The sequence below is a fragment of the Roseicella sp. DB1501 genome (genome assembly GCF_013112485.1).
In the GTDB taxonomy this organism is placed as follows: domain Bacteria; phylum Pseudomonadota; class Alphaproteobacteria; order Acetobacterales; family Acetobacteraceae; genus Paracraurococcus.
Genome location: NZ_JABFHG010000003.1, coordinates 279,301 through 336,510, shown reverse-complemented (window position 1 = coordinate 336,510; position 57,210 = coordinate 279,301). Strand labels below are relative to the sequence as shown.

Genomic DNA, 57,210 nt, shown 5'->3' with positions numbered 1-57,210 from the left:
GCGACTACAACGCGGCCTTCGCCCGGGACTGGCAGGCGCAGCACCAGCAGCCGGTCCGCGTCAACACCTCCCATGGCGGTTCCGGCCGCCAGGCCCGCGCGGTCATCGACGGCCTCGCCGCGGATGTGGTGACCCTCGCCCTCGCCTATGACGTCGATGCCATCGCGGAACGCGGGCTGATCGCCAGGGACTGGATCGCCCGGCTGCCGCAGAACAGCGCCCCCTATACCAGCACCATCGTCTTCCTGACGCGCAAGGGAAACCCGAAAGGGTTGCGGGACTGGCCCGATCTGGTGCGGCCGGGCATCGCCATCATCACCCCCAATCCCAAGACCAGCGGCGGCGCGCGCTGGAATTACCTGGCCGCCTGGGCTGCGGCGCAGCGGCACGGCCAGGATCCGGAGGCCTTCCTGGCCCAGCTGTTCCGCCAGGTGCCGGTGCTCGACACGGGGGCCCGCGGCGCCACCACCACCTTCGTGCAGCGCAACCAGGGCGACGTGCTGCTGGCCTGGGAGAACGAGGCGCATCTCGCCCTGCAGGAATTCGGCGCCGAGCGGTTCGAGATCGTCTATCCTCCGCTCTCCATCCTCGCGGAGCCTTCCGTCGCCATGGTGGATGCCAATGTGGAGCGCCGCGGCACGCGCGACCTGGCGGAGGCCTATCTGCGCGGCCTCTATGCCCCCGCCGGCCAGGAGGCGGCGGCGACGCATTTCTACCGCCCGCGCGATCCGGCGCTGCTGGCGAAGAATGCCCGGCGCTTCCCGACCCTGGATCTGGTGACGGTGGACGGCGCCTTCGGCGGCTGGGCCGCCGCGCAGCGCACCCATTTCAGCGAAGGCGGCGTGTTCGACCGCATCTACCGTCCGGGGCGATGAGCGCCGGCCCCGCCCTTTCCCCCCGGGCCCGGCGGCAGACGGCCATCCCGGGCTTCGGCCTCGCCTTCGGCATCACGCTGTTCTGGCTTTCCGCCATCGTCCTGGTGCCGCTGCTCGCCCTGCTGCTGCGGCCCTTCGAGCTGGGCCTGGACGGGCTCTGGGCCTCGCTGGCGGAGCCGCGCGTCGCCGCCTCGCTGAGGCTGTCCTTCGGCGCGGCGCTGCTGGCGGCGGCCCTCGCCGCGCCGCTCGGCCTGCTGCTGGCCTGGGCGGTGGTGCGGCTGCGCTTTCCCGGCCGCGCCGTGCTGGATGCCGCCATCGACCTGCCCTTCGCCCTGCCCACCGCCGTTGCCGGCCTGGCGCTGACGGCGCTGCTGGCGCCGAATGGCTGGCTCGGCGCGCCGCTGGCCGCCTGGTTCGGCTGGCAGGTGGCCTTCACCCCGGCCGGCATCGTCGTCGCCCTGCTCTTCGTCGCCCTGCCCTTCACCGCCCGAACGGTGGAGCCGGTGCTGCGCGACCTCGGGCGGGAGGCGGAGGAAGCCGCGGCGACCCTCGGCGCAAGCCGCCTGCAGACCCTGCGCCGCGTCGTCCTGCCCGCCCTGGCGCCCGCCCTGCTCACCGGCTTCGGCCTCGGCTTCGCCCGGGCGGTCGGGGAGTATGGCAGCGTCATCTTCATCGCCGGCAACATGCCGATGGTGAGCGAGATCGCGCCGCTTCTCATCACCATCCGGCTGGAGCAATTCGACTATGCCGGCGCCGCCGCCATCGGTCTGGCGATGCTGCTGCTGGCCTTCGGCGTGCTGCTGCTGCTGAACCTGGCGCAGCGCGCCCTGCGGCGGGGGCTGGCATGAACGCCACCGAGGACCCGCGCTGGTTCCGCGCCCTGCTCGCCCTTCTGGCGATCCTCACCGGCCTGCTGCTGCTGGCCCTGCCGCTCGCCGCCGTCTTCGCCGAGGCGCTGCGCCGCGGCTGGGACGTGGCCCGGGCGGCGATCCTCGAGCCCGATACCCTCGCCGCCATCCGCATGACGCTGATCGTCGCCGCCATCTCGGTGCCGCTGAACACGGTGGGCGGGCTCGCCGCCGCCTGGTGCATCGCCAAGCACGACTTTCCCGGCAAGCGCCTGCTGCTGGTGCTGGTCGAGCTGCCGCTCTCCGTCTCTCCGGTCATCGCCGGCCTGGTCTTCGTGCTGGTCTTCGGCCTGCAGGGCTGGCTCGGGCCCTGGCTGCAGGCGCGCGGCATCCAGGTGATCTTCGCCCTGCCCGGCCTCGTCCTGGCGACGCTCTTCGTCACCTTCCCCTTCGTCGCCCGCACCGTGCTGCCGCTGATGCAGGACCAGGGGCGGGCCGAGGAGGAAGCCGCGGCGACGCTCGGCGCCAGCGGCTGGCAGATCTTCCAGCGGGTGACGCTGCCGAACATCCGCTGGGCCTTGCTGGCAGGCGTGCTGCTCTGCAATGCCCGCGCCATGGGCGAGTTCGGCGCGGTCTCGGTCGTCTCGGGCCATATCCGGGGACAGACGAACACGATGCCCCTGCATGTCGAGATCCTCTACAACGAGTACCAGTTCGCCGGCGCCGCCGCGGTGGCGGCGCTGCTGGCGCTGCTCGGCCTCGTCACCCTCGTTGCGAAATCGGTGCTGGAACGCCTCTCCGGCCGACGGGTCTCCGGGGCCGAGGGCGCGCCGATGCGGATGCTGACGGTCGTTTCCGGTGGCCTGCTGCTCCCGTTTGTGCAGGTGTAGCCCCAGGGACGCATGGGCAGCCCCCATGGGTGAAAGGAGCGGCATGCCGGCGGGAGAGGCGGGATGAGCGTGATCGTCGAGGGCCTGGTGCGCCGCTTCGGCGCCACGGCCGCGCTGGATGGGGTGAGCCTCTCGATCCGGGAGGGGGAGTTCGCCGCGCTGCTCGGCCCCTCCGGCTCCGGCAAGACGACGCTGCTGCGCGTCCTGGCGGGGCTGGAGCCGCAGGAGGCTGGGCGCGTCGCCATCGCCGGCCGGGAGATGGCGGGGGTGCCGGCGCGGGAGCGCGGCATCGGCGTGGTGTTCCAGAACTACGCGCTGTTCCGCCACATGAGCGTTTTCGACAACATCGCCTTTGGCCTCAGCGTGCAGCCGCGCGGACGGCGCCCGGACCGGGCGGAGACGGCGGCGCGGGTGCGGGAGCTGCTGCGCCTGACGCAGATTCCGGAGCTGGAGCGGCGCTGGCCGGACCAGCTTTCCGGTGGCCAGCGGCAGCGCGTGGCGCTGGCGCGGGCGCTTGCCATCCAACCGAAGCTCCTGCTGCTGGACGAGCCCTTCGGGGCGCTGGATGCGCTGGTGCGGCGGGAGGTGCGGCGCTGGCTCCGCGGCCTGCACGAGAGGCTCGGCATCACGACCATCCTCGTCACCCATGACCAGGAGGAGGCCATGGAGCTGGCGGACCGCGTGGCGGTGATGGATCGCGGGCGCATCGCGCAATTCGATGCGCCGGCGGCGATCCTCGATTCGCCGGCCACGCCCTTCGTCGCCGGCTTCGTCGGCGAGGCGGCGCGGCTGGAGGGGGCGGTCGGCGGCGGCGTGCTGCGGTTCGGCCAGGCGGCCCTGCCGCCGCTGGCGGTGTCGCTGCCGGACGGCCCGGCGCTGGCCTTCATCCGTCCCTGGGACCTGCTGGCCGAGCCAGCCGCCGAAGCCGCCGATCAGGGCCGGGTGCGGCAGGTGCGGCCCGGCAGTCAGGCCCAGCCCCGGGTGATCGTGGACCTGCCCGGCGGCGTCGCGCTGGATGCGATGGCCCGGCCGGGCGTGCCGCTGGAACGCGGCCAGCCCTGCCGGCTGCGGCTCCTCTCGGCCCAGGTCTTCGGCGCGGATGGCCGCCGGGAAAATGCCTTCCCGAGCGACGCGCAGGCCGAGCGTGACGAGACGGGACTGCCGAGAGGCGCTGCCGGCCCGGGCCGCCTGCCGCTTCGCTCGGGATGATGCTGACCGGCATGTCTCACGCCAGCATGAGATGCTGCAGCACCGGATCTGGCGCGTCCGGCGGCTCATAGGCGCTGCCGATTCCCGTGAAGTTCAGGATCGCCCCGGCCATTCGGCTCGCCTGCCCCTCCGTTCTCGCCTGGACCATGATCCGCTCACACAGGGTCGCGGGTCATGGTCCAGGCCGTTGTTTGATCGCGTGATTCACGCTGTTCGGTGTTTCCACCTCAAGCGATCACGCTCTAGCCTCCCGGAAAGCCCGATGGGAGGGAAACATGTCCGACATCTCGCGCCGGCGGCTGATGCAGGCCTCCGCCACCGCCACGCTCGCCACCGGCCTGGCACGGCCTGCCCTGGCGGCGTCCGGACCGATCAAGATCGGCTGGCTGCCGGCCCTGACCGGCCCCTCCTCCTCGACCGGCATCGCCATCGGCCGCGGCGTCAGCTTCGGCGTCGCCGAGCTCAACGCCGCCGGCGGCATCCAGGGCCGCAAGATCGAGCTCATCACCCGCGACACGCAGAGCGACCCGACCAAGGCGGTGAACGCCGCGGCCGAGCTGACGCGCAGCGAGAAGGTCCATGTGATCTACGGCCCCGGCAATTCGGGCGAGGCGCTCGCCTGCACGGCCGTCATCGCCCGGGCACGGACGCCGCAGCTCAATCCCTGCTTCGTCGACGAGGTGATCGACGCCGAGAAATACCCGCTCGCCTTCCGCACGGCGCCGTCCAACCAGCAGGTCGGCGCGGCCGCCAACCGCTATGTCATGGACATCCTGAAGATCCGGGAGATCGCCGTCATCGGCGACACGACCGGCTACGGAACCTCCTCGGTCAAGGCCTTCGCGGCGATGCTGACCGCGGCCGGCGCCTCGGTCGTCTACGAAGGGTCGATCGACGCGAACCAGCCCGACCTCCTGCCGGACATGATGCGCATGCGGAATGCCGGCGCGAAGGCGATCATGCCCTGGAGCGTCAATCCCAGCCTGCTGGCGCGCATCCTGAACACCCGCGGCGCCATGGGTTGGGACGTGCCCGTGGCCGGCCAGCCGACGCTCGGCTCCGGCCAGACCAAGGCGCTGCTCGAGCGGCCGGAGAACTGGCAGAAGGTCTACCAGACCAATTTCCGCACCTGCTGCTACGGCGAGGACGGCAAGCTGCCGGAGCGGACGGCCGATCTCGTCGCGCGGCTGCGGAAGGCGCAGGTCGAAACCTCGGACACGCTGCTCTGGTGGATCGCGGCCGGCTACGACATCGCCACGCTCGTCGCCGCGGCGGTGCAGCATGCCGGCGAGAAGCCGGACCAGATGGCCGCCTACTGGAACGCCTCCGGCCCCTTCGACGGCATCTTCGGCCGCTACGGCTTCTCGGCCAGCCAGCACAACGGCTATCCGGACGACAGCGTCGTGATGTCGCAGGCCAACTCCTTCCAGAACGGGACCTTCCGGCTGGCGCCCGGCTACGCCTGATCCCAGGGCACTGCCCGCTACTCCGGCTTGATGCCGGCGCTGCGGGCGATCTCCTGCCAGGTCGCCAATTCGGCGCGGATGCGAGCCGTCAGCGCCTGCGGCCCCGTGAAGTCCGGGATGGCTCCTTGCGTGGCGAGCTTCCGGCGCACCTCCTCCGTGCCGGTGAAGGCCTCCAGGTCGCGCGCCATGCGCTCGACGAGGGCGGACGGCGTGCCGGCCGGGGCCGCGACGCCGAACCACAGGCCGGAATCCGGCACCGGATGGCCGAGCTCCGCCATGGTCGGCACCTCGGGCAGTTCCGGGGCGCGCTTCGGCCCGAGCACCGCGAGCGGCCGGATCTGCCCCGCCTGGTAGGGGCCCATCGCGCCGGCGATCCCATGGCCGAGAAGCGGTACGCGCCCCCCGAGCACGTCCTGCATCAAGGGCGCGGTGCCGCGATAGGGCACATGGGTGAGCGAGATGCCGAGCGCCCGGCACAGCGTCTCCCCGCCGAAATGCCCGGTCCCGCCGATGCCCGTGGTGCCATAGGCCAGGCTGCCCGGCGCGGCCCGCGCGGCCGCGGCCACCGCCGCCAGGTCGCGCCAGGGCTGACTTGCGGCGCACCAGAAGAGGTTGGGCGCGGTGCAGAAGGTGCCGACGGGCGCGAAGCTCTCGGGCAGGGCATAGGGCAGGTTCGGGTGCAGCACCGCGTTCAGCACGACGGCATTCGAGGCGAAGAAGAGCGTCAGCCCATCCGGCGCCGCCCGCGCCACGACCTCCGCCGCGACGGAGGAGGAGGCGCCGGCGCGGTTCTCCACCACCACTGTCTGCCCCCAGGCCGATTGCAGGCCGGCCGCGGCGAGGCGGCCGATGAAATCGGTCGGTCCGCCGGGCGGATAGCCGATGAGCAGCCGCACCGGGCGATCCGGCCAAGCGGCCTCGGCCTGGCCAGCGGTGGCGGCGAGAAGGCCCGGCAAGGCCAGGAGCGCGCGGCGCGTCGCCCTGGCCGCCTCCCGGCGGACAATCCCGTTCATGCTGCATCCCCTCCCACCTGCCGGCGGGGCGGCCTGCGGCCCGACCCCGCGCGTGACGCCCTCGGCCCGAGGGACGATGGCCCTGGCCGCCATGGCCCTGGCCGCCCCTGCGGCCCGGTCCCCATTCTAGCAGCCGGCCCGTACATCACCTTATATCAATGGATCGGTCGCCTGACCGGCCGGAGGCCCCGAACGGGGTCCGCATGCGGTCACGCAGGAGGGCCGTTGGTATGACCTGCCAGTTGACCCGATCGCGGCATCGCGTCGCGTCGCATCATGCCGGGCCGGGCCGCGGAGGAGGAAGACGGGATGGACCGACGCAGCGTCTTGGCACTGGGCATGGGCGCGGCGGCGCTCGGCGCCCGCACGGCCCGCGCGCAGCATGCGGCGCATGGCGGGCTGCAGCCGGCCGCGCCCTCGCCCGAACCCTATGCCCGCCTGCAGGGCGGCGGCACGATGAGCCACCTGATGCCGGACCAGGAGGCGCAGCGCGTCATCGACAGCCCGGCGCCGCCCGGACCACCGGGGCGATGGAGCCCGCGCGCCGCCCTGCCGCTGCCGCGCTCGGAGATGGCCTGGGCGACCGCCTGGGAGGGCCGCATGCACATCGTCGGCGGCTATGGCGAAGGCCGCGTGGATCGCGCCTATCACCATGTCTACGATCCCGCGGCGGATCGGTGGCTGGTCGCGGCGCCGCTGCCGCGCGGCGCCAACCATGTCGCGGTCTGCGCCGATGCCGGGCGGGTCTACGCGCTCGGCGGCTTCATCGAGCAGAACCGCAACCCCGACCACAATGCCTATGCCTATGAGGTGGCCAGCGACCGCTGGGTACCGATCGCGCCACTGCCGCGCCCGCGCGGCGCGGCGGCGGCGGTGGCGCTGGGCGGAAGGATCCACCTGATCGGCGGCGCCTCGGAGCCGACCCTGGAGCGCGCCAGCGTCGGATGGCACGAGGTCTACGACCCCCAGGCCGACCGCTGGGCGAGGCTGAAGGCGCTGCCCGGCGCGCGCGACCATGTCGGCTGCGTGGCCCATGACGGCGGCATCCACGTCATCGGCGGCCGCTTCAACACCTTCGAGTACAACACGGACCTGCACCATGTTTACGTCGCGGCCCGCGACACCTGGGAGCTGCGCGCGCCGCTGCCCACGGCGCGCTCCGGCCATGGGCTGGTGATCTATCGCGGCCGCTTCTTCGCCATGGGCGGCGAGGCCGGGGTCGTCGCGGACGGGCGCATCACCCAGGCCAGGGTGTTCGGCCAGATGGAGAGCTACGATCCGGCCGCCGATACCTGGCAGTCCCACGCGCCCATGCTGACGCCGCGCCACGCCGTGGGCGCCACGACGCTGGGCGACGCGATCTACGTGGCCGGCGGCGGCGCTGTGACGGGCGGGGCAGTGCAGTCGGCGGTGCACGAGGCCTTCACGCTGGCCTGAGAGCGGCACGCCGCTTGCAATGCACCATGCCGCAAGGTCAGGAGAGGCGGCATGGGTCTGCACCGACGCGATGTGCTGCGGCTGGGCACGGCGGCCGCGCTGCTGCCCGGCCTGCCCGCCGATGCGGCGGAAAACGTGCTGCGGGTCGCCACGACGCTGGCCGACATCCCGCTCACCACCGGCCAGCCCAGCCAGGGCGGCGAGGGGCAGCGCTTCATCGGCTATCAGCTCTATGACTGCCTCATCAACTGGGACCTGTCGAAGCATGACGCGGCGGCGCGGCACCGTCCCGGCCTGGCGCTGCGCTGGGAGGTGGACCGCGAGACGCGGCGCGGCTGGACCTTCCATCTGCGCCCCGGCGTCGCCTTCCACGACGGATCGCCCTTCGGTGCGGCCGATGTCGTCTGGAACCTCGACAAGCTGCTGCGGCGCGAGGCGCCGCATTACGACCAGACGCAGATGGTGCAGGCCGCCACCTATATCGCCAACATCGCCGAGTACCGCGCGCTCGACCCCATGACGGTACAGATCGTCACCAAGACGCCGGACGCGGTCTTTCCCTACCAGGTCAGCAACATCTTCATCTCCTCGCCGCGCCGTTGGGTGGAGATGGGCGGCGACTGGACCAGGGTGGCGATGCGTCCCTCCGGAACCGGACCCTGGATGCTGGACCGGCTGGTGCCGCGGCAGCGGGCGGAGCTGGTGCGCAACCCGGCATACTGGGATCCGGACCGCATCCCGAAGGCCGACCGGCAGGTGCTGCTGACCGTGCCGGATGCCAATACCCGCGTCTCCGCCCTGCTCTCCGGCCAGGTGGACTGGATCGAGGCGCCGCCGCCGGATGCCCTGCCGCGGCTGCGCCAGGCCGGCATGCAGATCGTGACCAACCTCTATCCGCATGTCTGGCCCTATCAGCTCTCCACCCTACCGGATGCGCCGACGCGCGACCTGCGGGTGCGGCGCGCGCTGAACCTCGCCATCGACCGGGAGGGGCTGGTCACCCTGCTCGGCGGCACCGCGGTGCCGGCGCAGGGCATGGTCAATCCCGGCCATCCCTGGTTCGGCACCCCGTCCTTCAGGCTGCGGCTGGACCAGGGCGAGGCGCGGCGCCTGCTCGCCGCGGCCGGCTACGGCGCGCGCAACCCGTTGAAGCTGAAGGTCGGCATCTCGACCAGCGGCTCCGGCCAGATGCAGCCGCAGCCGATGAACGACCTCATCCAGCAGACCCTCGCCGAGGTCGGCGTGCAGCTCGATTTCGAGGTGATGGAATGGGAAGCCCTGCGCGCCCGCCGGCGCGGCGGCGCCTTCGCGCCGGAGAACAGGGGCCTTGCCGGCATCAACAATTCCTGGGGCTACTGGGATCCCGATATCGGCCTGATCGGCACGAGCTGGTCCCGCATGCGCCCGCCCCAGGGCTTCAACTGGGGCGCCTTCGAGGATGCCGAGGCCGATGCCCTCGCCGCCGAGGCGAAGCTGGCCTTCGACCGGGAGGAGCAGGACCGGCTGCTGGCGAAGCTGCATGCGCGGATCGTCGACCAGGCGATGTGGCTCTGGGTGGTGCATGACCTGAACCCGCGCGCGCTCGGGCCGCGGGTGCGCGGCTTCACCCAGGCGCAGAGCTGGTTCCAGGACATGACGCCGGTGCATCTGGGGTGAGGCGCGCGCAGAGCCTGCTGCTCGGCATCGGCATCGGCGCGCTCGGCGGCGCGGGATTCGCCCTGCTGCACCTGCCGCTGCCCTGGCTGATCGGCGCGCTGGTCGCGGTCGCCGCGGCGCGGCTCGCCGGCCTGCCGGCCGAGGCTTCCGGCCGGGCCCGCAACCTCCTCTTCGGCGTGGTCGGCATCGCCCTCGGCCTCTACTTCACCCCGGCGACGGCGCGGCTGATGCTGGAGAACCTGCCGCTGCTGGTGCTGGCGGCGCTCGCCACGCTGGCGATCGGCGGCGCCCTGTCCCTGCCCCTGGCCCGCATGGCGCGGGTCGACATGGCGACGGCTTGGTTCGCCGCCATCCCCGGCGGCGCGGCGGATATGGCGATGCTGGCCGCGGCCTATGGCGGCAAGCCGGCCCCCGTCGCGGTGGCCCAGCTGCTGCGGGTCTGCCTGGTGGTGATCCTGACGCCGAACCTGATGGCGCTGCTCGGCCTGCATGGCGACCATCCGGCCATCGCCGCCGCCCTGCCCTTCTCCGTGCCGGGCTTCCTGCTGCTCTACGCCGCCGGGCTGGCAGCCGCGCTGCTCAGCGTCCGGCTCGGGCTGCGGGCGGGCTGGCTGCTGGGGCCGCTCGCCGTCTCGGCGGCCGTCACCGCCTCCGGCCATACCCTGTCCGGCGTGCCCTGGTGGCTCTCGGCCATCGCGCAGGTGGTGCTCGGCACGCAGCTCGGCGCCGCCTTCGATCGCTCCACGCTGAAGCGTCTGCGCTCCTTCGCGCCGGCCTCGCTGCTGCAGGTCGTGCTGCTGATGCTCGGCTGCGGCCTGGTAGGCCTCGCTTTGGCGCTGGTCACGGGCCGACCCGCCGGCGCCGTGCTGCTCGGCACCGCGCCGGGCGGCGTGGCGGAGATGAGCCTGACGGCGAAGTCGCTCGGCCTCGATGTCGCGTTGGTCGTCACCCTGCACGTGACCCGCATCTTCCTCGTCGCGCTGCTGACGCCGCCGGTCTTCCGCCTGCTGCATCGGCGCCAGGCATCGAGGCCGCCCCTGCCCGCGCCCGGCGAGTAGCCATGGCCGAGGCCGGACCCGCCGCCGTCTTCCGCGTCAGACCCCGAGAAGGAACCGCCATGGAACCCTGGCAACTCACCGCCGCCGCGGCCGCCGCGAAGCTGCAGGACGGCTCGCTGACCGCCGAGGCGCTCACCCGCTCCTGCCTCGAGCACTGCGCCGAGCGCGAGCCCTTCACCAAGGCCTTCGCCTATCTCGACCCGATGCTGGCGCTCGCCAATGCGCGGCGGGTGGACAAGGCCCATGCGAAGGGCGTGCTGCACGGCCTGCCGCTCGGCGTGAAGGACATGATCGACACGGCCGACATGCCGACCAGCCACAACTCCCCGATCTATGAGGGGCTGCGGCAGGGGCGCGATGCCGCCTGCGTCGGCGTGGCGCGCGGCGAGGGCGCGGTGGTCTTCGGCAAGACCGATACGGTGGAGTTCGCCGCCGCCGGACGCCGCGCCCTGACGCGCAACCCGCATGACGCGAGCCGCACGCCGGGCGGCTCCTCCTCCGGCTCCGCCGCGGCCGTCGCCGATGGCATGGTGCCGCTCGCTTTCGGCACCCAGACCGGCGGCAGCACCATCCGCCCGGCCTCCTTCTGCGGCGTCTACGCCATGAAGCCGACGCATGGCGTGGTGAACAGCGAGGGCGCCAAGCGTTATTCCCACACGCTCGACACCATCGGCTGGTATGGGCGGGCGCCGGCCGATCTGCGGCTGGTCGCGCAGGCCTTCCGGCTGTTCGGGCTGGAGACGCCGCTCGGCAAGGCGCCCGGCCAGCTCCGCATCGGCCTCTGCCGCGGCCCGAACTGGGCGTTGGCGGCCCCTGAATCGCAGGAGGCGCTGCTGCTGGCCGGCCGGCGGCTGGAGGCGGCCGGCATCGCCGTGGAGGAGCTCGAGCTCGCGGCGCCGTTCAAGGACGTCACCGAGGCCCAGCGCATCGTCCTGATGGGCGAGGGGCGCGGCGCCTTCCTGCAGGAATACCTGGCCGCCCACGGCCTGCTGCACCAGGACTTCCGCGACCGGGTGGAGAATGCCGACGGCATCACGGCGGCGGCGCTGGTCGTGGCCTACGACCTGGCCGCAGAGTGCCGCAAGCGGTTCGACACGCTCTTCCCACGCTTCGATGCCGTGCTGACGCCGGCCGCGGTGGGCGAGGCGCCGGTGGGGCGGCAGGATACCGGCAACCCGGTCTTCAACAGCATGTGGACCCTGCTGCACGTGCCCTGCATCGGGATCCCCTGCACGACCGGGCCCAACGGCCTGCCGGTGGGCGTGCAGATCGTCGGCCCGCGCTTCGGCGATGCCGCGCTGCTGGAGGTCGCGGCGCTGGTCGCGCCGGCCATCGATGCCGGCCGGGCGGGCTGACGGCACACCGGCCCCGGAATTGCGAAGGGGCCCTTGCGGGCCCCTTGCTTACCTGCTGGCTGGCCGGCCGGTTCAGGCCGCCTTCGCCATCCCGCGCAGCACGTAGTGCAGGATGCCGCCGTTCTTGTAGTACTCGACCTCATCGGCCGTATCGACGCGGCAGAGCACCTTGGTGGTGTGCTTGCTGCCATCGGCGCGGGTGATGACCAGGTCGAGCGTCATGCGCGGCTTCAGGTTCTCGAGGCCGACGATGTCGATCACCTCGTCGCCCTTGATGTCGAGCGACTTGCGGTCCTCGCCATTCATGAAGACCAGCGGCAGCACGCCCATGCCGACGAGGTTCGAACGGTGGATGCGCTCGAAGCTCTCGGCGATGACCGCCTTCACGCCGAGCAGGAAGGTGCCCTTCGCCGCCCAGTCGCGCGAGGAGCCGGTGCCGTATTCCTTGCCGCCGAAGACGACCAGCGGCGTGCCCTCGCGCTTGTAGCGCATGGCCACGTCGTAGATCGGCGCCACGTCGCCCGAGGGGTAGTGCTTGCTGATGCCGCCCTCGGTGCCGGGCACCATCTCGTTCTTGATGCGGATATTGGCGAAGGTGCCGCGCATCATGACTTCATGGTTGCCGCGGCGGGCGCCGTAGCTGTTGAAGTCCGCCTGCCGCACCTGGTGCTCCAGCAGGTACTCGCCGGCCGGGCTGGTCTTGCGGATGTTGCCGGCGGGGGAGATGTGGTCGGTGGTGATGGAATCCGCCAGCACCGCCAGCACGCGGGCGCCGCCGATCGGCTGGATGTCCTTCACCTCCGGCGTGATGCCCTCGAAATAGGGCGGGTTCTGCACGTAGGTGGAACCGGAATTCCAGCGATAGGTGTCGCTGTCCGCATCCACCCGGATCGCCTGCCACTGGCCCGGGCCCTTGAAGACATCGGCGTAGCGCTCGAGGAACATCGCCCGCGTCACCACCGCATGGACGGTGTCGGAGACCTCCTTCTGCGTCGGCCAGATGTCCTTCAGGTAGACGTCCTGGCCCTTCGCGCCCTTGCCGATCGGCTCCTTGGCCAGGTCCTTGGTGACCGAGCCGGCCAGCGCATAGGCGACGACCAGCGGCGGCGAGGCCAGGTAATTGGCCCGCACATTGGCGTGGACGCGGCCCTCGAAATTGCGGTTGCCCGAGAGCACCGCGGCGGCGACCAGCTTGTTGTTCTCGATCGCGTCCACGATCGGGTCCGGCAGCGGGCCGCTATTGCCGATGCAGGTGGTGCAGCCATAGCCGGCGATGTTGAAGCCGAGCGCGTCGAGATGCGGCTGCAGGCCGGACTGGGCGAGGTAGTCGGTGACCACCTGGCTGCCGGGGGCGAGCGAGGTCTTCACCCAGGGCTTCACGGTCAACCCGAGCTCGTTCGCCTTCTTCGCCACCAGCCCGGCGGCGACCAGCACATAGGGGTTCGAGGTGTTGGTGCAGCTCGTGATGGCGGCGATGACCACGTCGCCATGGCCGAGGTCGTAATTCGCGCCCTCGACCTTCACCCGCTTGCCGGCCTCGTCGCCCGGCACGCCCATGACGCCGGCGGCGAGGTCCTTGCCGAAGGAGGAGGCGACGTTCGACAGCGCCACCCGGTCCTGCGGCCGCTTCGGCCCGGCGAGCGAGGGCTCCACCGTGCCGAGATCAAGCTCGAGCGTGTCGGTGAAGACCGGCTCGGGCGACGCGCTGTCGCGCCACAGGCCCTGGGCCTTGCAGTAGGCCTCGACCAGCTTGATCCGGTGCTCGTCGCGGCCGGAGAGGTTCAGGTACTGGATGGTGGCGGCATCGACCGGGAAGAAGCCGCAGGTCGCGCCGTATTCGGGCGCCATGTTGCCGATGGTCGCGCGGTCGGCGAGCGGCAGGTCGTCGAGGCCGGGGCCGAAGAATTCGACGAACTTCCCGACCACGCCCTTCTTGCGCAGCATCTGGGTGACGGTCAGCACCAGGTCGGTGGCGGTGACGCCCTCGCGCAGCTTGCCGTGCAGCTTGAAGCCGATGACATCGGGGATGAGCATGGCGATCGGCTGGCCGAGCATGGCCGCCTCCGCCTCGATGCCGCCGACGCCCCAGCCCAGCACGCCAAGGCCATTCACCATGGTGGTGTGGCTGTCCGTGCCGTAGCAGCTGTCGGGATAGGCGTAGGTGTCGCCCGCATCGGTCGAGGTCCAGACCACCTGCGCCAGGTATTCCAGGTTCACCTGGTGGCAGATGCCGGTGCCGGGCGGCACGACGCGGAAGTTGTTGAAGGCCGACTGGCCCCAGCGCAGGAATTCGTAGCGCTCGCCGTTCCGCTCGAACTCGATGTCGACATTCTTCTGCAGCGCGTCGGGCGTGCCGAAATAGTCGATCATCACCGAGTGGTCGATCACCAGGTCGACCGGCACCAGCGGGTTCACCCGCCGCGGGTCGCCGCCGAGCTTGATGATGCCGTCGCGCATGGCGGCGAGATCGACCACGCCCGGCACGCCGGTGAAGTCCTGCATCAGGATGCGCGCCGGGCGGAAGGGAACCTCCTTCTCCGACTTGCCGGCCGGCAGCCAGCCGGCGATCGACTTGGCGTCCTCCACCGTGTAGCTGCGGCCGTCCTCGTAGCGCAGCACGTTCTCGAGCAGTACCTTCAGGCTGAAGGGCAGGCGGCTGATGTCGCCGATGCTCTTGGCCGCTTCGGGCAGGCTGAAGTAGTGGTAGGTCTTGCCGTCCACCGTGAGGGTGCGGCGGGTCTTCAGGCTATCCTGCCCGATCATCCGCATGATCCGGAACCTTCTCCGCTGGCTGCGCGCCGTTGCGGCGCAGCACGTGCGCGCGTTTAAGCATGCTGGCGCGGCCCGGTCCATCGGGCGCCGGATGTCCGAGGGGGATGGTCAGGAATGCTGGAGGCGCGGGACCTGGCCTGTCTCAGGGGCGAGAGGGCGGTCTTCGCCGGCCTGTCCTTTCGGTTGGCGCCGGGCGATGCCCTGCTGCTGGTCGGCGCCAACGGCGCGGGCAAGTCGACGCTGCTGCGGCTGCTGGCCGGGCTGCTGCGCCCGGCCGCCGGGACGGTGCTGTGGGAGGGCGCGGATGCCCTCGCCGACCGCGCGGCGCATGCGGCGCGGCTGCGCTACCTCTCGCATCAGGACGCGTTGAAGCCGGCGCTCACGGCGCGCGAGAACCTCGCCTTCTTCGCCCGGCTCTGGGGCGGCGAGGCGGCGGCGGCGCTCGCGGCGCTCGACCTTCTGCCGCTGGCCGATCTGCCGGCGCGGGTGCTCTCGGCCGGGCAGAAGCGGCGGCTCGCCCTGGCGCGCCTCGCCCTCGCCCCGCTCCGCCAGCCGGCGCCGCTCTGGCTGCTGGACGAGCCGACGGTCGGGCTGGACGCCGCCTCGGTCGGACGGCTCGGCGATCTGCTGGCGCGGCATCGCACGGGGGGCGGGATGGTGCTGGCGGCGACGCATTTGCCGCTGCCGCTGCCGGATGCGCGGGAGCTGCGGCTGTGAGTGGGGCCAGCCTCTCCCCTTGGCTCGCCCTGCTCAGCCGCGAGCTGCGGCTCGCGCTGCGGCACCCGGCGGATACGCTGGCGGCGGTGATGTTCTTCATCCTGGTCGCAGCGCTGTTCCCCTTCGGCGTCGGCCCGGCGCCGGAGACGCTGGCGCGCCTCGCCCCCGGGGCGCTGCTGGCGGCGGCGCTGCTGGCGGCGCTGCTGCCGCTGGACCGGCTGTTCGGCGCCGATGCCGAGGACGGGACGCTGGACCAGCTCCTGCTCTCCGGCCTCGCCCCGGCCGCGGTCGCGCTCGCCAAGGCGGCGGCGCACTGGCTGACCACCGGCCTGCCGCTGCTGCTGGCGACGCCGGTCGCCGCCGCCATGCTGAACCTGCCGGTCGAGGCCTGGCCGGCGGCGATGGGCGCGCTCGGCCTCGCCGCCGGCGTGCTTTCCCTGCTCGGCACCGCCGGGGCGGCGCTGACCCTCGGCGCCCGGCGCGGCGGCGTGCTGCTGCCGCTGCTGGTGCTGCCGCTCGCCATCCCCTGCGTCATCTTCGGCGCGGCCGGGATCGAGGCGGCGGCGGCCGGCCTCGCGGCGCGGCCCTATCTGCTGCTGCTGGCGGCGCTGCTGGCCGCCGCCCTGTCGCTGGCGCCGCTCGCCGCCGGGGCGGCGCTGCGGACCGAGTGAGGGCGCATCATACGCGCCGCTATTCACGACAAAGATTAGTATTTCATGCTTTCGGGCCGCCGCTGGCCGGGAGGCCAGCCCGAAAACGCCGCGGCGAAAATTCCCCTGAAGGAACAGCAAAAGGGCGCTCGGCCAGCAGCCATGCGCCGGGCGCGCAGCGGTCCGGTCGTAGGTCCCATTGAATATACCAGATTTCACAGTTAAATAGCGCCACACACCAGGGACGGTCGTGCAGCCGTTCCGGCCTGTGAGGAAATCCCATCGATGAGCAGCCCGGCCAAGGCGAAGCCTGCCACCGCGCCCGTGGTCTTCACCGCCAACCGGCTCCTGGATGGCCGCGTCGTCTGGCTGGTCGCGGCCGGGCAGTGGGTGGAGCGGGTCGCGGACGCCACCGTCTTCCCGCCGGAGGAGGCCGCTGCCGGCCTTGCCCTGGCCCAGGAGGATGAGCGGGCGCAGCGCGTGGTCGGCGTCTATGGCGCCGAGGTGGCGCTCGAGGCCGGCCGCCCGGTGCCGGTGAAATTCCGCGAGAGGCTCCGTGCCCAGGGGCCGAGCGTCCCGGCGGAGCCGCCCACCTACCGCCTCGCCTCCTGAGCGACGGAATCCGATCGAATGAATGCCTTCGTCGCCCCCATCGCCCTGCCGAACCCGGCCCATCCGGCGCAGGCCCGCACCTACCGCTACGACGCGGTGGACCGGGAATTCCTGCAGGAGCGCATCGCCGAGTTCAGCGACCAGATCGCCCGCCGCCTGCGGGGCGAGCTGACCGAGGACGAGTTCAAGCCGCTGCGGCTGATGAACGGCCTCTACCTGCAGCTCCACGCCTATATGTACCGGATCGCCATCCCCTACGGCATCCTGAACGCGACGCAGCTCCGGCAGCTGGCGATGATCGCCCGCCGCTGGGACCGCGGCTACGGCCACTTCACCACCCGCCAGAACATCCAGTTCAACTGGACCCGGCTGGAGGACGTGCCGGACATCATGCGCGCCCTCGCGGATGTCGACATGCATGCCATCCAGACGAGCGGCAACTGCATCCGCAACACCACGACCGACGAATATGCTGGCGCCGATCCGGAGGAGGCGGCGGATCCGCGGATCTATGCCGAGATCATCCGCCAGTGGTCGACGCTGCACCCCGAATTCACCTGGCTGCCGCGCAAGTTCAAGATCGCCATCACCGGCGCGCCGCAGGACCGCGTGGCGATGCAGGTGCATGATGTCGGGCTGGTGGTGAAGCGGGACGCGGCGGGCGCGATCGGCTTCGAGATCTGGGCCGGCGGCGGCCTCGGCCGTACCCCGGTGCTGGCGACGAAGCTGCGCGACTGGGTGCCGGAAGCGGAGCTGCTCGCCTATCTGGAGGCCGTGCTGCGCGTCTACAACGCGCTCGGCAACCGCGACAACATCTACAAGGCCCGCATCAAGATCCTGGTGCGCGACATGGGCGACGCCTTCCGCGAGCGGGTCGAGCGCGAATTCGCCCGCCTGCCGCAGCGCGCCTACCGGCTCGACCCGGAGGTGGTCGCCGAGATCGCCGCGCATTTCGCCCCGCCGCCCTTCGCGCGGCTCGCCGACAACCCGCCGGCCTATGCCGCAGCGTTGGCCGGCAATGCCGAATTCGCCGCCTGGGCGAAGCAGAGCGTGCGCGCCCACCGGCAGCCCGGCTATGCCTCGGTGACCATCTCGCTCAAGCCGATCGGCGGCATCCCGGGCGATGCCTCGGCCGAGCAGATGGAGGCGGTGGCAAGGCTGGCCGAGCGGCATTCCTTCGGCGAGATCCGCGTCAGCCACGTGCAGAACCTCGTCCTGCCGCATGTCCGGCAGGAGGACCTGCCGGCGGTCTGGCAGGGGCTGCGGGAGGCCGGGCTGGCGACACCGAATATCGGCCTGGTCAGCGACATCATCGCCTGCCCGGGGATGGATTACTGCGCGCTCGCCACTGCCCGCAGCATCCCGGTGGCGCAGATGATCAGCGAGCGCTTCGCCGATCTCGACCGGCAACACGACATCGGCGAGTGCTTCATCAACATCTCCGGCTGCATCAATGCCTGCGGCCATCACCATGTCGGCCATATCGGCATCCTCGGCGTCGATAAGCGCGGCGCCGAGAGCTACCAGATCACCCTTGGCGGCAGCGCCACCAACGATGCCGCGCTCGGCGAGCTGGTCGGGCCAGGCTTCCCCTACGACAAGGTCACGGATGCGGTGGAGACCATCCTCCGCACCTACCTTGCGGAGCGTGCCGCCGGCGAGCGCTTCGTCGACACCTATCGCCGCATCGGCCTCGGGCCGTTCAAGGAAGCGCTCTATGCCAGTGCTTGATGCGAAGGGCCATGTCGTGACGGATGCCTGGGTGCGCATCGCCGACGATGCGCCGCTGCCCGATGCGCCGGCCATCCTGAGCCTGGCACGGCTGCGCGCCGAGACGCTCGCCGGCCGCAACGCCCCGCTCGGCCTGGCGCTCGACCCGGCGACCCAGCCGGAGGAGATCGCCGAGTTGCTGCCGCGCCTCGCCCTGGTGGCGGTGCCGCTACCGAAGTCGAAGGACGGCCGCGCCTTCACCCAGGCGCGGGCGCTGCGCGAGCATTTCGGCTTCACCGGCGAGATCCGCGCGACCGGCCATGTGTTGCCCGACCAGTGGCGCATGCTGCGGCGCTGCGGCGTCAGCACGGTGGAGTTGCCCGAGGGCGCCGATGCGGCACAGTGGCAGCGCTCGCGCGACGTGATCGACATCGCCTACCAACCGTCCCCGAGCGAGATGACCGAGGATGGGGCGCCGCCGGCCGGCAGCGCCCTCGGCCTACGGCGCCGGCGCCTGGCGGCCTGACGATGCCCGGCCATGCCGCGCGGCCGACGCGCCGCGGCCTGCTCGCCCTTGTCGGCGCCGCCGCGCTCATCCGTCCCGCCCTCGCCGCCCCGGCCGCCTGGCCGGCGGAACGGTCGGTCCGCTACATCGTGCCGGTGGCGCCGGGCGGCAGCCAGGACATCGTCGCGCGCCTCTTCGCCCGCCAGCTCGCCGACTCCCTGAACCAGGCTTTCCCGGTCGAGAACCTGCCCGGCGCCGGCAGCAATATCGGCTACGAGCAGGCGGCGCGGCAGCGGCCGGACGGCTATACGCTGCTGGCCGGTTCGGACAGCCTCTCCATCAACAAGGCGCTCTTCCCGCGGCTGGGCTTCGACGTCACCGGCTTCGCCCCGGTGGCGCAGGGCGTGCGGGTGCCGCAGATCCTCGTCGTGCGCGCCGACAGCCCGGTGCAGGAATTCGGCCAGTTCGTCGATCTGGCGCGGCGCGAGCCGGTGGCGGTCGGCACGCCGGGCAATGGCAGCCTGGCGCATCTGCTCGGCGAGCAGATCCAGGCGGCAGCCGAGATCCGCTGGACGCATGCGCCCTATCGCGGCGGCGCGCTGGCGGTGAACGACCTGCTCGGCGGCAGCCTGCAGGGCGTGCTGATCAATATCGGCGCGGTGACCGACCATGTGCGCGGCGGCAGGTTGCGCGGCCTCTTCGTCTCCTCCGGCCAGCGCACCGTCGCCCTGCCGGAGGTGCCGACCCTGGCCGAGGCCGGGCTCGCCGGCGCCGAGGCGGTGGGCTGGCATGGCATCGTCGCGCCGGCGGGCACCGATCCGGCGATCCTCTCGCGCCTGAACGCCGCCCTCATCGCCGGCATGCGGCGGCCGGAGGTGGCGGAGCGCCTGGCCGCGCTTGGGCTCGAGCCGGCGGAGGGGTCGCCCGAGGAGCTCGGCCGGCTGATCCAGGCCGATGCCGGGCGCTGGGCGGAGGTGATCCGCCGTGCCCGCATCCAGCCGGACTGATGGGTGACGGGCGAGGCGAAAGGGGTTCGCTGGTCCTGGGGCTGGCGGACCTTCAGGTGAGGCCCAGCTCGATCGCCATGCGCATCAGGTCGGAGGTCCGCGTGACGCCGAGCTTCGCCTTGATCTGGGTGCAGGTATTCGCCACGGTCTTGTAGCTGACGGCGAGGACGGTGGCGATCTCGGCCAGGGATTGCCCCTCGCCGAGCAGGCGCAGGATCTCGAGGTCGCGGCCGGTGAGCTGCTCGACCGGATCATCCGTCGTCGCCGCCCGCAGCGCCAGCTCCTGCGCGATCTCCCGCTCGATGTAGCGCCCGCCCTCGTCGACACGCCGCACCGCCTCGATCACCTCCTCCGGCGCCGCCCGCTTGCTGAGATAGCCCGCCGCGCCGGCCCGCAGCGCGCGCGCGGCATGGAAGGCCTCGGCATGCATGCTGAAGACGATGATCTTCAGGCTCGGCTGCTCGAGGAGCAGGCGGCGCAGCAGCTCGAGACCGCCGAGCTCCGGCAGGCCGAGATCGAGGACGACGATGTCCGGCTGCACGGAGCGCACCATGGCGAGCGCCTCGCGGCCGGTGCCGGCCTCGCTGACCTCCATGCCGTTGAAGCCGCCGAGCAGGCGCCGCAGCCCGGCCCGGATGACCGCATGGTCGTCGACGAGCAGCAGCTTCATGCCGCGGCCGGGGGCTGCAGCGCCTCCGCCCCCTCCAACCGCGGCAGCCGCGCGGTGATCTGCAGGCCGCGGCCGGCCGGGCCGGTCACCACCTGCAGGCTGCCGCCGCGCGCCGTGAGGCGGTCGCGCAGCCCGGCAAGGCCGAAGCCGGGCACCGCGGTCGCGCTCAGCCCGACGCCGTCATCCGCGATGCTGGCGACCACCTCGCCTTCCGTCCCGGCCTGCACCGACACCTCGACCTGGCCCGGTTCGCCATGGCGGACCGCATTGGTCACCGATTCCTGCACGACGCGATAAACCACCTCCTTCGCCGCCTCCTCCATGCTGTCCTCCTCGACCTCGATGCCGAGGGTGAATGCGATGCCCGGCTGCCGCGCCTGCCAGAAGGCGATGAGGTTGCGCAGCGCCGGCGCCAGGCCGATCTCGACCGGGCTCGCCGGCCGCAGGCGCCCGAGCATCGAGCGCACATGGCCCTGCATGTGGCTGACGGAGCGGCGGATCGCCGCCGCGCTGTCCGGGATCTCGGCATGGCTGCCGGATCGCGCCGCCTGCTCGATCGCCGCCGCATCAACGGCGACGCAGAACAGGAAAGGGCCGATCTCGTCGTGCAGGTCGCGGGCCAGCTCGGCGCGCTCCTCCTCCTGCACGGCGACGAGCTGCTCGTGCAGCCGGCGATTGTGCCGCTCGGCACGCCCCAGCCGCTCCATCATGGCGTTGAAGCCCTCCGCCAGCCGGACCAGCTCCGGCGATCCGGCCGGGCGCAGCCGAGCCGCGAATCCCTCCGATCCCACCACCGCCAGCGCCGCCGACAGATCCTCGAGCGGCCGCAGGGCGCGGCTGACGACGAAGCCGACCAGCGCCGCGCTGAGGGCACAGAACAGGCCGAGTGCCGCGAACCCGTCGCGCAGCTGCCCCCAGACCTCCGCCACCTCGTTCCGCGGATCGGCTTCGAGCACCATCCGTCCCGGCCGGCCGCCGGCATCGAGAGGCACGTCCACCGCGGGCAGCGAGGGCGCGACGAGATCCACCAGCCATCCCGGCGCCGGCTGCCGCGGCTCGAGCGGCACCGAGACGGCGCGCACCCGCCCCGCCTCGTCGAGCAGCCGGGCGCGCAGATGCCGGTTGCCGTCGAAGAGATGCACCTGCCGGTCGGGCCCCGGCCCCTCCGCATCCGGCGCCTGGCGGGCCGCCTCGCCGTTCCGCAGCGTCTTCTCGCCGATGGCCAGCGCCGCCTGCATCTCGGTGCGGACGGACTTCGTCGCGGTCCAGCCCGCCAGCAGGCCGCCGACGGCGAGGCTGACCAGCAGGACGACGAGGATGGAGGTGATCAGGCGGAATCGCAGCGACATGGACCGGGCTCTCCCGCCCGCATCCTAGGCGGATCGCCGCGCCTTGGCACCGCGCTCCGTCGCCGCCCGCACCGTGCCTGTTCCGCCGCGACTCGCTGCCATGTGCGTGACAAGGCCACATCGGGAAAAATTCCCCCGCAAATCGGGAAAGCTGTCCATGGGGCCTGCCCGCCGCCCGTCGATATGATCGCCGCCGGGGGAACGAGGACATTGCCATGAAGCGGAGGCACTCAACGTCCTGCGCCAGGACCGTCCACATCGTCGCGCCCATGGGCCCGGCCCATCGGCGCAGCTGCTGGATGCCGACAGCGACGCGCCGGCGCCGCCCGTGACCGGCATCCTGCTGTACGGCATCGGCTCACCGCTGGTCGTCGATGTCGAGGAGAGCCTCCACCGGGCCGGACTGCGCCTCGCAGCCGGCATCCACAACTGGCCCGGCCCGCACCACCTGCCCGCAGACATCGCGGTGCTCGCGCCGGAGGCGCTCTCCGGCCCGCTGCTGGACCTGCCCTATCTGGTGCCGCTCTTCACGCCGCGGCACCGGCGGCTGGCGGCACGGCAGGCCGAGGCCCTCGGCCTGCGGCATCCGCTCTCGCTGATCGATCCGAGCATCGCCGCGCCGCGCCGGCTGGAGGTCGGGCCGGGATGCTACGTCAATGCCGGGACCAGCCTCGGCAGCGGCAGCATCTTCAGCGCCTTCGTCCTGGTCAATCGCGGCGCCAGCATCGGCCACCATGCGCGGCTCGGCGCCTTCGTCTCCATCGGGCCGGGCGCGGTGCTGGCTGGCGGGGTGACCATTGGCGAGGGCAGCATGGTCTGCGCCGGCGCCACCATCCTGCCCGGCATCACGGTGGGCCGGGATGCGGTGGTCGCCGCCGGCGCCGTGGTGACGCGCGACGTGCCGGATGGCAGCCTCGCCGCCGGCAATCCGGCGCGCCCGCTGCGGCACGACAACGGGCTGAAGGCGAGCTGAGGCAGCATGGCCAGGCCCGTCGTCCATCTCTACACCCTCTGCTGGGACGAGGCCGATATGCTCGGCTTCTTCTTCCGGCACTACGAGCCCTGGGTGGATCGCTTCGTCGTCTATGACGACGGCTCCACGGACGGCTCGCTCGAGATCCTGCGCGCCCATCCGAGGGTCGAGCGGCGCCGCTTCGAGCGCCGCATCACCGACTCCTTCGTCCTCTCGCATCAGGGAATGCAGGACACGGCCTGGAAGGAGAGCCGCGGGCAGGCCGACTGGGTGGTCATCACCGCGATCGACGAGCACCTGCACCTGCGCGGCCAGGCCATGGCGGACTACCTGGCCGCGCAGGGCCGGCGCGGCACCACGCTGATCCCGGCGCTGGGCTTCGACATGCACGCCGCCGCGATGCCGGACGACCACGGATTGCTGGTGGAGCGGGTCGCGCGCGGCCGGCCGCGATCGGCCTTCAACAAGCTCAGCATCTTCGATCCGAATTCCATCCGGGAAACCGGTTTCGGCCCGGGGCGGCACGCCGCCAGGCCGGCCGGGCATCTCCGCCTGCCCGACCGGGACGAGGTGATGCTCTGGCACTACAAGCATCTCGGCTTCGAGCGGAATGCGGCGCGCGAGGCGAGCCAGGCCGAGCGGCTGGGCAGGCTGGACCGGCAGCGCGGCTATGGCCAGCACTACCTGCAGGGACGGGAGGCGCTGCGGCAATTCTGGGACGTCATGGAGAGCGAGGGCCGCGACCTCGCCGCCGAGGCCTTCGATCCGGCGCGCGAGGCGGCGCAGCCGCTGTGGTGGCGCGCCCCCGGCTTCGCGCCCGCCCCAGCTCCTTCCCTGGCCCTGGCGCCGCCGGCCGCCGAGCCGACCGTCTCGGTGCTGGTCAAGTGCTACAACCACGCGCCCTATGTCGGGCAGACCGTCAGGAGCCTGCTGTCGCAATCCTTCCAGGATTTCGAGATCGTCGTCACCGATGACGGCTCGACGGATGGCACCGCCGAGGTGGTGCGCGGCTTCGACGACCCGCGCATCCGCCTCGCCGTGCTGCCGGCCAACCAGGGCATCTCGGCGGCGATGAACGCGACCATCGCCCGGGCCCGCGGCCGCTACCTCGCCATCCTGAACTCCGATGACTGGGCGCTGCCCGGCCGGCTGCAGCGGCAGGTCGATGTCCTCGACGCGCATCCGGAGATCGGGCTGGTCTTCGGCCTGCCGCAGCCGGTGGACGAGGCGGGCCGGCCGACCGCCGCCTACAACGATTTCGACGCCGCCTTCGCCTTGCCGGACTTCTCGCGCCGCTCCTGGCTGCGCCGCTTCTTCTATCGCGGCAACTGCCTCTGCGCCCCGACGGCCATGATCCGCCGCGAGGCCTACGACGCGGCCGGCCCCTATGATGTGCGGCTGACCAACCTCCAGGATCTCGACATGTGGATCCGGATGCTGCTCGCCGGCCAGCGCATCCATGTCCTGGCCGAGGCGGTGACCGCCTTCCGCATCCGTGACCGGTCTGCCAATGCCAGCGCCCCGCGCAGCGACAGCCTGTTGCGCACCCGCTTCGAGACCTCGCGCCTGCTGCGGCATTTCACCACGATGGCGCCGGCGGTCTTCGAGGATGTCTTCGCCGGCGAGGGGTTGATGCATGTCACGCCGGAGACCCCCGTGCCGCTGCGCCTGGCGGAGCTGGCACGGCGCCATCCGGCCATCGAATACCAACATTTCGCGGTCGAGACCTATTTCGAGCATGCGCGGGACCCGGCGCAGATCGCGCGGCTGCGCGTCCTGGCCGGCGAGCTCGATTCCTTCGGCAGCGCCGCCCTCGGCGAGCGCGACACGCATCTCGCCCGCACGGCCGGCGAGCTGCGCGATGCCCAGGGCCGGATCGCCGAGCTGGAGCAGGCGCAGGCTGAGATTGCCGCCGCGGCCGCGGGCTATCGCAGCGCGATGGAGGCGCTGCGCCACAGCCTCGACGAGCACGAGGCCGGTCTGGCAACCGCGGCGGCGACCCTTTCCGACCGGGACCGGCAGTTGGATACCATGGCGACCACCCTCGCCGACCGGGACCGGAGGCTGGCGGCGGCGCAGGCAGCGCTCGACTCACGGGAGCGGCATGGGGCGCAGACGGATGCGGCCCTCGATGCGGCGCGGGAGACGCTGGCGCAACTGCGGCTGAGCACCTCCTGGCGGATGACGGCGCCGGTGCGGGCCGCGGGCCGGGCCCTGCCCCTGCCGCTCCGCCGGCTCCTGCGGCGCGCGCTCGGCGCGATCCGGCCTGCGGGACCGCCGCATCGGCCGAGACAGACGGCGGATGCGTCCGGCACGGGGCGCCTCGATACGGCCCGGCCGTGATGGCGGCCCGCCTGCTTGCCGTCGCCATGCGGGGCGACGGTGTCCGGTACGGCGGGACGGAGAAGAATGGGGGGATCAGACGTGCGTAGAGATCATCCGGGACCCAGAAGGAAAAGCACCGGCCCGGCCGGCAAAGCCATGGCGCTGGCGGCGCTGCTCACCATGCCGGGCGGTGTCGCGCTGGCGCAGGGGGGCGCGCCGGTGGCCGAATTGCCGACCGTGGAGGCGGTGGGCACGACGCCCCTCACCGCGACCGGCCTGCCGCGCGACCATGTCCCCAGCAATCCCCGCAGCTTCTCCGCCGCCGACCTCTCGCGCGACGGGCCGCCCGACCTGGTCGACAACCTGGTGCGGCTTTCGGCCGGCATCGCCGTCAACGACACCCAGGGCAGCCCGATCGCGCCCGATGTGAGCTATCGCGGCTTCACCGCCTCGCCGTTGATCGGCACGCCGCAGGGGCTTGCCGTGTACCAGAACGGCACCCGCATCAACGAGGCCTTTGGCGACACGGTGAACTGGGACCTGATCCCGTCGGTCGCCATCCGCAATGTCGAGCTGGTCGGCAGCAGCCCGCTCTTCGGCCTCAATGCCGTCGGCGGCGCGCTGAACCTGCGCATGAAGACCGGCTTCGACAGCCCGGGCGGCCGGGTCGACATCTCCGGCGGCTCCTTCGGCCGCTTCGGCGTCGCGGCCGAGTACGGCAAGCAGGTCGGCAACGTCGCCGCCTATCTGGCGATCGAGAGCCTGAACGAATCCGGCTGGCGCAACGTCTCGCCCTCCCGCGCGAAGCGACTCTACGGTGATATCGGCTTCCGCGGCGAGCGGGCGACGCTCAACCTCTCGATCGGCGCCGGCAGCACGGCGATCTCGGGCAACGGGCCGACGCCGGTCCAGATCCTCTCCACCGACCGCAACGCGGTCTTCACCTATCCGGACCGCACCTACAACCGGATGAAGATGCTGCAGCTCCGCGGCACCTATGAGCTGGCGGAGAATTGGAGCATCGAGGCGAATGCCTATGTCCGCAGCTTCCGGCAGCGGACGCTGAACGCCGATATCGGCGAGTTCGAGGGCTGCGACGACGACGACCTCGCCGGCCTGCTCTGCTTCGAGGACGGGCCGCCGATCACCTCGCGGACCGGCGGCACCGTCGGCGCCGACATCCTCGGCGGCGGCGTGCCAGGGGTGGTCAACCGCACCGGCACCAACACGACCGGCGCCGGCGGCTCGGCGCAGATCGTCTCGAGCGAGCCGATCTTCGGCCTGCCCTCCCGCCTGGTCTTCGGCGTCAGCTACGACCATGCGGATACGGATTTCTACGGCAACACCGAGCTCGGCGTCCTGTCGCCGACGCGCACCGTCGGCAATCTCGGGGTCTTCGTGAACTCGCCCGATGGCGGCATCGCCGATGTCGGCCTCAACACGACCAACAACTACTGGGGCGTCTACGGCACGGGCACCATCGACATCCTGCCGCGCCTCTCGGCCATGGTCGGCGGCCGCTTCAACAATGCCGAGATCCGCCTGCGCGACCAGATCGGCACGACGCTGAATGGCGACCATACCTATTCGCGCTTCAACCCGACCGCCGGCCTGACCTGGCGCGCCCTCGACAACGTCACCGCCTATGTCAGCTACGCCGAGGCGAACCGGGCGCCGACCCCGGCCGAGCTCTCCTGCGCCGATCCGCTGATCCCCTGCACGCTCGGCGCCTTCTTCCTTGCCGACCCGCCCCTGAAGCAGGTGGTGAGCCGCACCTGGGAGACCGGCGTGCGCGGCACGCTGCCCGCCGCCTGGATCGGCGGCCGCACCACCTGGAACATCGGCGTCTTCCGCACCGACCTCTCCGACGACATCCTGCTGGTGCAGAGCGAGATCCAGGGGCGCGGCTACTTCCAGAATGCCGGCGACACGCGGCGGCAGGGGGTCGAGGCGGGCATCGCCTGGCGCAGCTCCCGCTGGGCGCTCGGGCTCGACTACGCCTTCATCGACGCCACCTTCCGCACGACGCAGCGCATCCCGAGCCCGAACCATCCGGATGCGGGGGCCGACGGCGCCATCCCCGTCGAGCGTGGCGACCGCATCCCCGGCATCCCGCAGCACCGCGTACGGTTCGACGCGGAATGGCGCGCGACCGAGCGCTGGCGCCTGGGCGGCACGCTGATCTTCAATTCCGACCAGTATCTCCGCGGCGACGAGGCGAACCTGCTGAAGCCGCTCGCCGGCTATGCGGTGGTGAATCTGCGCACCGCGGTGACGCTGATGCCGGGGATCGAGCTCTACGGCATCGTCCGCAACCTGTTCGACCAGCGCTACTCGAATTTCGGCACGCTCTACGGGCTGGATGCGGCGAGCGCGCTCAACATGAACCTGACCGATGCGCGCACGGTGGTGCCCGGCATGCCGCGCGCCTTCTATGGCGGCCTACGCTTCACCTTCTGAGCCGATGGCCTGGGCGATGCCCTCAGGCCGGCTCCTCGCCGAAAAAGGCGAGGAGCTGCGCCAGGAGGCGATGCCGGCCGCGCCCCAGCGAAGACTATAGCGGTTTGCGTTCAGGATCGCCGGGCGCCGGCCCCTGCTCAGGCCGAGCAGCGCGCCTTGGCCAGGCCGGCGACGGTGGGCTGGGCCAGGAGGCGGCCGGCCCCGGCGCGACGCGCCTCCGCGGCGCGATCCGGCCTGGGGACGCCCCGGCCACGCATGACGCTGTCGAGGATCAGCCCACGCGTCCGTTCCCATTCGGCCGGGCCCGCCGGTGCGGCGCCGCCCAGTTCGGCGATCCGGGCGCCGAGGGTCGCGGCCCGGTCAAGGCAATCCTCGAAGGCGGTCTCATCGGCGATCCGGGAGGCGGTGAAATCGTAAGGGTCCTGCAGGAAAGCCCGCATGCGGCGCAGCAGGATGGCCATCTCGCTCTCCGCCGCTTCGATGCTCGGCGGCAGGTGGTAGTCCCGCGGCGGCGCGGCGGCCTGGCCGGGGCCGTGCTTGCTTCGGCCCCGCCGGCGCCAGGCCAGGTGGGCGGCCAAGGGTGCCGATGCCACGGCGAGGCTCGCCAGGGCCCAGAGCGGGTCAGGCATGGCCGGCCATCCAGGTCGGACCGTGGCGCAGGCGTCCCTGGCCGGCGGCTGTGCCGGCGGTGCGAAGCAGAAGCAACACTGCCTCCTTTGGCGATCAGTCCCTTGGGCGTTCTATTTAAAGTAATGGATTGTCTTCGCGGCCCTGCCTCACAAAATCATTCCGAATGCTTCACGGGCCGCTCGGCCCTACTCTGGACAGCAGGCGACCGACGGTGCGGGGGCACCGTCGGTCGGGCTGTGGTCGGCGTGCCGGCGATCAGGCGACGAGGTGGAAATCGGCCGTGGTCAGGATCGGGCGATTGCTCAGCGTGGCCAGCAGGACCGCCGCATTGGCGCCGGTGCCGTCCACATCCCAGAGCAGGTTGCCGTTGGACTGGTCGTAGAGGAACTGACCGGTCGCGGCCGTCGCGGCGGTGCCGAGGACAAGCCGGCCCGCGGCCAGGGCGCCCGTTGCCAGCCCCCCCTGGAAGCCGGCGACCGAGATCTCGAAGCTGTCGTCCGCAGCGCTGAAGTCCGTGATGGTGTCGCCACCCTCCGCGGCATTCAGGAAGCGGAAGATATCGAGCCCGGCCCCGCCCATCAGCAGATCGGCGCCGCTGCCGCCGAGCAGGGTGTCGTTGCCGGCCTCGCCCGAGAGCCGGTCCGCATCGGCGCCGCCATCGATCAGGTCGGCATCGGCGCCGCCCCAGAGGCTATCCGCCCCGGCCTCGCCGCGCAGGGTATCGGCGCCGTTGCCGCCATAGACAATGTCGCCGCCGGTCCCGGCCAGGACGGTGTCGTTGCCGTCCTCGCCGGAAAGCTGGTCGGCCTCGGCGCCGCCATCGAGCGAGTCGTTGCCCGCGCCGCCCCACATGCTGTCGGCGCCGGCCTCGCCCTGCAGGGTATCGGCGCCGTTTCCGCCATAGGCGAGGTCGGCACCGGCGCCGGCCAGGATCGTATCATTGCCATCCTCGCCCGACAGCCGATCGGCCTCCTCCCCGCCCTCGAGGGAGTCGTCGCCGCCGCCGCCCCAGAGGCTGTCGGCGCCGGCCTCGCCGCGCAGGGTATCGGCGCCGGCACCGCCATAGGCCACATCGGCACCGCTGCCGCCGAGGATGACGTCGTCGCCATCCTCGCCCGAGAGCTGGTCTGCCTCCTCGCCACCATCGAGCAAGTCGTTGCCGCGGCCGCCCCAGAGGCTGTCGGCGCCGGCCCCGCCGAGCATCCTGTCCTCGCCAAGGCCGCCGAGCATGGAGTCGTTGCCCTCGCCGCCATCGACCGTGTCATGGCCGTTGCCGCCGCCCAGGGTGTCGTTGCCGCCCAACCCCAGGATGAGGGTCGGCAGATCCGCCAGCGCCCCCGAGGCCTGATGGGCGCCATCGCCCGCCATGCCCACGATCAGGCCCATCTGGACCGGCTGGCCGGCATTGCCGGCCAGGTCGGCGACGGAGAGGGTCAGCGTCGACTGGTAGCCGCCCGCCAGGGCCGGCGCCACGGGGACCGACCAGCTTCCATTGCCGCCGGCCGTGCCGCTGCCGAGCGGGGACGCGCCGCCATCCGTCACCGTCACCAGGCTGCCCGCCTCGGCGGTGCCGAAGAGGGTGTAGCCGGCCAGCGCGCCCGCCGTGGCGGCATGGGTTACCCCCGCGAGGGCCAGGGCCGGCGGCGCGATCCGGTCGAGCGTGAAAGTCAGCGAGGCGCTGCCCTCGTTGCCGGCCAGGTCCTTCTCGACGATGGTGATCGTGTGCCGGCCATCGGCGAGCCCTGGCGTGAAGCTCCAGGCCCCGGTGCCGTCGGCGGTCGCAACCTGCACCGCCGCCTGGCCGTCGATCGCGGCGAGCACCGCCGCGCCGGGCTCGCCAGTGCCGGAGATGGTGCGGTCGCTGGTCACCAGATCGGTGGCGGAGAGGCCGGTGTCCTGCGCCAGCCTGGCTGTCACCGCAGGCGCGGCCGTGTCGAGCTGGACCTGCAGCAGCTTCACCGTCGCATTGCCCGCGCCGTCCCTGGCCGTGACCTCCAGGCTGTGGCTGCCATCCGCGACCGCCGGCGTGAAGCTCCAACGCCCGCTGCCGTCGAGGGCGACGGCGACCGGCGCGCCGCCATCGAGTTTCACCGTGACCGATGACCCGACCTCCCCGCTGCCCTCGATGCGGGCGTCGCGGGTCACGCCGTCATTGGCGAAGCGCCCGGTATCGCTCGTCAGCGCCGCGCTCAGGAGCGGGGGCGTGGTGTCGGGCAGGACGTTGATGACGAAGGTGTCGGTCACCGAGAGGCCACCCGGATCGGTCACCGTCACCTTGATCGACAGCGCGCCGGAGAAGTCCGCCGGCAGGGCGCCCGAGAAGTGCCCCGCCCCGGTCGTGCCGATCGTGCTCGTATCGAAGGCGAGCGTCCCCGGCAGCGGCGCGCCGTTGGCCAGCGTCGCCTTGTAGGTCAGGCTGGCCGCGGCGGTCTGGTTGTCGGCGAAGATGGTGGTCAGCGGCACGTAGAAGTCGATCGACCGGCCCTGATTCGCCGAGGTGTCCGGAATGCCGGTGAGCTGCTGCTGCTGCACGATGAAAGGCGCCGAGTTGACGCCGGCGGCGGTGGTGAGCGCCGCGGTCGGCGCCGAGATGACGCTCTCCGTCACGCCCTTGCCGTCGACATAGCTGACCACCACGCGGAGCTGCTCGCCGAGGTAGAGGTTGGCCGGCTTGAAGCTCGCGCCCGTGGCGCCGGTGATCGGCACCCAGACATTCTGCGTCGCATCGAGATACTGCCACTGGTAACGCAGGGCCCCGATGCCGTCCGCATCGAAGAGCTGGCCGGCCGCCACGGCGCCGGAGAAGATCGGCGCCTCGGCCAGGATGCTGACATTCGCCGTGAGCACACCGCCGATGACCGCCGTCGCCGTGGCATCCAGGCCGCCCGCCGTGAGGATGCGCGGCGTGCCGATCGGCACGGCGTCGTAATGCGCGTCGTTCACCAGCGGATCGAGCAGGCGGCCGGTCGCGTCGATCGCCACCGTCACGTCGGCGAACTGCAGCCGCTCGATGTGCCGGATGCGGTCCGTGCCGTCGCCGGTGATGGCATTGCCGCCGGCATCCGCCTCCGCCTCGTCATCCTCCTCGGCGTCATCGCCGCCACCGCCGCCGCCATTGGTGGGGACGATATGCTGAATGGCGAGGAAGCCCTCCGCATCCGTCCCGAAGAGCGCGATGTTGTAGTTGGCCATGATGTCGCTGAAGACGGCCGTATCGATATTGGCCGCATTCGCCGTGCCGGTCCCGCTGCCCGGGTCGAAGAAGTCCGGCACCCAGGTATTCCCGTCCGGGTCGAACAGGATCTCGCGGATGATCTGGCCGCCCGGCCCGAGCCTGGTCAGGCCGACATGCAGCCAGGCATCGCCGTCGATGACGTCATCGCCGCCGCCGCCAATGATCACGTCGTTGCCACGGCCACCGAGGATGATGTTGCCGCCGGTGAACTGGACGGTGCCCGGATCGAAGAAGCCCTGGAGCCCGTCGATCAGGGTGAGGTTGTTGAGCTCGTCCGAGGTCGTGCCCAGCTGGGCATCGTCCGTGCCGCGCAGGATGTCGTCCTTGGCGGAACCGCTGATCCCCTCCACGCCGATGAAGACGTCGCGGATCGTGTCGATGGCGCCGTTCGCGGCGATGAACTCCCGCTGCGTGAGGTCGACATCGACGCCGATGGTCGCCTTCTCGTAGGACGCCCAGTCGAAGCCGAGCCGGCCCTCGAAGCGGTTGAGGGAACCGACGCCGAGCATGATGTCGTCGCCGTTGAAGCCCTGCATGCGGTCGCCGCCATCGGCGCCGCCGATCAGCACGTCATTGCCGCCATAGAGGGGAATCTGGCCGGTCGGGGCGCCGGCATCGCCGACCAGCAGGTCGCCGCCGAGCCCGCCCTCGATCCAGTCATCGCCCTCATTGCCGACGATCTCGTCGGCCCCCTCGCCGCCGAGGATGGTGTCGCTGCCGGTGCCGCCATTGATCGCATCGTCGCCGCGGCCGCCATCCAGGACGTCGTCGCCATTGCCGCCGAAGATGTTGTCGATGCCGTCGCCGCCGGAGGCGCTGTCGTTCCCGTCCTCGCCATGGATGACGTCGTCGCCCTGGCCGCCGATCAGAGTGTCGTGGCCGGTGCCGCCATAGAGGAAATCGGCGCCGCCGCCGCCATCGAGCAGGTCGTTACCGCCATCGCCCCAGACGGCGTCATCATCGGCATTGCCGGCATAGAGCTTGTCGTCATCCTCGGTGCCGCCGAGGATGATGGTGTTGCCGAGGAAGAGGTTGTCGCCCAGGAAGTGGACCGAGCCGTCCTTCCAGGCCTCGGCGATGAGCTGCCCGGTCTGCGGGTTGTGCTGCCAGGTCGCGCTGTCGGTGAGGATGCGGTCGCCATTGGCATCGACCACGTAGTCGCCGGCACGGTGCAGGATCGCGCCGGTCGCCGGGTCATGGATATCGGCGTCGTAGGTCTTGAAGTAGTCCTTCGCCTCGACGGTGTATTCCGGCACGCGGAAGATGTTGCCGGGCAGGTGCTTGATGCCGGTATTCTCGCGGATGATCTGCGCGAAGGAGTTTCCCTCGATCTCGTCAAGGTAATGCATGCCTTCGAGGCGCGGCAGGTAGTAGAGCCGGTCGCCGTCCTGCAGGTTCTCGAGCTGCGTGCGGAAGAGGAACTCGAAGGTCGAGCCGAGCACGCTGCCGAACAGGCTCTGCTTCTCGGCGAGGCCGCCGATCCACAGATCGACCTGGTCGAGGCCGGTGACCGAGCCCGTACTCCAGGTGGCCGGGGCGCCGGCGGCGTCATGGATCGCCCGGGCGTCCAGCCGGTTGCTCGCATAGGCCCCGAGGCTGTGCATGAAGTTGTAGGCGTCGAGGCTGGCGGCGTCGGTGGGATCGAAGGCATCGCCGACCGTGCCCTTGTGCACGAGCACCGCTGCCGCCGCCCGCTTCTCCGCCATCGTCGTCGCACGCGCCAGGCTGTCATGGATGCCGTAGGCCGCGACGAAGTTGATCAGCGATTCCGGGTGCTTGAGGAAATGCCCGTAATCGTCCCAGCTCACATAGGGCTTCAGCTGCGCATCGCCGGTCTGGCTGTAGAGCTGGGCCCGCACGAGGTTGAGGGGCGCGACGCCGGTATCGCGGCCGCGGGCGATGTTCAGCGTCGCGAGATCGAGCGGCAGGCCGAGCAGGTTGTTGCGCAGGGCGCCGGTGACGAACTCGTCGATCTCATTGCCGACCTGATTGACGGCGCCGAGGACGAGATCCGCCGTGGCGGTCGGGTTGGCGGCAAAGGCGAGCGGATTGGTGAAGGCCTGGATCAACCCCAACTCGGTCAGCTTGGGCTGGCCCGTGGAGGGGTCGATCACCGGCCGGCCATCCTCGCCGAGCTCGTAGAGGTTGAGGGTCTCGTTGAGCATCGAGTGGCCGAAGCGATAGACCACATGCGCGAACTCGGCCGTGATCGCCGCGTCGAGCTGGATGTTGGTGTTGCCGAAGACATGGACGGCCGGATCGACCATCCGGGCGAATTCCTCGAAGACCAGGTGCTGGTACTCGGTCTCCGTGCCGAATTTGGCCGCCTGGAACAGGCGCTCGCCGTTCCATTCCGCCGCGGTGATCTGGTGCGGCGAGCCATCCGCCTCCGGGGTGAGATCCATCCCCTCCAACACCCATTCGGCGGCGAAGGCGATGTTACCTTGATCGAGCTCGGCCTGGATCAGCGCCTTGGTCTGGGCGAGCAGGCGGTTGTGCTCGGCCTGGAAGATGGTCTGGACGGCGGTGAGGCCGATGTTCTCGTTCACGCGGCCGTCGCCGGCGACATAATGCGCGTCGAGCAGCTCGTTGTCGTAGAAGCCGGCTGCGGGCGTGCCGCCGGCGACGCTGTCGGCATCGGGCCGGAGCGCGTTGCCGCGGTCGTCGACCAGCGCCGCATCATGCGCGATGTCGTTGAGGAAGGCGACGCCGGTGCTCACCGCATTGGCGGTGGAGACCGGGTTGGCCAGGTTCCCCTCGACCAGGCTGGTCCCGCCATGGCCGTCGCGCACGACGATCTGCGGCAGGCCATTGGCGCCGGGGATGAAGTTGCCATAGGCGTCCGTCGCCAGCAGCGGCACGCTGCCGACATCGGCATCCGTCAGCTTGATGCCGAGGAACCTGGCGGCGCTCGCCTTCACATCGGCCCAGGTCGCCATGCCGGTGACGACGTCGTCCCCCGTGAAGAGCTGGCCATCAGCCCCGGCCTCGTGATGCCCGAGCAGCGCACCCGTGGAATGCAACCTGCCATCGGCGCCGATCATGTACTCGCGCAGGAAGACCTGGTGCGACGGGTGCGAGCTATAGGTCTGGCTCTGATCGACATAGGGCGTGATGGTGTTCACGCTGTCATGCACATCGTCGGCCGTGCCGAGCACGCCGTCGGCCCCCGCTTGGTTGGTGGCGCGGGTCAGCACCATGAAGTTGGTCGGGCTGCCCGGGACGTAGAGCGGATCGTCCTTGGCCAGGGGGATGAAGACCGTGCCGCTGCCGCCCTTCGTCACCAGGTCTAGGCCATGATCGAAGAACTGGCCGAAGAAGGTGAACCAGCTGCTATAAGGCGCCGAGAGGCCGGCATCCGGCGTGACGTTGGGGATGAACAGGCTCTGCTTCAGGCCCAGGATCGTGGAGCCGCTGCTCGAGGCATCAGTCGCCGTCGCCAGATTGCCGTAGTTGAGCGTCGGGGCGGCGCGATTCGTGGTGACGGTGACGCCATCGACCAGATGCGTGAAGACATCATCGGCAGTGCCGAAGACCTGGTCGGCGCCGGCCTGGAACTGCAGGTCGTCCGCAGTGTCGAGGATGCCGTCACCGCCTGCCGCCACGACCCGATCGTCATTGGCGTCGCCCTGGGCGGGATTGGCACCGAAGCGGCCATCGCCGCCAGCATAGATGGCGACCTTGGCCAGGGCGGCGTCGCCATCGGCGCCGACATTGTAGATGACGTCGTCCGCCGTGCCGAAAAGGCCGTCGGCACCGGCGCGGATGCTGCTGGAATAGCCATCGCCCAGCGCCGCAATGGCGGCCTGTTGCGCGGCCACCGCGGCGGGGTTGTTGGCGGTCTGATCCGAGATCAGGTCGCTGATGATCCGCGGTTGCGCGTCGATCACCAGGCCGCTCGACTGCGCGTAGCTGGTCCCAGCCTGGGCCTTTTGCAGCAGCTGGTCCGTTACCGAGGGAAAGACTTGGTCGGACGAACCGTAGGTGGACTGCCCGGAGACGATGCTATTGTTGAGGCCATTGACCGTTCTGAGGCCGAAGGGCAGCGATGCATTGACCGGATCCTGCCCGGCTTCAGCCATCTTGATCTGGAGAAGGATGAACTCCAGATCGCTTCGGTTGAACTCGGTCATCTGCTGGCCCTTTTTGCAGGCAGGCGTGGTCAGCCGGCACAAATACTTTGTGGGTTCGATCCAATGGCTGCGTATTTATCGAAGGCAACGCAACCTTTCGGCGATGAACCTGCTGCAAAACCTCACTCCTCGGCCATCAGAAATGTTTCACAAGCGGTTCATATGGCTTTTCCGTGAGCTATACTTCCGGATGGCGAGGCGATCCGGGTCAAAGAAGAATTCAGTATTTAGCCGGAACGTGCGTTGCGATCGGACGTCCCGCCGGCTCAGCCCTGGGCGAGCGCGCAGGCGTGGTCCTGCAGGATCTCGCCCCAGCCATCATGGCCCGTCGCCGCATCCGCACGGGCGGCGAGAAGAATGAAGCCGGGCTCGCCGCCGGGTCGCTCCATCCCAACGACAACAAGGGTGTAGCGGCCCATCTCCTGCCGGGCTCCGGGCACCCCGGCCGCAAGGAGTTGGAATGGATCCTGCCCGTCCAGGCTGGCGCCGCGGACCCGCATCGCCAGGTATCGCTGCCCGGCGAGCCGCACGGTCAGGGGTGCCCAGCGGTCGGTGATGTTGGCCGCCTGCTCGCGCAGGCTGTCACGAATATCGACGCGCAGGCAGTCGACATGGATGTGCAGCTCATCCTGGCTGCGGGCGAGGCTGGAATTGATGGCGAGGCTGATGCCGTCGCGCGGCAGGCTGCGGCCGGCGCGTTCCTCCACGAAGCGCCGCGCCTCCCAGGCCGCGGCGAAGTAGTTCGGCGCGTCCGGCTCGAGCAGTTCGGGACTCTCGATGCCGCTCACCCGGCGGGTCGGGATGAGAAGGAATTGCGTCGCGCCACGAATGTCCTTCAGGACGGCATGGCCTCGGTCGACACCCTGCTTGAGCACGACGAGGGAGCAGGGCGCAGGCGTGTCATTCTGTTGCTGGTTCGGCACGCATTGGTCGTGAACGATCCGCCACAGCACGTCTCGATCCGGCGTGCGCGCCGCGGCTGCCCAGCCCAGGAAGATGAGCCCGACCGCGCCGGCCGCGATCCCTCTCGATCGCCCATGGCCAGCGAGGTGTCGCAGGAAACGGCCGCCCGGAATGCGCGTCATACGGTCGTGATAGCGCGAAGGGCAGCGGCAGCGCGACCCGCCTCCGCCATCAGCCGAAGCGGCAGGTGCCGCGCGGTCAGAGCGGCCCGAGCTTTCCCAGCTCCATAGCCTTGATCTGCAGGGCGAGGTATTTCGAGTTGATCCGGCATTGCGACAGGCCGCCAGCGATGAACCATAGTCCTTCCTGCGGCGTGCGCTTGTACATGTTGTTCAGGTCGCCATCCTCGCCGAGGCCCCAGACCGGGCCGATGCGCGCGAGCATCTCCTCGCCCAGCGCGCGGCGCACGAGTTCCTGCTGCGGGAAATAGCCGGTCGCCAGCACGATGAGATCGGCCGGCACCACCGATCCGTCCTTCAGCAGCACGCCCTGAGCTGCGAAGCGCTCGATCCGCTCGTAGGGCAACAGCCCGATCTCGCCCTTGATCATCAGGGCCGAGCTGCCGGCATCTAGGTTGTAACCTCCGCCGCGCCGGAAATACTTCATCTGGTGCCCGGCCTCGTCCTCGCCGACATCGTGCCGGAAGCCGATGCGCTTGAGGCCGGCGATCATCTCGCGGTCGAGATCGAGCATGCGCTGCGTGACGGCCTTGTAGCCCTTCAGGATCAGCGGCGGCGTCGCCGAGGCGACGATCAGGTCGCAATCCTCCAGCGGCCCGCCCTCGTCCCAGATCGCCTCGTTGAGCCGGGCGCTGGGATCGATGGAGATGACGGTCGTCGAGCCCCGCTGAATTAGCGTCGTCGCCACGCCATGGCTGTGCAGATCGAGCGCGATGTCATTGGCGCTGCTGCCCGTGCCGAGGATGAGGGCTTTCTTCCCGCTCCAGGCGGCGCCGCTGTCGAAGCCTTCGGAATGAATGACCTCGCCCTGGAACTCGTCGAGGCCGGGCAGGTCGGGGATCATCGGATAGCTGCTGACGCCATTGGCGAAGACGAGATGCCGCGGGTGGAGGCTGCGTTCGCTGCCATCGCCCCGCCGCAGCCAAGCGGTCCAGCACTTCGTCGCCTCGTCCCAACTCGCCCGGACGAATTCCGTATCCGTCCAGCAGTTGATCTCCATGGCGTCGGCGTAGAATTCGAACCAGTTCCCGAGCATGTCCTTCGGGATGTATTTCGGCCAGGTCGGCGGAAATTCCATGTAGGGCAGATGGTTCAGATGGATCGAGTTGTGCAGCGCCAGCGAGTGGTAGCGCTTGCGCCAGCTATCGCCGATGCGCGGCCATTTCTCCACCACGAGCGTATCGACGCCGAGCTGGTTGAGCCGCGCGGCGATGGAAAGGCCAGCCTGCGCGGCGCCGATCACCAGCACCGTCGGGTCGCGGTCCTCATAGGCGCTGGCCTTCCGGCGCATATCGGCCCAGTTGTCGCCGCCGAAATTCCGTGAATAGGCGGCGCCGCTCGGGCGATTGTCGCCGATCTTCTCCTCATGGCCAGCCAGGGCTTCCAGCGTGGTCGAGAGCAGCCAGGCCCGCATCGCGCCATCGGGGGCCGTGGAGAGGCGGATGATGCCGGCCCCGCGTCCCTCGGCCGTGGCGAATTCGAAGATCGCCTCGATGCTGTCGATGCCGAGGCGCTTCACCTGCCGCGGCGGCTTGCGGCCCGGCGGCAGGTGGAAGCCATGCGCCGCCACGCGCCCCTGCTCTGCCACCAGACGCGCCGCGACGCCCTCCCGCCCGGCGGTGGAGGTCAGATGCCAGGTGAAGGCAAGGACGTCACGCCAGTGGCAATCCTCCTGGAACAGGGCACCGACCCGCCCGGCATCCCGCTCCACGAGCGCCGCTTCGAAGGCCTTGAGCCATCCCACCGCAGCGCGTCGCGCCGCCATGGCGCGCTCGAACTCGCGCACGAGCTGATCGCAATCGTCCATTGTTTCCTCGCAGCGCGGTATATCCGCGCAATCTCCGCTTTGCCCGGATGATATCCAGCCAATGTGGCGGAGGTCCATGCGGATACTGTCACGCATGCATCCTAGGCCTCGCCTCAGCCCACCTCCCCGTGATCCGTCCACAGGATCCAAATCCCCGCCAGGCCGAGCGCCGCCAGGCCGAACCAGGTGATCGCATAGATGAGATGCGCGTTGCGGAACGACACCACCGTCAGGCCGCCGATGGGATAGCGAGCGGGGTCCGGGCCAGCATCGGCATCGATGAAATAGGGGGCGACGTTATCGAGATGCCGGGCCGCGGCGATCGCGGCCACGTCGCGCGAGAACCAGCGATCACCGGCGGGATCGTTGCCGCGCAGGAAGCCGCCGCCCGGCTCGGAGGCGCGGAGCAGGCCGGTGATGGTGACATCTCCGACCACGCCTGCGGCGTGCCAGCCGGGCGGCACGAAGCCTCGGTTGATGAGGACGATCCAGCCCTGATCCGTCCGAAGGGGCACCAGCAGCCAGAAGCCGGCCCCACGCTCGGTCACCGCCTGCACGCGCGCCGCCCGGTCATCAAGCAGGGTGCCGGAGACGCGGACGCGGCTATAGGACAGCGCCTGGGCCGTTCCCGCGGCGAGGGCCGCCGGGCTCGGCGCAGGCTCTGCCGCTGCATGAATACGGCGGTCGACCGCGGCGATCAGGTCCAGCTTCCAGCTCCGGCGATGGACCTGCCAGACGCCCAGCGCCATGAACAGCGCCGTCGCCAGCGCCAGGAGCAGCGTCAGGCGCCAGCGCTTCGCTCCGGACCGCCTCGGCAAGAGGTCACCTGCCGGCCTCGGCCGGCATCATGGGCATCATGTTGGCGTTGAGATGGTACATGATCCAGATCGACCCGCCGATCGTGATGCCCACGATCACGACGGTGAAGACGAAAGCCATGAGCGTCCACCCGCCCTCGGCCTTGGTCGTGAGGTGAAGGAAGTAGATGACGTGCACGACGATCTGCACGATCGCGCAGGCGAAGATCAGCAGGGCCGTCAGCTGCGCATTCTGCAGCACCCCCGTCATCACCAGCCAGAACGGGATCGCCGTGAGGACGACCGAGAGGGCGAAGCCGATCAGATAGCCGCGCCGCGTGCCGTGGCCGTGGGTGTCCCCATGGCCGTGCAGATCAGGGGCGGCCGTGGCCGGGGGCGCGGTCATCGAAGCGCTCCGAATAGGTAGACGAAGGTGAAGACGCCGATCCAGATGATGTCGAGGAAGTGCCAGAACATGCTGAGGCACAGCATCCGGCGCTTGTTCTCGAGGATCAGGCCACGCTGGCCGAGCTGGACCAGCATCGTCGTGATCCAGATCAGGCCGAACAGCACATGCAGGCCGTGCGTGCCGACCAGGGTGAAGAAGCCGGAGAGGAAGCCGCTGCGTTGCGGCCCCGCGCCTTCGGCGATGAGGCTGGCGAATTCATAGAGCTCGACGCCAAGGAAGCCCGCCCCGAACAGCGCCGTGATCACCAGCCAGCGCCGGGTGCCGCCCAGCCGGCCCGCCTCCATCTCCAGCATGGCGAAGCCGAAGGTGATGGAGGACAGCAGCAGCAGGCTGGTGTTGAGTGCGACGAGCGGCAGGTCGAAGATCTCGTGCGGCGTGGGCCCGCCCGCGAAATTGCTGCTCAGGACGCCGAAGGTGGCGAAGAGCGCCGCGAAGATGAGCGCATCGCTCATCAGGTAGATCCAGAAGCCGAGGATCGTCGCGCCATTGCCGTGGGCGTGGTCGTGATCTTCCGCCTCGGCCAGGTGGAAGGTGCGGTTGGAGGCCGTCATCTCACGCCCCCGCCGCCGTCAGCCGCCCGCGCTCTCCTTCGGTACGCGCCACGTCGGAGGCGCTGATGAAGTAGTCCCGGTTGTAGTTGAAGGTATGCCCAATGGCGACGACGAGCAGGCCGATGGCGCTGATCGCCGCCAGCCACCACATGTACCAGATCATGCCGAAGCCCGGCGCCAGGGCGAGAACCGAGAGATAGACCCCGGCGCCGGTGTTCCGCGGCATGTGGATCGGGCGGAAGCCGCCGGCCGGCCGCTTGTAGCCGCGCTCCTTCATGTCGTACCAGGCATCCAGGTCGTGCACGACCGGCGTGAAGGCGAAATTGTAGGCCGGAGGCGGCGAGGAGGTGGACCATTCCAGCGTCCGGCCATCCCAGGGGTCGCCCGTCACGTCGCGCAGCTGCTGGCGCCGCACGATGCCCATGACGATGCTCATCACGGTGCCGAGGATGCCGACCAGAATGATGAGGGCGCCGATGGCGGCCACCACGAAATAGGGTTGCAGCGTCACGTCATCGAGGTGATTCAGCCGCCGGGTCACGCCCATGAGGCCCGCGACATACATCGGCGTCCAGGCGATCCAGTAGCCGATGACCCAACCCCAAAAGGATACCTTCCCCCAGAACGGGTCGAGCTTGAAGCCGAAGGCCTTCGGGAACCAGTAGGTGATGCCGGCCAGCAGCCCGAACACCACGCCGCCGATGATGACGTTGTGGAAATGCGCCACCAGGAACAGCGAGTTGTGCAGGACGAAATCCGCCGGCGGCACGGCGAGGAGCACGCCCGTCATGCCGCCGACGACGAAGGTCAGCATGAAGGCGACAACCCACATCATCGGCAGCTCGAAGCGGATGCGGCCGCGATACATGGTGAAGAGCCAATTGAAGATCTTCGCGCCGGTCGGGATCGAGATCACCATGGTGGCGATGCCGAAGAAGGAGTTCACGCTCGCGCCGGAGCCCATGGTGAAGAAGTGGTGCAGCCAGACGAGGTAGGACAGGATGGTGATGACCACGGTCGCATAGACCATGGACGAGTAGCCGAAGAGCCGCTTGCCGGTGAAGGTCGAGGTTACCTCGGAATAGATGCCGAAGACCGGCAGAACCAGCACATAGACCTCCGGATGGCCCCAGACCCAGACCAGGTTCCAGTACATCATGGGGCTGCCCCCCATGTCGTTGGTGAAGAAGTGGGTGCCGATGTAGCGGTCCAGGATCATCATGGCGAAGGCGGCGGTCAGGATGGGGAAGATCGCCACCGCCAGCACGTTGCTGCACAGCGCCGTCCAGCAGAAGACGGGCATCTTCATCATCGTCATGCCCGGCGCGCGCATCTTGATGATGGTGGCCACCATGTTGATGGCCGACAGCGTCGTGCCCACGCCGGCTATCTGCAAGGCCCACAAATAGTAGTCGACGCCGGTATCCGGGCTGTACTCCAGGCCGGCGAGCGGCGCGTAGGACAGCCAGCCGGTGCGCGCGAACTCGCCGACGAAAAGCGACATCATGACGAGGGCGGCGCCGGAGACGGTGAGCCAGAAGCTCAGATTGTTCAGGAAGGGAAAGGCCACGTCGCGCGCGCCGATCTGCAGCGGCATGACGAAGTTGATGAGCCCCACGACCAGCGGGATGGCGACGAAGAAGATCATGATCGTGCCATGCGCGGTGAAGATCTGGTCGTAGTGGTGCGGCGGCAGGTATCCCTCGTTCGGGCCGAAGGCGACCGCCTGCTGCGCCCGCATCATCAGCGCATCGGCGAAGCCGCGCAGCAGCATGACGATGCCGAGGATGACGTACATGATGCCGATGCGCTTGTGGTCGACGCTGGTGAACCACTCCTTCCAGAGATAGCCCCAGAGCCGGAAATAGGTCAGCGCCGCCAGGATGCCGAGCCCGAGCAGCGCCACCACGATGAAGGTGACGAGCAGGATCGGCTCGTGGATCGGGAAGGATTCGAGCGTGAGACGGCCGAAGATCGTCTTCTGCAAGCTATGCTCTGACATGGCATGATCCAGCAGTGAGGCCGTCCCTGGCATGGAGGGCGAGGAGAGGAATGCAGCGTGTCACGCCGGCACCTGGCTTCCGATCTCTAGTTGTGGGGAATGCGCTGGTCCGGCCCCGCGGGCGGCTGCGGCGCGGTGATGTTCGGGCCCGAGCCCTTCTCCTCGGGTGGCTTCAGGAGAGCCGGCGTCGGCGCCGAGCCATGCGTGCCGCCATGCGAGGGCGGCATGCCCGGCTTGCCGCGCATCCGCTCCATGTCGCGCGCCATCACCTCCGCGGCGCAGGGCGTGCCCGGTTCGACGCAGCGGTTGAGCGCCCGGTAGAACAACCCGTCCGCGACCGTGCCGAAGCGCATCACCGGCGCGCGGATGCTCGGCCGGTCGAGCGCGAGATACTCGTTCGTGTCCAGCGCACCGCCCGTCTTCGCCTGTCGGATCCAGTCCTCGAAGCCCGCCGCGTCCAGGCCACGCAGCCGGAAGCGCATGTCGGAGAAGCCCGCGCCGGTGTAGTTGGCGGAATAGCCCCAGGAATCGCCCGGCGCGTTGAGCACGGCATTGAGCTCCGACCGCATGCCCGGCATGGCGTAGATCATCCCCGCCAGGGTCGGCGCGTAGAAGGTGTTCATCTGCGTGCTCGAGGTGATGGAGAACCGTACGGGCACGTCCACCGGCAGCGCCAGCTCGTTCACCGTGGCGACGCCCTGCGCCGGATAGATGAACAGCCACTTCCAGTCGAGCGCCACGACCTGGATCTCGAGCGGCTTGGTCCCCGGCGGGACCGGCTTGCCCGCGGCGATCCGATCGAGCGGTCGGAACGGGTCAAGGAGATGCGTGCTCGACCAGGTGATCGCGCCGAGGCAGATGATGATGAGCAGCGGGCACGACCAGATCACCAGTTCCAGCGACATCGAGTGGTCGAAGCGCGGATCGTAGGTGGCCTTGGTGTTGCTGGCCCGGTACCGCCACGCGAAGAGGATGGTGAGGATCATTACGGGCACGATGATGAGCAGCATCAGCCCGGTTGCGATCAGGATGAGGTTGCGTTGCTGGATGGCGATGTCGCCGGTCGGATTCATCACGACCATGTCGCAACCCGCGAGCATGACCATCGGGATGATCGTCGCGGCGCGAGGAAGGCGCCTCAGCATCGGAATCAACCGTTCACGCATGGCAAGCCCTTACAGGCCATAGTGCAGGCATGACATTGGACATTCTGGCCAATCTTCGGGCAAGCCCCTTTCGGGCGGGAAGCGCAGGATGGTAGCATGACGCCGGACGAGGTTGAGGACCAGGATGGGATTCGACCATGAGTGAGGCCAATGCCACCGCGAGCTCCACGCCACTGGAGCAGGATGCCAGACTCGTCACGGGCCGTGACCACAGCGTTGCACCGGGCGAGATCGCGATTGGCGTGATCGTTGGCCGGACCAGCGAGTTCTTCGATTTCTTCGTCTACGCCATCGCTTCCGTGCTGGTCTTCCCGTCCCTCGTCTTCCCCTATGTCGATCCGGTGACGGGAACGCTCTACTCCTTCGTCATCTTCGCCCTTGCCTTCATCGCGCGTCCGTTCGGCTCCGTCATCTTCATGGCCATCGACCGGATGCACGGCCGCGGCGTGAAGCTCACCATCGCCCTGTTCCTGCTCGGCGGCTCAACGATGGCGATGGCCTTCCTGCCCGGCTACGAGCAGGTGGGCGCCAGCGCGGCCTTCCTGCTGGCCGCGTTCCGGATCGGCCAGGGCATCGCCTGGGGCGGCGTCTGGGACGGCCTGCCCTCGCTGCTGGCGCTGAACGCCCCGGCCGCCCGCCGCGGCTGGTATGCCATGATCCCGCAGCTCGGCGCGCCGCTCGGCCTGCTGGTGGCCTCCGGGCTGTTCGCCTTCTTCCTGGTGACCCTGACATCCGAGGATTTCCTCAGCTGGGGCTGGCGCTACCCGTTCTTCGTCGCCTTCGCCATCAACGCCGTCGCCCTCTTCGCCCGCCTGCGCTTGGTGGCGACCTCGGAATTTGGCGAGCTCTATGAATCGCGCGCCCTGCAGCCGGCCCCGGTCGGCGAGACGCTGCGGCACGAATGGCGCACGGTCCTGCTCGGCGCCTTCGCGCCGCTCGCCAGCTTTGCGATGTTCCACCTGGTCACCGTTTTCCCGCTCTCCTGGTCCGTGCTCTTCAACCACGAGCGCGCCGACCGCTTCCTCGTCACCGAGATGATCGGAGCGGTGGTGGGCGTCCTGGCGATCCTTGCCTCCGGCGTGATCGCGGACCGTATCGGGCGACGGATGCTGCTGGGCATCTCGGCGATGCTGATCGGCGCCTATAGCGGCTTCGCGCCGCAGCTGCTCGACCGCGGCGAGACCGGCGAGCTCATCTACATGATCCTCGGCTTCACCCTGCTCGGCCTCGCCTTCGGCCAGTCCTCGGGCGCGATCAACTCGTCCTTCTCGGCGCAGCGCCGCTACACCGGCGCGGCGATCACCTCGGACCTGTCCTGGCTGATCGGGGCCGGCTTCGCGCCGCTCGCCGCGCTACTGCTGTCGACGCGCTTCGGCCTGCTGTCGGTGGGGGCCTATCTCCTGTCCGGCGCGGTCTGCACCCTGGCTGCCCTCGCCTTCAACAAGGAATGGGCCAGCAAGGCAGCCTGAGCGCGGGTGGGCTTAGAGCAGACCCCGATCAGATGGCATCACCTGATCGGGTGAAGATGCTCTGAAGACAATCGGCCAGAGCATTTGCCGTGAACGCAGGTGAACGGGGAATGCTCCAGACCATTGTTTGATCGCGTGAGTCACGCTTTTCGGCGTTTCCATCTCAAGCGATCACGCTCTAGTCGCCCGGCTCCCTCTCGACCACCTCGATCCCGAGATCGCTGAGCCGGGCCAGGTGCAGCTCGATCGCCTCCGCCGAAAGCCCGGGCGGCAAGGCGGCGTTCAGTTCGTCCACCGTGATGTAGCCGCGGGCCCGGCCAAGGCGGACGAGACGCGTGAAGGCCTGGTCCGGCGGCGGCGGGCGACCCCGCACCGCGATGCCCAGATCGGCCAGCGCAGCCAGCACCTCCTTGATGAAGGCCGGCGAGGAGGCCGGACCCTCCAGGGCCGCGCCGATCTCGGCGCGCGTCACCCAGCCGCGGTCCCGGCCGGTGCCAATCAATCCAGCGATCCGCTCAACCCAGGGCCCGAAGCTGGCGCTGGCCATCGACTCTCGTCTCCGTCGCAGGCAGGGCTGATTACCACGGGATCGGCGCGCCGCGATGGTCGAAAAATCCGCCCGATTGCGCCGGTTCCAGCGCCTCCAGCACCGCCAGGATGCGCCCGGCCGCCTCCGCGGGCGATTGCACTGCCAGCCCGGCCCGGGCGAAGGGCGCCGAGAGGCCCGTATCGACGGTGCCAGGATGGATGGCGACGCAGGCGGCGCCGAGATTGACCCGCTGCAGCTCGATCGCCGCTGTCCGCAGCAGCTGGTTCAGCGCCGCCTTCGAGGCCCGGTAGCTCCACCAGCCGCCGAGCCGGTTGTCGCCGATGCTGCCCACCCGGGCCGAGAGGGCGGCGAAGACCGCGGGGCCGTCGCGCCGCAGCAGCGGCAGCAGGTGCTTCATGGCCAGCGCCGGGCCGATGGCGTTCACTGCGAAGACCCGGGTCATCCAGGCGGGATCGAGTTGCCGCCAGCTCTTCTCCGGGCCCTGGCCTTCCGCATGCAGCAGGCCGGTGGCGAGGATCACCAGCCCAAGGTCGGGCGCCTCCGCCCGCAGCCAGGCCGCGGCGGCGGCCAAGCTCGCCTCCTCCGCCAGATCCACCGGCGGCAGGCTGCCCCGGGAGAGGCCGATCACCTGCCGCCAGCGCCCCTCCGCCTGCAATGCCGCGACCAGCGCCGCGCCGATGCCGCCGGAGGCGCCGAGCACGAGGGCGGTGCCGCTCAGCACCGCCGGTACCGGCTGGCGGCTCGTCCCCCCTCGATCGGCATGCCCGCATCCCGGCCCGTGCTATTCCACCGCCGCCAACGCCCGGTCCCAGGGGTGGATCCTCCGAGGGCCGGATACGACGAAGGGGCCCCGGAGGGCCCCTGCGCGCGGCATCGCCTGCCATCGGCGGCCTTCCGCGACCCCGCCGCGGAAGAGCCGGTGACATCGGGCCGACAGGCGGCCCTTAAAGCGCCTGCCTAAACCGTCGCTGCCCGTTGCCCTGCTGCGACATCGCGCGGCAGGCTGTGACGGGCCTGGGCAGGAGGGGCCCTATGGGGGCTCGCAAAGCCGTGCAGCGGTTTTGTAAGGAGTTCTTACTCCTCCATCGCCGCGCCGATCTCGGCGCGCAGTTCGTCCTCGAGGCTCGGCTCCTCCTCGCGCAGGATCTCCTCGCCGCGGGCCTGGCGCTCGGCCTCCTCGAGGGAGCGGGCGACATTGGCCACGACGGTGATGTGCACCTCGGGATGCAGCTCGACGCGGACATTGGTCAGGCCGAGCGTCTTGATCGGCTGCTCGAGCAGCACCTGCGAGCGGGAGACGGTCAGCCCGCCCTCCTTGCAGCCCTCGGCAATGTCGCGGGCCGAGACGGAGCCGTAGAGGCTGCCCGACTCGCCGGCCTGGCGGATGATGGTGACGGTCAGGCCGGTCACGCGCTCGGCGATCCGCTCGGCCTCCTCGCGGCGCTTGAGGTTCTGCGCTTCGAGCTGGGCGCGCTGCTCCTCGAAGCGCTGCAGGTTGTCCGCGTTGGCGCGGATCGCCTTGCCCTTGGGGAGGAGGAAGTTGCGGGCATAGCCGGGGCGGACCTTCACCCGCTCGCCCATCTGGCCGAGCTTCTCGACCCGTTGCATGAGGATCAGTTCGATCATGGCTTGCGCCTTTCGTCAGCTTTGGCGCGGCGCCTGGCGCCGCTGGAATTGGTCGTAGAGGCCCAGCGCCACGAGGCCTGGGCCGATCACCTGCAGAAACAGCACCAGCGCCAGGTAGAAGGCGACCAGCATCGGCCGCCGGCCCTGCCGGCCCTGCAGCCGCCGGTGCACGCCCGCCAGCCCCTGCAGGAAGAGCGGCACGAGCAGCACCAGCAGGGCCGAGAGCGCCACCAGGTCGCCCCCCTCCGGCGCGGCCAGGAACAGCCCGAAGGCCGCGCCCGGCAGCAGCGGGTACCAGTTCGGCAGCCGCACCGCCGTCCAGTCCGGCTTCGGGACCGGCAGGAGGCCGCGGCGGGACAGGAAGGCGATGGCGGCGCCGGCATTGGCCAGCAGGGCGACCGCGCCCCAGAAGCCGATGGCGCCGGCCTTCACCCGCACCAGCGTATCCACCAGCGCCTCCGGCGCCGGCAGGCCGAGCCGAGCGAGCGAGAGGGTCAGCGTCTCCCGCAGGGCGCCTTCCAGCCCACCGTCATCGGCCAGCACCACCGTCGCGCCGAAGAGCACGGCGAGCGGCCAGAGGCCGAGCAGGGCCAGCGGCAGGGAGAGGCCGATTCGCCCGCCGCCCGGCCCCGACCATTGGCCCGACCACTGGGCAGCGGCCACCAGCAACGGCGCCGGCGCCCCGAAGAGCACCAGGTAGACGATCGCGCCGAAGCCCCCGGCCGAGATCGCGACCAGCAGCAGCGCCAGCAGCCCCGCCACCGCCGCGCTCGCCGCGCCGAAGCCGAGCCCGGCGGCGAAGAGCGGGAAGGAGGCGAGCCAGAAGATGCCGGTGCCGAGCGGCAGGCCACGCATCGCCCAGAGGGCGCAGATGGCCGAGACGCAGCCGGCCGCCCCGGCGGCCAGCAGGCCCGGATGGCTGGACAGGCCTTGCCCTTGTCCCTGGCCCTGCGGCCCGGTCGCGGTCACGGCGCGCATCTCTCCTGCGGCTCCGGCAAGCCTCGCCCCCGCCCTGGCCTAGTCGTTGATGACGTAGGGCAGCAGGGCGAGGAAGCGGGCACGCTTGATGGCATTGGCCAGCTCGCGCTGCTTCTTCGCCGAGACGGCGGTGATGCGGCTCGGCACGATCTTGCCGCGCTCGGAGAGGAAGCGGCTCAGCAGGCGCACGTCCTTGTAGTCGATCTTCGGCGCGTTCGGGCCGGAGAAGGGGCAGGACTTGCGGCGGCGGTAGAAGGGCCGGCGGGCGCCGACGGCCGGGCGGCGGGCGGCGGGGCTCAGGTCGGGCGTGGTTTCGGACATGCGGGCTTACTCCTCGCCACCGGTATTGGCTTCGACTTCCTCGCGCGGCCGGGCGCGGAATTCCTCGCGCTCGTCGGCGCGCTCGCGGCGGCCGCTGCTGAAGCGGCCGGCCGGCCGCGGGCCGCGGAAGCCGCGCTCGCGCTCGCGGTCGTCGCCGCGGCGGGCCAGGATGGCCGAGGGCGCCTCGTCGATCGCCTCGACACGCAGCGTCAGCACGCGCAGCACGTCCTCGTTCAGGCCGAGCTGGCGCTCGACCTCCTGCATCGCCGCCGGCGAGGCGTCGATGCCGAGGAGCATGTAGTGCCCCTTGCGGTTCTTCTTGATGCGGTAGGCGAGGCCGCGCAGGCCCCAGTATTCACGCTTCTTGACCTCGCCACCCTGCTCGCCGAGGGTTGCGATGACCTGGTCGGCGATGGCGTCGACCTGCTGCTGCGTGACATCGTTGCGTGCGATGAACACGCTTTCATAGAGCGGCATGGGATCTCCCTCTGGCTGTCTCAGCCCGAGGCCACGGGCGGGATGCCAGGGCGCAAACGGGCATAGCCGCGCGCGATGCCTCCGCGGGCGGCAGGGAAGCGGCGCGTAAAGCACAAGCGGGCCCTGCCGGGCAAGCGCCGAGTCGTGCCCGGTGCCTTGCCCGGATGGTCCATCGCCTTAAGGTTGATAAGCCAGGGTGGCAGACCCTTGGCTTTTCTTATAGAAGGCGCCCCCGGAATGGTGCCGTCGCGCGCCCGCCGCAGCGCCGGCCCAACCGCAGTGAGGATCCGGCTTCTTGTCCCGACTTGCCCTCCCCCTCGCCCTGCTGCTCGGCCTCGCCGCCTGTGGGGACCGCTACTCGCCCGACACCTATGCGACCCGCGCCGTGCAGCAGGCGAACAAGGTGGAGCAGGGCATGGTCGTCGGCCTGCGCAAGGTCCAGATCAGCGCCGAGGGCTCGACCGGTGCGGCGGCCGGCGCCGCGGCGGGCGGGGTGATCGGCGCCCAGACCCCCGGGGGCGGCATCGGCGCCGCGCTCGGCGGCGTGGGAGGCGCGCTGGTCGGCGGCCTGGTCGGCCGGGCGAGCGAATCCGCCGCGGTGGATACCGAGGCCTTCGAATACGTGGTGCGGACGGAGAAGGAGGAACTGCTCTCCGTCACCCAGACCGACAAGATGCCCCTCGTGATCGGCCAGAAGGTGCTGGTGATCACCGGCAACCAGGCCCGCGTGGTGCCGGACTATACGGTCGCCACGCTTCCTGGCGGCGCCCGTCGCGAGCCGCCCAAGCCGGCCCTGGCCAATGCACCAAGCAGCGCCCCGGCCAGCCCGCCGCCGGGCGGCGAGGCGAAGGCAGCGCCGGCCGATCCGGCCACCGACGCGACCGCCGGGCTGCTCAGGCAGATGCTGCCGGCCGTGCCGGGCCCGCCCGTGCTGGTCCCCGCCCCCGCCTCGCCGCGCCCGGAGGCGGCCATGCCGAGCGCCGCGTCACCGGTCGCCGCGGCGCTGGCGGGCGAAGGCGACCGGGCGGCGCACTAGCGGCCCATGCCGGGCCGCCGGGATCAGACGAGCCGGAAGTTGTCGTCGTGCAGCGCCGAGGCGTGCAGCCCGGCGAAGGTCACCGCCCCGCCGGCCAGCGTCAGCACGGCATTGCCGGCGCCGTCGTCATGCAGCGCCGCCATCACCTCGGCCAGGCTGTCGATGCCCTCCGGATCGGCGGCGATCTCGACCACCGCCCCGCGCGCCGCGCCGAAGCCGAGGATGGTGGCATCGGCATACTGCGTCGTGCCGACCACGAGGCCGGTGGAGAGGTCGTGCAGCGTGGCGCTGGCCGCGTCCAGATGCACGGTGTTGCCGCTGCCGCGCAGGGTGATGTCGCCAATGCCGGAGAAGGTCACCTCGGCCCCGCCACTGCCGGCATCGATGACGCTGCCTGCCATGCCGCCCGGCGCCACGATGTGGTTGCCGCGGCCGCCGAGATGGATGTCGTAGAGGGTGCCGCCGTAATCGGTCATCTGGAAGTCGAGTGCGGTGTTGCCCGCGCCGCCTGAGACCGCGGCATGCGAGGCCAGGCCATCCACCCGGTTGCCGGTGCCGGCGAGGTGGATCGTCACATCCGAGCCGATGCCGTAGATGCCGCCCACATGCACCGTGTCGAAGCCGCTGCCGGGGGCGATGTCATAGGTGCCGTAGCCGGTGGTGATCTCGTTGTGCAGCCCGCCGGTGCGGAGCGTGCCATTGCCCCAGCCGAGGTCGAAATGCCCTTCGCCCGAGCCGCCGGTCAGGGTGATCTGGGCCGAGAGCGGGTAGCGGCCGCCGCTGGCCTGGTTGCTGAAGCTGTTGCCGAGGCCGCTGAACTGCACGGTGGTGGCGACCGCGTAGCCGGCGCTGCCATAGAGGTCGAGGCCGCTGACCAGCACCGAGGCGCCGCCGGCGCCGGCGATGATGTCATTGGCCCCGAGGCCGACCGTCACCTGGTTGCCGCTGCCGCCGAGGCTGATGTGATTGTCGCCGTTGCCAAGCTCGAGCGTGGTGCCGCCGCTCCAGCTGGTGACGTTGAAGTCGGCATCGCCCCCATGGAGGACGTTGCCGGTACCGTTCAGCCGGATCGTCGAGGCGATGCCGAAGGCGGCGTCGTCGAGACTGCCGGCGAAGACCTCGGCGCCCCCGTAGCGGCCGGCGCTGATGGTGTCGCTGCCGCCATTGCCGTAGATGGTGTTGCCGGCCCCGGCGGCAGTGATGAGGTCGTCGCCCGCGGTACCCTGCAGCGTGGCATGGCCGGCGGCCGGTCCGATGATGGTGGTCATGGCATGTCCCGATTTCGAAGGCGCGAGACACCCATAGATTATTTAAACTTCAGGTTATATTAACTCTGCAACAGAATGTGCCGGCGGGGCGGCGCCGAAGCCCCGCCTCGCCTGCCCTGCCCCTGCTTCTCAGGCCGGGTCGGCGCCGCTCAGCACCCGGGCCGGGCTCGGCGCCGCGAGGATCGCGTCGGCGATCTTCTCGGCCGTCATCAGCACCGGGAAATTGGTGTTGGCGCAGGGCACCACCGGGAAGATGGAGGCGTCCACCACCCGCAGCCCCTCGATGCCGCGCACCCGGCCTTCGGTATCGACCACCGCCATCGGGTCGTCCTCCGCCCCCATGCGGCAGGAGCAGGAGGCGTGCCAGACGCCGATGGCAGCCTTGCGGATGAAGGCCTCCAGCGCCTCCTCGTCCTCCATCACCTGGCGGAAGGTGAAGCCCTCGACCACGTAGCGCTCGATGAGCCAGGAGCGCAGCGCCTGCGGCCCGTCGAGCAGCGCGGCGACGGCGCGGGTCAGCCAGCGGTTCCGCTCGTTCACCACGCCGATCGCCCGCACCCGGTCGCTATAGGCGGCAGGGAAGGGGTCGGTGGTGACGGCGGCGAGCGGGCCGCTGAGCTGGATCGCCGCCAGCATGCGGAAGCCGGCCATCAGCCGGTCGAGGTCGCGGCGGTCGGAGAGCAGGTTGAACTCCACCTGCGGCTCGTCCTGCCAGCGCGTGGAGGCGAGGCGCACCTGGCCGCTCTCGGAATAGGTCTTGTTCACGAAGGCCAGCAGCGAGCCGATCTGCTGCCCGACGGCGTGCCAGGCCGACTTGCTGGCGACGCAGACGAACATGTCGCCCTTCGGCGCCTCGGGGATGCCGGAAGAGTAGCGCAGGCCGAGCAGGATGTGCCGGCGGGACTGCGCATCGTCCAGCCGCGCCGGGCGGCGGATGAAGGAGGAGAGGGCGATGGAGGGGTGGTCCATCAGCCGCTGGCCGACGCCGGGCAGCGCCGCGCGGACCGCGATCCCCATCTCCCGCAGATGCCCGACCGGGCCGATGCCGTTGCGCAGCAGCATGGCGGGCGAGTGGATGGCGCCGGAGGAGAGGATGATCTCCCGGCCGCGGAACTCCCGCTCCTGGCCATCGACGAGGGCGGTGACGCCGATGCAGCGCGTGCCCTCGAAGAGCAGCCCAGTTGCCTGGGTGCGGGTGGAGATGGTCAGGTTGCCGCGTTGGCGCACCTGCTCGTTCAGGTAGCCGAGGGCGGCGGACATGCGCTGCTTGCCGTCGATCGAGACGGTGACCGGGAAGTAACCGTCCTCGAACTGCCCGTTCTGGTCCGGCAGGTACTTGAAGCCGGCCTGGCGGAAGGCCTCGGCCGCCGCCCGGCTGTGCTCGCACCAGCGCTCGCGCGGGATGCGGGTGACGGTGATGTGGCCGTCCTTGCCATGCCATTCATCGGCGATGTCGAGGTCGCGCTCGACCTTGCGGAAATAGGGCAGCACCGCGTCCCAGTGCCAGCCGGCGGCACCGCGCGCGGCCCATTCGTCGTAATCGGTCGGCGCGCCGCGATTGGCCATCTGGCCGTTGATCGAGGAGCCGCCGCCGAGCACCCGCGCCTGCTCGTACTTCCGCAGCGGCGGCGGCGCCGCCTCGGGGTTGTTGTGCGAGACGACCTGGGTGCGGACCTTCAGCTCGGTCCAGTGAAAGCGCGGGTCGAAATAGGCGGTGCCGGGATAGGTGTCGGCGATCTCCTTCGGCACCTGCCCGGGCGGCGTGTCCTGGCCGGCCTCCAGCAGCAGCACCCGGTTCGCGCCCGGCGCCGAGAGGCGGTTGGCGAGCACCGAGCCTGCCGAACCGCCGCCGACGATGATGTGGCTGTAGTCCACGCCTTGTTCCCCCCGGAGCCTTCGTATCGGGGAAAGGCTAGAGCAGATTGCGGCCGCACGGAATGACCCGTCGGACGACCGACGCGGTCATGGCGTGGTCGGGGCGCCCGTGCCGGGGGCGGCGGGCGATGGGGCAGCCAATGGGGCGGCCAATGGGGCGACAGGGACGGTCTTCCGCTCCATCTCGGCCGGGCGCAGCCTGCCGACCACGCCCTCGATCGCGGCGTCGAGCGTCCGCAGCACGGTCTCCAGCGCGTAGCCGAGGAAGAAGGCCCAGGCCGCGATGGTCAGGCTGAAGCTGCCGAGCTTCACCGGCTCGTCGGTACCGAAGACCAGGGCCAGCAGCCCACCGAAGACGGCGGCGAGCACGATGCGCCCGACCGCCGCCATGCCGTCGCGCGCCGTCAGCGTCGAGCTTCGCAGCAGCTCGTCCATGCGCCGCAGGACATAGACGCCGCCGCCGATGCCGCCGAGGAGCAGCGGCAGCAGATAGCCCGAGAGGCCCTGCACCGCCTCGTTGGTCCGCAGCTCGGTCCGCCGCCAGTCGGCGGCATGGGACGGCAGCAGCTCGGCCGGCGGCTGGCCGCAGGGATCGGCGGCGCCCCGGCCGGACCAGGGCAGGGGGGTGTTGCGCCAGTTCAGCGGGTTGAGCCGCATCATGTCGCAGTTCCAGGCGGCCAGCCGAGCATAGACCAGCATCTCGCGCTTCTGCTGCTGCGCCAGGTCGCTGCACAGGGTCTGGGCTTGCGGCTTGACCGGCAGCAGCCGGTATTCCGTCGCGGTGACGCCGGCATTCGACGGGTCGACCGGCCAGCACATCTCGAGGGTGGTGAGCGCCGCCCGCCTGGTCGCCGCATCCTCCTGGTCGATCGGCGCGTCCTCGCCCCGGTAGAAGCGCCGGAGCTCGAAATCGGTCTGGCGGTCAAGCTTCCAGAGCGCACCGTAGCTGCGCTCGAGATCGGTCCGCACCATGGCGAGCTGCCCGACGATGCGCCGCCCCTCCTCGGCCTTGAGCAGCAGGAAGATCGCCGCCAGGCCGGCCAGCAGCAGCCCCGCCTGGATGCCGAGCACGCAGAACCGCAGCCGGCGGGCGCGCCGTGCCTCGCGCGGCGTGATGCCGGGCTGCGGCCCGAAGAGATAGGCCCGGGTCAGGCGGATGGAGGTGGCGGTGGCCGGCGCCGCGGCGCGGCCGAGCAGGTCGACCGAGCGGACCAGCGCGCCGAACCGGGCCGGATCGGCCGCGATCTCCGCGGGTTCGGCGATCATCAGCCCCGGATCGACCTTGTCCAACTCGCGCGCCGAGGTCTCGACCAGGGCGCGGCCCGGCCGCTCGGCGAGGAAGGTCAGCAGCGCGAGGCCGTCCCGCTGCAGCCGGATGACCTGCTCGCGGGCGGTGGCGTCGCCCGGCTCCGGCAGGCTGTCCTCGTCTCTCGGCATGGCGGGCCTCCCCATCCCAGGCGGCGTGCGACCGCCGCCCGATGGCCTGGTCGAAGGTCCTTTCCCTGGCCCGACTCCGCCCGGCGCCTCTATGCTTCGCCGCACATGTCGCCGGCCCCCGCCGCCCGCGCGCGCCGCCCGGCAGCCCCCGCGCCGGCCCGGAAGCCGCGGCCGGCTCCTGCTCCCTCCCCCCGCCCCGAGCCCGCCCGGCCACCGCGCCGGCGCGGCCGCAGGCTGCTGGGCCTCGCCATCCAGGGGGCGATCTTCGGCCTGCTCGGCCTTTTTCTGGTGCTGCTCTGGTTCTGCTGGGACCTGCCGCGGGTGGACGGCATCCCGGCGGCGAGCCGCCGGCCCTCCGTCACCCTGGTCTCGGCCGATGGCGCCATGCTGGCGACCCAGGGCGACCTCTATGGCGAGGCGGTGCGGCTAAAGGACCTCCCGCCCTATCTGCCGGCCGCCCTCATCGCGGTGGAGGACCGGCGCTTCCGCCGCCATTGGGGGCTCGACCCGCTCGGCATGGCGCGCGCCGCCCTGGCCAATTGGCGGGCGGGGGAGGTGGTGCAGGGCGGCTCCACCCTGACCCAGCAGCTCGCCAAGAACCTCTTCCTCTCGACCGAGCGCACCACGCGCCGCAAGGTGCAGGAGGCGCTGCTCGCCCTCTGGCTGGAGCGGCGCTTCAGCAAGAACCAGCTTCTCGAGATCTACCTGAACCGCGTCTATCTCGGCGCCGGCGCCTTCGGCGTGGATGCCGCGGCGCGGCTGTTCTTCGGCGTGCCGGCGAAGCGGGTGAACCTCTGGCAGGCGGCGATGCTGGCCGGGCTGCCCAAGGCGCCGTCGCGCCTCAACCCGCGCGCCTCGCCCGACCTCGCCGTCTCCCGCGCCTCCGAAGTGCTGGAGGCGATGGTGGCGACCGGCGCCATCACCCGCACCCAGATGGAGGGGGAGCTCGGCCGGATGCACCTGCCGCAGCCGGCCTCCCGCCAGGCCGGCTGGTTCGCCGACTGGGCGCTCGAGGATCTGGCCGAGACCTTCCCCGGCAATGCCGACCTGCTGCTGCGGGCGACGCTCAACGCCCGGCTGCAGGCCGGGGTGGAGGCGCGGCTGGAGGCGCTGCTCGCCGGGCCGGGGGCGCGGGCGGGGGTCGGCCAGGGGGCGGTGGTGGTGCTGGAGGCGGCGACGGGCGCGGTCCGCGCCATGGCGGGCGGGCGCGATTTCCATGCCAGCCAGTTCAACAGGGCCACCAGCGCCCGCCGCCAACCCGGCTCCGCCTTCAAGCCCTTCGTCTTCCTCGCCGCGCTGGAGAAGGGCATGCGGCCCGAGGACGAGGTCTCCGACGCGCCGCTCACCCTCGGCGGCTGGTCGCCGGGCAACGGCGCCTGGCGGCCGCGCGGCGAGATCAGCCTGGAGGAGGCGCTGGCGCAGTCGGTGAACACCGCCGCGGTGCGGGTGCTGTTCCGCGGCGGCGGGCCGAAGGCGGCGGCCGATGTGGCGCGCCGGCTCGGGCTCGATGGCCGCTTCCCGAGGGATGCCTCCATCGCCCTCGGCACCGGCGAGGTGACGCTGCTCGACCTGACGGCGGCCTATGCCGCCTTCGCCAATGGCGGGATGCGGGTGACGCCCTTCAGCATCGCCGGCGCGAGCGCGACCGGCGCCAGCCTGCCGGTGCCGCGCCCGGCGCCGCAGCGGGTGGTGGCGCCGGCGGATGCGGCTGCCATGCGGCGGATGCTGGAGGCGGTGGTGCGCAGCGGCACCGGCCGGGCGGCGGCGGCGGCCGGCCGCTCGGTGGCGGGCAAGACCGGCACCACCCAGGACTTCCGCGACGCCTGGTTCGTCGGCTTCACCGGCACCGGCAACGTGATCGGCGTCTGGCTCGGCAATGACGACGGCCGGCCCATGGACAGCATCACGGGCGGCAGCCTGCCGGCGCGGCTGTTCCGCGAGATCGCCGAGATGGGACTGTAGCCGGATTGCCGCAGTGCCGCGGATTGCGCCCGTCGCGCGGCTGCGTGATGGCACCGGCGGTAGTATTGGAGGGCGCTTCAGACAGTGGGATCGGATCGATGCCATCGGAGGAGGCGGGGCCGCGCCGGCAGGCGGAGAGGATGGCGGCGATCGGCCGGCTGGCGCGCACGGTGCAGCATGACATCAACAACCTGCTGACCGTGATCTTCGCCAATCTCGAGATGCTGAAGCGCACGGCCGCCGAGGGCGGGCCGCAGCGCCAGCTCACCCGCGTGGAGGAGGCGGCGCGGCGCTTCGACGGCACCAGCCGCGCCATCCTCTCGCTGATCCGCCGCCCGGCCGGCGAGCAGGTGGCGATCCGGCTCAGCGAGGCGCTCGAGGCGCTGCAGCCCCTGCTGCACATGATCCTGCCCGCGCCGGGCGCCTTCGCGCTGAGCCTGGCGAAGCTGGACCCGCCGGTGCTGATCGAGCGCAGCGCCTTCGAGGAGGCGCTGCTCGCCCTGGCGCAGCAGATCGCCGAGGCGCAGCCGCGCGGCCCGGCGCTCGGCCTGCGCGTGGCCGAGGAGGCCGCCGCAGGCGTCCTCGACCTGACCTTGCCGGCCGGCCTCGCCACCGAGGGCCTGGCCCGGCTCGGCGCCCTGGTGCGCGAGGCGGGCGGCGAGGTTGTCCTGGCCGCCGGCGGCGAGGGGATGCAGCTGCGCCTGCCGGGCCACGACCTCGCC

General features: G+C 70.8%; 46 protein-coding genes (2 of these 46 cut by a window edge). 23 read left to right on the top strand and 23 right to left on the bottom strand.

From position 1 onward, the window contains the following. The 4 genes from HJG45_RS07820 to HJG45_RS07805 form a co-directional block, all read left to right on the top strand. Positions 1 to 875, top strand: partial view of a sulfate ABC transporter substrate-binding protein gene (locus tag HJG45_RS07820; RefSeq protein WP_217362863.1) — the 3' portion only. The gene continues 130 nt to the left of window position 1, outside the view; 875 of the gene's 1,005 nt are visible here — the last part of the coding sequence; its start codon lies beyond the left edge, outside the window; its stop codon occupies positions 873 to 875. After that, complete coding sequence (gene cysT, locus HJG45_RS07815) at positions 872 to 1,723, top strand: sulfate ABC transporter permease subunit CysT (protein ID WP_171611533.1); 852 nt, start codon at positions 872 to 874, stop codon at positions 1,721 to 1,723. The genes HJG45_RS07820 and cysT overlap by 4 nt, the downstream gene beginning before the upstream one ends. Next, a complete protein-coding gene (gene cysW, locus HJG45_RS07810) occupies positions 1,720 to 2,613 on the top strand; it encodes a sulfate ABC transporter permease subunit CysW (protein ID WP_171611532.1) in 894 nt (297 codons plus the stop codon). The genes cysT and cysW overlap by 4 nt, the downstream gene beginning before the upstream one ends. Positions 2,614 to 2,676: 63 nt before the next feature. Continuing rightward, on the top strand, positions 2,677 to 3,822 hold the full coding sequence (locus HJG45_RS07805; protein WP_171611531.1) for a sulfate/molybdate ABC transporter ATP-binding protein: 1,146 nt from the start codon (positions 2,677 to 2,679) through the stop codon (positions 3,820 to 3,822). 16 nt (positions 3,823 to 3,838) lie between these two features. Here HJG45_RS07805 and HJG45_RS28360 read toward each other — a convergent pair whose 3' ends face one another. After that, entirely contained in the window at positions 3,839 to 3,970 is a 132-nt protein-coding gene (locus tag HJG45_RS28360; protein WP_217362862.1) for an adenylyl-sulfate kinase, read from the bottom strand. A gap of 127 nt (positions 3,971 to 4,097) precedes the next feature. On the opposite strand from HJG45_RS28360, the gene HJG45_RS07800 reads away from it, so the two are divergent. Beyond that, complete coding sequence (locus HJG45_RS07800) at positions 4,098 to 5,288, top strand: ABC transporter substrate-binding protein (protein WP_217362861.1); 1,191 nt, start codon at positions 4,098 to 4,100, stop codon at positions 5,286 to 5,288. Positions 5,289 to 5,305: 17 nt separating this feature from the next. Here the strand turns inward: HJG45_RS07800 and HJG45_RS07795 are convergent, their stop codons facing one another. After that, positions 5,306 to 6,301, bottom strand: coding sequence for a tripartite tricarboxylate transporter substrate binding protein (locus HJG45_RS07795; RefSeq protein ID WP_171611530.1), 996 nt, complete (start codon positions 6,299 to 6,301; stop codon positions 5,306 to 5,308). A gap of 309 nt (positions 6,302 to 6,610) precedes the next feature. Between HJG45_RS07795 and HJG45_RS07790 the strand changes: the two genes are divergently transcribed. From HJG45_RS07790 to HJG45_RS07775, 4 genes are read left to right on the top strand one after another with little or no spacing between them, the layout of a single operon-like run. Then, positions 6,611 to 7,738: a galactose oxidase gene (locus HJG45_RS07790; RefSeq protein WP_171611529.1), complete on the top strand. Its 1,128-nt coding sequence runs from the start codon at positions 6,611 to 6,613 to the stop codon at positions 7,736 to 7,738. Between the two features lie 51 nt (positions 7,739 to 7,789). Further along, positions 7,790 to 9,394, top strand: a complete 1,605-nt coding sequence (locus HJG45_RS07785; RefSeq protein ID WP_171611528.1) for an ABC transporter substrate-binding protein — start codon at positions 7,790 to 7,792, stop codon at positions 9,392 to 9,394. Continuing rightward, the gene (locus tag HJG45_RS07780; RefSeq protein ID WP_171611527.1) at positions 9,391 to 10,452 is read left to right on the top strand and encodes an AbrB family transcriptional regulator; all 1,062 of its coding nucleotides are present in this window, start codon (positions 9,391 to 9,393) and stop codon (positions 10,450 to 10,452) included. Before HJG45_RS07785 ends, HJG45_RS07780 begins: the two co-directional genes overlap by 4 nt. A gap of 59 nt (positions 10,453 to 10,511) precedes the next feature. Continuing rightward, positions 10,512 to 11,807, top strand: a complete 1,296-nt coding sequence (locus HJG45_RS07775; protein WP_171611526.1) for an amidase — start codon at positions 10,512 to 10,514, stop codon at positions 11,805 to 11,807. Between the two features lie 72 nt (positions 11,808 to 11,879). On the opposite strand, the gene acnA is transcribed toward HJG45_RS07775, so the two are convergent. Next, entirely contained in the window at positions 11,880 to 14,576 is a 2,697-nt protein-coding gene (gene acnA, locus HJG45_RS07770; protein WP_171611525.1) for an aconitate hydratase AcnA, read from the bottom strand. A gap of 117 nt (positions 14,577 to 14,693) precedes the next feature. Between acnA and ccmA the strand changes: the two genes are divergently transcribed. The 6 genes from ccmA to HJG45_RS07745 all read left to right on the top strand — a co-directional run bounded on the left by ccmA (position 14,694) and on the right by HJG45_RS07745 (position 19,780). Further along, on the top strand, positions 14,694 to 15,296 hold the full coding sequence (ccmA, locus tag HJG45_RS07765) for a heme ABC exporter ATP-binding protein CcmA (RefSeq protein WP_171611524.1): 603 nt from the start codon (positions 14,694 to 14,696) through the stop codon (positions 15,294 to 15,296). Continuing rightward, positions 15,293 to 15,967, top strand: a complete 675-nt coding sequence (gene ccmB / locus HJG45_RS07760) for a heme exporter protein CcmB (protein ID WP_171611523.1) — start codon at positions 15,293 to 15,295, stop codon at positions 15,965 to 15,967. Before ccmA ends, ccmB begins: the two co-directional genes overlap by 4 nt. Positions 15,968 to 16,231: 264 nt before the next feature. Continuing rightward, positions 16,232 to 16,558 (top strand): DUF2849 domain-containing protein, encoded by a 327-nt coding sequence (locus tag HJG45_RS28610; protein ID WP_254452346.1) that lies wholly within the window; start codon positions 16,232 to 16,234, stop codon positions 16,556 to 16,558. An 18-nt stretch (positions 16,559 to 16,576) separates the two neighbouring features. Further along, on the top strand, positions 16,577 to 18,289 hold the full coding sequence (locus tag HJG45_RS07755) for a nitrite/sulfite reductase (protein ID WP_254452345.1): 1,713 nt from the start codon (positions 16,577 to 16,579) through the stop codon (positions 18,287 to 18,289). Beyond that, positions 18,276 to 18,794 carry a DUF934 domain-containing protein gene (locus tag HJG45_RS07750; RefSeq protein WP_171611522.1) on the top strand — a complete coding sequence of 173 codons (519 nt, stop codon included), beginning with the start codon at positions 18,276 to 18,278 and terminating at the stop codon, positions 18,792 to 18,794. Before HJG45_RS07755 ends, HJG45_RS07750 begins: the two co-directional genes overlap by 14 nt. A 2-nt stretch (positions 18,795 to 18,796) precedes the next feature. Continuing rightward, a complete protein-coding gene (locus HJG45_RS07745; RefSeq protein WP_171611521.1) occupies positions 18,797 to 19,780 on the top strand; it encodes a tripartite tricarboxylate transporter substrate binding protein in 984 nt (327 codons plus the stop codon). 52 nt (positions 19,781 to 19,832) lie between these two features. Here HJG45_RS07745 and HJG45_RS07740 read toward each other — a convergent pair whose 3' ends face one another. Further along, positions 19,833 to 20,450 carry a response regulator transcription factor gene (locus HJG45_RS07740; RefSeq protein WP_171611520.1) on the bottom strand — a complete coding sequence of 206 codons (618 nt, stop codon included), beginning with the start codon at positions 20,448 to 20,450 and terminating at the stop codon, positions 19,833 to 19,835. After that, entirely contained in the window at positions 20,447 to 21,799 is a 1,353-nt protein-coding gene (locus tag HJG45_RS07735) for a histidine kinase (RefSeq protein WP_171611519.1), read from the bottom strand. Before HJG45_RS07735 ends, HJG45_RS07740 begins: the two co-directional genes overlap by 4 nt. Before the next feature lie 328 nt (positions 21,800 to 22,127). Between HJG45_RS07735 and HJG45_RS07730 the strand changes: the two genes are divergently transcribed. From HJG45_RS07730 to HJG45_RS07720, 3 genes are all read left to right on the top strand, one after another. After that, positions 22,128 to 22,772, top strand: coding sequence for a DapH/DapD/GlmU-related protein (locus HJG45_RS07730; protein ID WP_171611518.1), 645 nt, complete (start codon positions 22,128 to 22,130; stop codon positions 22,770 to 22,772). 6 nt (positions 22,773 to 22,778) lie between these two features. Then, on the top strand, positions 22,779 to 25,115 hold the full coding sequence (locus HJG45_RS07725) for a glycosyltransferase (protein ID WP_171611517.1): 2,337 nt from the start codon (positions 22,779 to 22,781) through the stop codon (positions 25,113 to 25,115). Positions 25,116 to 25,253: 138 nt separating this feature from the next. Then, complete coding sequence (locus HJG45_RS07720; RefSeq protein WP_171611516.1) at positions 25,254 to 27,557, top strand: TonB-dependent receptor; 2,304 nt, start codon at positions 25,254 to 25,256, stop codon at positions 27,555 to 27,557. 137 nt (positions 27,558 to 27,694) lie between these two features. On the opposite strand, the gene HJG45_RS07715 is transcribed toward HJG45_RS07720, so the two are convergent. Then, positions 27,695 to 28,186, bottom strand: coding sequence for a hypothetical protein (locus HJG45_RS07715; protein ID WP_171611515.1), 492 nt, complete (start codon positions 28,184 to 28,186; stop codon positions 27,695 to 27,697). A 256-nt stretch (positions 28,187 to 28,442) separates the two neighbouring features. Beyond that, complete coding sequence (locus HJG45_RS07710) at positions 28,443 to 35,312, bottom strand: peroxidase family protein (protein ID WP_171611514.1); 6,870 nt, start codon at positions 35,310 to 35,312, stop codon at positions 28,443 to 28,445. Between HJG45_RS07710 and HJG45_RS07705 the strand changes: the two genes are divergently transcribed. Next, positions 35,298 to 35,732 (top strand): hypothetical protein, encoded by a 435-nt coding sequence (locus HJG45_RS07705; RefSeq protein WP_171611513.1) that lies wholly within the window; start codon positions 35,298 to 35,300, stop codon positions 35,730 to 35,732. The genes HJG45_RS07710 and HJG45_RS07705 overlap by 15 nt on opposite strands. An 89-nt stretch (positions 35,733 to 35,821) precedes the next feature. Here HJG45_RS07705 and HJG45_RS07700 read toward each other — a convergent pair whose 3' ends face one another. The 7 genes from HJG45_RS07700 to cyoA all read right to left on the bottom strand — a co-directional run bounded on the left by HJG45_RS07700 (position 35,822) and on the right by cyoA (position 43,468). After that, positions 35,822 to 36,640, bottom strand: a complete 819-nt coding sequence (locus HJG45_RS07700) for a CDP-diacylglycerol diphosphatase (RefSeq protein WP_171611512.1) — start codon at positions 36,638 to 36,640, stop codon at positions 35,822 to 35,824. Between the two features lie 76 nt (positions 36,641 to 36,716). After that, positions 36,717 to 38,504: an NAD(P)/FAD-dependent oxidoreductase gene (locus HJG45_RS07695; RefSeq protein ID WP_171611511.1), complete on the bottom strand. Its 1,788-nt coding sequence runs from the start codon at positions 38,502 to 38,504 to the stop codon at positions 36,717 to 36,719. 113 nt (positions 38,505 to 38,617) lie between these two features. Further along, complete coding sequence (locus tag HJG45_RS07690) at positions 38,618 to 39,322, bottom strand: SURF1 family protein (protein ID WP_302479719.1); 705 nt, start codon at positions 39,320 to 39,322, stop codon at positions 38,618 to 38,620. Positions 39,323 to 39,326: 4 nt separating this feature from the next. After that, a complete protein-coding gene (gene cyoD, locus HJG45_RS07685; RefSeq protein WP_171611510.1) occupies positions 39,327 to 39,707 on the bottom strand; it encodes a cytochrome o ubiquinol oxidase subunit IV in 381 nt (126 codons plus the stop codon). After that, positions 39,704 to 40,321: a cytochrome o ubiquinol oxidase subunit III gene (cyoC, locus tag HJG45_RS07680; RefSeq protein ID WP_171611509.1), complete on the bottom strand. Its 618-nt coding sequence runs from the start codon at positions 40,319 to 40,321 to the stop codon at positions 39,704 to 39,706. The genes cyoD and cyoC overlap by 4 nt, the downstream gene beginning before the upstream one ends. A 1-nt stretch (position 40,322) precedes the next feature. Then, entirely contained in the window at positions 40,323 to 42,323 is a 2,001-nt protein-coding gene (cyoB, locus tag HJG45_RS07675; RefSeq protein WP_171611508.1) for a cytochrome o ubiquinol oxidase subunit I, read from the bottom strand. An 86-nt stretch (positions 42,324 to 42,409) separates the two neighbouring features. Beyond that, positions 42,410 to 43,468 carry a ubiquinol oxidase subunit II gene (cyoA, locus tag HJG45_RS07670; protein WP_254452344.1) on the bottom strand — a complete coding sequence of 353 codons (1,059 nt, stop codon included), beginning with the start codon at positions 43,466 to 43,468 and terminating at the stop codon, positions 42,410 to 42,412. Positions 43,469 to 43,626: 158 nt separating this feature from the next. On the opposite strand from cyoA, the gene HJG45_RS07665 reads away from it, so the two are divergent. Then, a complete protein-coding gene (locus HJG45_RS07665) occupies positions 43,627 to 44,958 on the top strand; it encodes an MFS transporter (RefSeq protein WP_171611506.1) in 1,332 nt (443 codons plus the stop codon). 178 nt (positions 44,959 to 45,136) lie between these two features. On the opposite strand, the gene HJG45_RS28280 is transcribed toward HJG45_RS07665, so the two are convergent. From HJG45_RS28280 to rpsF, 6 genes are all read right to left on the bottom strand, one after another. Continuing rightward, on the bottom strand, positions 45,137 to 45,505 hold the full coding sequence (locus HJG45_RS28280) for an RNA polymerase sigma factor region1.1 domain-containing protein (protein ID WP_174890414.1): 369 nt from the start codon (positions 45,503 to 45,505) through the stop codon (positions 45,137 to 45,139). 31 nt (positions 45,506 to 45,536) lie between these two features. Next, positions 45,537 to 46,229 (bottom strand): SDR family NAD(P)-dependent oxidoreductase, encoded by a 693-nt coding sequence (locus HJG45_RS07655; RefSeq protein WP_368040538.1) that lies wholly within the window; start codon positions 46,227 to 46,229, stop codon positions 45,537 to 45,539. Positions 46,230 to 46,582: 353 nt separating this feature from the next. Beyond that, complete coding sequence (rplI, locus tag HJG45_RS07650; RefSeq protein ID WP_171611505.1) at positions 46,583 to 47,134, bottom strand: 50S ribosomal protein L9; 552 nt, start codon at positions 47,132 to 47,134, stop codon at positions 46,583 to 46,585. Positions 47,135 to 47,149: 15 nt separating this feature from the next. Further along, the gene (locus HJG45_RS07645) at positions 47,150 to 48,103 is read right to left on the bottom strand and encodes a hypothetical protein (RefSeq protein WP_171611504.1); all 954 of its coding nucleotides are present in this window, start codon (positions 48,101 to 48,103) and stop codon (positions 47,150 to 47,152) included. A 48-nt stretch (positions 48,104 to 48,151) separates the two neighbouring features. Then, complete coding sequence (rpsR, locus tag HJG45_RS07640; RefSeq protein WP_132288893.1) at positions 48,152 to 48,433, bottom strand: 30S ribosomal protein S18; 282 nt, start codon at positions 48,431 to 48,433, stop codon at positions 48,152 to 48,154. Between the two features lie 6 nt (positions 48,434 to 48,439). Continuing rightward, positions 48,440 to 48,910, bottom strand: coding sequence for a 30S ribosomal protein S6 (rpsF, locus tag HJG45_RS07635; protein WP_171611503.1), 471 nt, complete (start codon positions 48,908 to 48,910; stop codon positions 48,440 to 48,442). Positions 48,911 to 49,205: 295 nt separating this feature from the next. Between rpsF and HJG45_RS29175 the strand changes: the two genes are divergently transcribed. After that, positions 49,206 to 49,946, top strand: coding sequence for a hypothetical protein (locus HJG45_RS29175; protein ID WP_171611502.1), 741 nt, complete (start codon positions 49,206 to 49,208; stop codon positions 49,944 to 49,946). Positions 49,947 to 49,969: 23 nt separating this feature from the next. Here HJG45_RS29175 and HJG45_RS07625 read toward each other — a convergent pair whose 3' ends face one another. The 3 genes from HJG45_RS07625 to HJG45_RS07615 all read right to left on the bottom strand — a co-directional run bounded on the left by HJG45_RS07625 (position 49,970) and on the right by HJG45_RS07615 (position 54,526). Then, a complete protein-coding gene (locus HJG45_RS07625) occupies positions 49,970 to 51,214 on the bottom strand; it encodes a hypothetical protein (protein WP_171611501.1) in 1,245 nt (414 codons plus the stop codon). A 129-nt stretch (positions 51,215 to 51,343) separates the two neighbouring features. Then, complete coding sequence (locus HJG45_RS29365) at positions 51,344 to 53,089, bottom strand: GMC family oxidoreductase N-terminal domain-containing protein (protein ID WP_171611500.1); 1,746 nt, start codon at positions 53,087 to 53,089, stop codon at positions 51,344 to 51,346. An 87-nt stretch (positions 53,090 to 53,176) separates the two neighbouring features. Then, positions 53,177 to 54,526, bottom strand: coding sequence for a hypothetical protein (locus HJG45_RS07615; RefSeq protein WP_171611499.1), 1,350 nt, complete (start codon positions 54,524 to 54,526; stop codon positions 53,177 to 53,179). 105 nt (positions 54,527 to 54,631) lie between these two features. Here HJG45_RS07615 and HJG45_RS07610 point away from each other — a divergent pair, with 105 nt between their 5' ends. Together HJG45_RS07610 and HJG45_RS07605 are read left to right on the top strand one after the other, a co-directional pair. Beyond that, on the top strand, positions 54,632 to 56,488 hold the full coding sequence (locus HJG45_RS07610) for a transglycosylase domain-containing protein (RefSeq protein WP_217362859.1): 1,857 nt from the start codon (positions 54,632 to 54,634) through the stop codon (positions 56,486 to 56,488). 98 nt (positions 56,489 to 56,586) lie between these two features. Next, on the top strand, positions 56,587 to 57,210 hold the 5' portion of the coding sequence (locus HJG45_RS07605) for a histidine kinase dimerization/phospho-acceptor domain-containing protein (protein WP_171611498.1). Its footprint extends 3 nt past the window's final position; 624 of the gene's 627 nt are visible here — the first part of the coding sequence; it begins with the start codon at positions 56,587 to 56,589; the stop codon falls past the right edge of the window.

Excerpts from the sequence above, each read along its gene's own strand:
- HJG45_RS07720 (WP_171611516.1), top strand. The coding sequence starts at position 25,254 with ATGGCGCTGGCGGCGCTGCTCACCATGCCGGGCGGTGTCGCGCTGGCG.
- HJG45_RS07755 (WP_254452345.1), top strand. The coding sequence starts at position 16,577 with ATGAATGCCTTCGTCGCCCCCATCGCCCTGCCGAACCCGGCCCATCCG.
- cyoB (WP_171611508.1), bottom strand. The coding sequence starts at position 42,323 with ATGTCAGAGCATAGCTTGCAGAAGACGATCTTCGGCCGTCTCACGCTC.
- HJG45_RS28610 (WP_254452346.1), top strand. The coding sequence starts at position 16,232 with ATGAGCAGCCCGGCCAAGGCGAAGCCTGCCACCGCGCCCGTGGTCTTC.
- HJG45_RS07665 (WP_171611506.1), top strand. The coding sequence starts at position 43,627 with ATGAGTGAGGCCAATGCCACCGCGAGCTCCACGCCACTGGAGCAGGAT.
- rplI (WP_171611505.1), bottom strand. The coding sequence starts at position 47,134 with ATGATCGAACTGATCCTCATGCAACGGGTCGAGAAGCTCGGCCAGATG.
- HJG45_RS07725 (WP_171611517.1), top strand. The coding sequence starts at position 22,779 with ATGGCCAGGCCCGTCGTCCATCTCTACACCCTCTGCTGGGACGAGGCC.
- HJG45_RS07735 (WP_171611519.1), bottom strand. The coding sequence starts at position 21,799 with ATGTCGCTGCGATTCCGCCTGATCACCTCCATCCTCGTCGTCCTGCTG.
- cysW (WP_171611532.1), top strand. The coding sequence starts at position 1,720 with ATGAACGCCACCGAGGACCCGCGCTGGTTCCGCGCCCTGCTCGCCCTT.
- cysT (WP_171611533.1), top strand. The coding sequence starts at position 872 with ATGAGCGCCGGCCCCGCCCTTTCCCCCCGGGCCCGGCGGCAGACGGCC.
- HJG45_RS28360 (WP_217362862.1), bottom strand. The coding sequence starts at position 3,970 with ATGGTCCAGGCGAGAACGGAGGGGCAGGCGAGCCGAATGGCCGGGGCG.
- HJG45_RS07700 (WP_171611512.1), bottom strand. The coding sequence starts at position 36,640 with ATGACGCGCATTCCGGGCGGCCGTTTCCTGCGACACCTCGCTGGCCAT.
- HJG45_RS28280 (WP_174890414.1), bottom strand. The coding sequence starts at position 45,505 with ATGGCCAGCGCCAGCTTCGGGCCCTGGGTTGAGCGGATCGCTGGATTG.
- HJG45_RS07625 (WP_171611501.1), bottom strand. The coding sequence starts at position 51,214 with ATGACCACCATCATCGGACCGGCCGCCGGCCATGCCACGCTGCAGGGT.
- cyoC (WP_171611509.1), bottom strand. The coding sequence starts at position 40,321 with ATGACGGCCTCCAACCGCACCTTCCACCTGGCCGAGGCGGAAGATCAC.
- rpsR (WP_132288893.1), bottom strand. The coding sequence starts at position 48,433 with ATGTCCGAAACCACGCCCGACCTGAGCCCCGCCGCCCGCCGCCCGGCC.
- HJG45_RS07715 (WP_171611515.1), bottom strand. The coding sequence starts at position 28,186 with ATGCCTGACCCGCTCTGGGCCCTGGCGAGCCTCGCCGTGGCATCGGCA.
- HJG45_RS07745 (WP_171611521.1), top strand. The coding sequence starts at position 18,797 with ATGCCCGGCCATGCCGCGCGGCCGACGCGCCGCGGCCTGCTCGCCCTT.
- HJG45_RS07785 (WP_171611528.1), top strand. The coding sequence starts at position 7,790 with ATGGGTCTGCACCGACGCGATGTGCTGCGGCTGGGCACGGCGGCCGCG.
- HJG45_RS07795 (WP_171611530.1), bottom strand. The coding sequence starts at position 6,301 with ATGAACGGGATTGTCCGCCGGGAGGCGGCCAGGGCGACGCGCCGCGCG.
- cyoA (WP_254452344.1), bottom strand. The coding sequence starts at position 43,468 with ATGCTGAGGCGCCTTCCTCGCGCCGCGACGATCATCCCGATGGTCATG.
- HJG45_RS07740 (WP_171611520.1), bottom strand. The coding sequence starts at position 20,450 with ATGAAGCTGCTGCTCGTCGACGACCATGCGGTCATCCGGGCCGGGCTG.
- HJG45_RS07615 (WP_171611499.1), bottom strand. The coding sequence starts at position 54,526 with ATGCCGAGAGACGAGGACAGCCTGCCGGAGCCGGGCGACGCCACCGCC.
- rpsF (WP_171611503.1), bottom strand. The coding sequence starts at position 48,910 with ATGCCGCTCTATGAAAGCGTGTTCATCGCACGCAACGATGTCACGCAG.
- ccmA (WP_171611524.1), top strand. The coding sequence starts at position 14,694 with ATGCTGGAGGCGCGGGACCTGGCCTGTCTCAGGGGCGAGAGGGCGGTC.
- HJG45_RS07610 (WP_217362859.1), top strand. The coding sequence starts at position 54,632 with ATGTCGCCGGCCCCCGCCGCCCGCGCGCGCCGCCCGGCAGCCCCCGCG.
- HJG45_RS07805 (WP_171611531.1), top strand. The coding sequence starts at position 2,677 with ATGAGCGTGATCGTCGAGGGCCTGGTGCGCCGCTTCGGCGCCACGGCC.
- acnA (WP_171611525.1), bottom strand. The coding sequence starts at position 14,576 with ATGCGGATGATCGGGCAGGATAGCCTGAAGACCCGCCGCACCCTCACG.
- HJG45_RS07790 (WP_171611529.1), top strand. The coding sequence starts at position 6,611 with ATGGACCGACGCAGCGTCTTGGCACTGGGCATGGGCGCGGCGGCGCTC.
- HJG45_RS07800 (WP_217362861.1), top strand. The coding sequence starts at position 4,098 with ATGTCCGACATCTCGCGCCGGCGGCTGATGCAGGCCTCCGCCACCGCC.
- HJG45_RS07695 (WP_171611511.1), bottom strand. The coding sequence starts at position 38,504 with ATGGACGATTGCGATCAGCTCGTGCGCGAGTTCGAGCGCGCCATGGCG.
- HJG45_RS07775 (WP_171611526.1), top strand. The coding sequence starts at position 10,512 with ATGGAACCCTGGCAACTCACCGCCGCCGCGGCCGCCGCGAAGCTGCAG.
- cyoD (WP_171611510.1), bottom strand. The coding sequence starts at position 39,707 with ATGACCGCGCCCCCGGCCACGGCCGCCCCTGATCTGCACGGCCATGGG.
- HJG45_RS07750 (WP_171611522.1), top strand. The coding sequence starts at position 18,276 with ATGCCAGTGCTTGATGCGAAGGGCCATGTCGTGACGGATGCCTGGGTG.